Origin of the sequence: Streptomyces sp. HM190 (genome assembly GCF_009857135.1) — a bacterium.
Classification (GTDB): Bacteria; Actinomycetota; Actinomycetes; order Streptomycetales; family Streptomycetaceae; genus Streptomyces; species Streptomyces heilongjiangensis.
In genome coordinates this window covers 6,827,335-6,883,585 of the sequence record NZ_CP047318.1, presented here as the reverse complement: position 1 = coordinate 6,883,585, position 56,251 = coordinate 6,827,335, and the positions used below count along the sequence as shown (strand labels likewise).

Annotated in this window: 49 protein-coding genes and 3 pseudogenes (1 of these 52 cut by a window edge); 31 read left to right on the top strand and 21 right to left on the bottom strand. The window is 73.1% G+C overall.

The annotated features are described in order from the left end of the window. The first annotated feature begins 215 nt into the window (after positions 1-215). On the top strand, positions 216-806 hold the full coding sequence (locus GSY65_RS29465) for a DUF4383 domain-containing protein (protein WP_159774327.1): 591 nt from the start codon (positions 216-218) through the stop codon (positions 804-806). 111 nt (positions 807-917) lie between these two features. On the opposite strand, the gene GSY65_RS29460 is transcribed toward GSY65_RS29465, so the two are convergent. The 3 genes from GSY65_RS29460 to GSY65_RS29450 all read right to left on the bottom strand — a co-directional run bounded on the left by GSY65_RS29460 (position 918) and on the right by GSY65_RS29450 (position 3,359). Beyond that, on the bottom strand, positions 918-1,127 hold the full coding sequence (locus GSY65_RS29460; RefSeq protein WP_159774325.1) for a DUF6480 family protein: 210 nt from the start codon (positions 1,125-1,127) through the stop codon (positions 918-920). A 275-nt stretch (positions 1,128-1,402) separates the two neighbouring features. Next, a complete protein-coding gene (locus GSY65_RS29455) occupies positions 1,403-2,545 on the bottom strand; it encodes a MerR family transcriptional regulator (protein ID WP_159774323.1) in 1,143 nt (380 codons plus the stop codon). A gap of 160 nt (positions 2,546-2,705) precedes the next feature. Beyond that, on the bottom strand, positions 2,706-3,359 hold the full coding sequence (locus GSY65_RS29450; protein WP_159774321.1) for a sigma-70 family RNA polymerase sigma factor: 654 nt from the start codon (positions 3,357-3,359) through the stop codon (positions 2,706-2,708). Between the two features lie 277 nt (positions 3,360-3,636). On the opposite strand from GSY65_RS29450, the gene GSY65_RS29445 reads away from it, so the two are divergent. The 3 genes from GSY65_RS29445 (at position 3,637) to GSY65_RS29435 (ending at position 6,356) form a co-directional block, all read left to right on the top strand. Continuing rightward, a complete protein-coding gene (locus GSY65_RS29445) occupies positions 3,637-4,449 on the top strand; it encodes a DUF4397 domain-containing protein (protein ID WP_159774319.1) in 813 nt (270 codons plus the stop codon). Next, positions 4,442-5,143 (top strand): class F sortase, encoded by a 702-nt coding sequence (locus GSY65_RS29440; RefSeq protein WP_159774317.1) that lies wholly within the window; start codon positions 4,442-4,444, stop codon positions 5,141-5,143. The genes GSY65_RS29445 and GSY65_RS29440 overlap by 8 nt, the downstream gene beginning before the upstream one ends. A gap of 367 nt (positions 5,144-5,510) precedes the next feature. Beyond that, complete coding sequence (locus GSY65_RS29435; protein WP_159774315.1) at positions 5,511-6,356, top strand: anti-sigma factor; 846 nt, start codon at positions 5,511-5,513, stop codon at positions 6,354-6,356. A gap of 95 nt (positions 6,357-6,451) precedes the next feature. On the opposite strand, the gene GSY65_RS29430 is transcribed toward GSY65_RS29435, so the two are convergent. Next, on the bottom strand, positions 6,452-8,035 hold the full coding sequence (locus tag GSY65_RS29430; protein WP_159774313.1) for a carboxylesterase/lipase family protein: 1,584 nt from the start codon (positions 8,033-8,035) through the stop codon (positions 6,452-6,454). Positions 8,036-8,182: 147 nt separating this feature from the next. Between GSY65_RS29430 and GSY65_RS29425 the strand changes: the two are divergent. The 5 genes and pseudogenes from GSY65_RS29425 to GSY65_RS29405 form a co-directional block, all read left to right on the top strand. Further along, a pseudogene (locus tag GSY65_RS29425) lies at positions 8,183-8,410 on the top strand (hypothetical protein); the annotation flags it as partial. Between the two features lie 7 nt (positions 8,411-8,417). After that, positions 8,418-8,684, top strand: coding sequence for an Arc family DNA-binding protein (locus GSY65_RS34575; RefSeq protein WP_328707519.1), 267 nt, complete (start codon positions 8,418-8,420; stop codon positions 8,682-8,684). Beyond that, positions 8,681-10,726 carry an NAD(+) synthase gene (locus tag GSY65_RS29415; RefSeq protein ID WP_159774309.1) on the top strand — a complete coding sequence of 682 codons (2,046 nt, stop codon included), beginning with the start codon at positions 8,681-8,683 and terminating at the stop codon, positions 10,724-10,726. Before GSY65_RS34575 ends, GSY65_RS29415 begins: the two co-directional genes overlap by 4 nt. Before the next feature lie 221 nt (positions 10,727-10,947). Beyond that, positions 10,948-11,988, top strand: coding sequence for a LacI family DNA-binding transcriptional regulator (locus GSY65_RS29410; protein WP_159774307.1), 1,041 nt, complete (start codon positions 10,948-10,950; stop codon positions 11,986-11,988). 189 nt (positions 11,989-12,177) lie between these two features. Next, on the top strand, positions 12,178-14,361 hold the full coding sequence (locus tag GSY65_RS29405) for a sulfatase (protein WP_159774305.1): 2,184 nt from the start codon (positions 12,178-12,180) through the stop codon (positions 14,359-14,361). 191 nt (positions 14,362-14,552) lie between these two features. On the opposite strand, the gene GSY65_RS29400 is transcribed toward GSY65_RS29405, so the two are convergent. After that, complete coding sequence (locus GSY65_RS29400) at positions 14,553-15,227, bottom strand: hypothetical protein (RefSeq protein WP_159774303.1); 675 nt, start codon at positions 15,225-15,227, stop codon at positions 14,553-14,555. A 167-nt stretch (positions 15,228-15,394) separates the two neighbouring features. On the opposite strand from GSY65_RS29400, the gene GSY65_RS29395 reads away from it, so the two are divergent. After that, a complete protein-coding gene (locus GSY65_RS29395) occupies positions 15,395-15,793 on the top strand; it encodes a VOC family protein (protein WP_159774301.1) in 399 nt (132 codons plus the stop codon). Positions 15,794-15,872: 79 nt separating this feature from the next. Here GSY65_RS29395 and GSY65_RS29390 read toward each other — a convergent pair whose 3' ends face one another. The 3 genes and pseudogenes from GSY65_RS29390 to GSY65_RS29380 form a co-directional block, all read right to left on the bottom strand. After that, positions 15,873-16,568, bottom strand: a complete 696-nt coding sequence (locus GSY65_RS29390) for a DUF6597 domain-containing transcriptional factor (protein ID WP_159774299.1) — start codon at positions 16,566-16,568, stop codon at positions 15,873-15,875. 49 nt (positions 16,569-16,617) lie between these two features. After that, positions 16,618-16,869: pseudogene (locus tag GSY65_RS29385) on the bottom strand (helix-turn-helix domain-containing protein); the annotation flags it as partial. Positions 16,870-16,978: 109 nt separating this feature from the next. After that, the gene (locus GSY65_RS29380) at positions 16,979-18,103 is read right to left on the bottom strand and encodes a YihY/virulence factor BrkB family protein (protein WP_201452707.1); all 1,125 of its coding nucleotides are present in this window, start codon (positions 18,101-18,103) and stop codon (positions 16,979-16,981) included. Positions 18,104-18,280: 177 nt separating this feature from the next. Between GSY65_RS29380 and GSY65_RS29375 the strand changes: the two genes are divergently transcribed. The 15 genes from GSY65_RS29375 (at position 18,281) to GSY65_RS29305 (ending at position 33,943) form a co-directional block, all read left to right on the top strand. Further along, on the top strand, positions 18,281-19,927 hold the full coding sequence (locus GSY65_RS29375; RefSeq protein ID WP_159774297.1) for an acyl-CoA dehydrogenase family protein: 1,647 nt from the start codon (positions 18,281-18,283) through the stop codon (positions 19,925-19,927). 326 nt (positions 19,928-20,253) lie between these two features. Next, entirely contained in the window at positions 20,254-21,639 is a 1,386-nt protein-coding gene (locus GSY65_RS29370) for a helix-turn-helix domain-containing protein (RefSeq protein WP_159776507.1), read from the top strand. 206 nt (positions 21,640-21,845) lie between these two features. Then, positions 21,846-23,186, top strand: coding sequence for a hypothetical protein (locus GSY65_RS29365; protein WP_159774295.1), 1,341 nt, complete (start codon positions 21,846-21,848; stop codon positions 23,184-23,186). 462 nt (positions 23,187-23,648) lie between these two features. Continuing rightward, positions 23,649-24,233 (top strand): GNAT family N-acetyltransferase, encoded by a 585-nt coding sequence (locus tag GSY65_RS29360; protein WP_159774293.1) that lies wholly within the window; start codon positions 23,649-23,651, stop codon positions 24,231-24,233. Between the two features lie 92 nt (positions 24,234-24,325). Beyond that, positions 24,326-24,409, top strand: coding sequence for a putative leader peptide (locus tag GSY65_RS34570; protein WP_309474722.1), 84 nt, complete (start codon positions 24,326-24,328; stop codon positions 24,407-24,409). Positions 24,410-24,581: 172 nt separating this feature from the next. Further along, entirely contained in the window at positions 24,582-26,273 is a 1,692-nt protein-coding gene (locus GSY65_RS29355; RefSeq protein WP_159774291.1) for a nitrite/sulfite reductase, read from the top strand. Beyond that, entirely contained in the window at positions 26,270-26,449 is a 180-nt protein-coding gene (locus tag GSY65_RS29350) for a hypothetical protein (protein WP_159774289.1), read from the top strand. The genes GSY65_RS29355 and GSY65_RS29350 overlap by 4 nt, the downstream gene beginning before the upstream one ends. Beyond that, a complete protein-coding gene (locus GSY65_RS29345; RefSeq protein ID WP_159774287.1) occupies positions 26,446-27,210 on the top strand; it encodes a phosphoadenylyl-sulfate reductase in 765 nt (254 codons plus the stop codon). Before GSY65_RS29350 ends, GSY65_RS29345 begins: the two co-directional genes overlap by 4 nt. A 35-nt stretch (positions 27,211-27,245) precedes the next feature. Next, positions 27,246-27,782, top strand: a complete 537-nt coding sequence (gene cysC / locus GSY65_RS29340) for an adenylyl-sulfate kinase (RefSeq protein ID WP_159774285.1) — start codon at positions 27,246-27,248, stop codon at positions 27,780-27,782. Beyond that, a complete protein-coding gene (cysD, locus tag GSY65_RS29335) occupies positions 27,779-28,717 on the top strand; it encodes a sulfate adenylyltransferase subunit CysD (protein WP_159774283.1) in 939 nt (312 codons plus the stop codon). Before cysC ends, cysD begins: the two co-directional genes overlap by 4 nt. 2 nt (positions 28,718-28,719) lie before the next feature. Then, positions 28,720-30,048, top strand: a complete 1,329-nt coding sequence (locus tag GSY65_RS29330; protein WP_159774281.1) for a sulfate adenylyltransferase subunit 1 — start codon at positions 28,720-28,722, stop codon at positions 30,046-30,048. 219 nt (positions 30,049-30,267) lie between these two features. Then, positions 30,268-31,377 carry an aliphatic sulfonate ABC transporter substrate-binding protein gene (locus GSY65_RS29320; protein WP_159774278.1) on the top strand — a complete coding sequence of 370 codons (1,110 nt, stop codon included), beginning with the start codon at positions 30,268-30,270 and terminating at the stop codon, positions 31,375-31,377. Positions 31,378-31,414: 37 nt separating this feature from the next. Beyond that, positions 31,415-32,203, top strand: coding sequence for an ABC transporter ATP-binding protein (locus tag GSY65_RS29315; protein WP_159774276.1), 789 nt, complete (start codon positions 31,415-31,417; stop codon positions 32,201-32,203). Next, positions 32,190-33,152: an ABC transporter permease gene (locus GSY65_RS29310; RefSeq protein WP_159774274.1), complete on the top strand. Its 963-nt coding sequence runs from the start codon at positions 32,190-32,192 to the stop codon at positions 33,150-33,152. The genes GSY65_RS29315 and GSY65_RS29310 overlap by 14 nt, the downstream gene beginning before the upstream one ends. Before the next feature lie 47 nt (positions 33,153-33,199). After that, on the top strand, positions 33,200-33,943 hold the full coding sequence (locus GSY65_RS29305; protein WP_159774272.1) for a sirohydrochlorin chelatase: 744 nt from the start codon (positions 33,200-33,202) through the stop codon (positions 33,941-33,943). 152 nt (positions 33,944-34,095) lie between these two features. On the opposite strand, the gene GSY65_RS29300 is transcribed toward GSY65_RS29305, so the two are convergent. The 4 genes and pseudogenes from GSY65_RS29300 to GSY65_RS29285 form a co-directional block, all read right to left on the bottom strand. After that, positions 34,096-34,995, bottom strand: coding sequence for a GNAT family N-acetyltransferase (locus tag GSY65_RS29300; RefSeq protein WP_159774270.1), 900 nt, complete (start codon positions 34,993-34,995; stop codon positions 34,096-34,098). Between the two features lie 183 nt (positions 34,996-35,178). Beyond that, the gene (locus tag GSY65_RS29295) at positions 35,179-35,790 is read right to left on the bottom strand and encodes a TIGR03086 family metal-binding protein (RefSeq protein ID WP_159774268.1); all 612 of its coding nucleotides are present in this window, start codon (positions 35,788-35,790) and stop codon (positions 35,179-35,181) included. Positions 35,791-35,815: 25 nt separating this feature from the next. Next, positions 35,816-36,872, bottom strand: a pseudogene (locus GSY65_RS29290) (ketopantoate reductase family protein). 2 nt (positions 36,873-36,874) lie between these two features. Then, on the bottom strand, positions 36,875-37,426 hold the full coding sequence (locus tag GSY65_RS29285) for a DUF1697 domain-containing protein (RefSeq protein WP_159774266.1): 552 nt from the start codon (positions 37,424-37,426) through the stop codon (positions 36,875-36,877). Between the two features lie 259 nt (positions 37,427-37,685). On the opposite strand from GSY65_RS29285, the gene GSY65_RS29280 reads away from it, so the two are divergent. Further along, positions 37,686-39,941, top strand: a complete 2,256-nt coding sequence (locus GSY65_RS29280) for an MMPL family transporter (RefSeq protein ID WP_159774264.1) — start codon at positions 37,686-37,688, stop codon at positions 39,939-39,941. A 70-nt stretch (positions 39,942-40,011) separates the two neighbouring features. Here the strand turns inward: GSY65_RS29280 and GSY65_RS29275 are convergent, their stop codons facing one another. The 3 genes from GSY65_RS29275 to GSY65_RS29265 all read right to left on the bottom strand — a co-directional run bounded on the left by GSY65_RS29275 (position 40,012) and on the right by GSY65_RS29265 (position 42,566). Next, entirely contained in the window at positions 40,012-40,968 is a 957-nt protein-coding gene (locus GSY65_RS29275) for a CDP-alcohol phosphatidyltransferase family protein (RefSeq protein ID WP_159774262.1), read from the bottom strand. 245 nt (positions 40,969-41,213) lie between these two features. Beyond that, positions 41,214-42,407 carry a macrolide-inactivating glycosyltransferase gene (mgt, locus tag GSY65_RS29270; RefSeq protein WP_159774260.1) on the bottom strand — a complete coding sequence of 398 codons (1,194 nt, stop codon included), beginning with the start codon at positions 42,405-42,407 and terminating at the stop codon, positions 41,214-41,216. Between the two features lie 9 nt (positions 42,408-42,416). Continuing rightward, positions 42,417-42,566, bottom strand: coding sequence for a hypothetical protein (locus GSY65_RS29265; RefSeq protein ID WP_159774258.1), 150 nt, complete (start codon positions 42,564-42,566; stop codon positions 42,417-42,419). A 299-nt stretch (positions 42,567-42,865) separates the two neighbouring features. On the opposite strand from GSY65_RS29265, the gene GSY65_RS29260 reads away from it, so the two are divergent. Further along, a complete protein-coding gene (locus GSY65_RS29260; RefSeq protein WP_159774256.1) occupies positions 42,866-43,729 on the top strand; it encodes a phosphotransferase enzyme family protein in 864 nt (287 codons plus the stop codon). 14 nt (positions 43,730-43,743) lie between these two features. Here the strand turns inward: GSY65_RS29260 and GSY65_RS29255 are convergent, their stop codons facing one another. The 3 genes from GSY65_RS29255 to GSY65_RS29245 form a co-directional block, all read right to left on the bottom strand. Next, the gene (locus tag GSY65_RS29255; RefSeq protein WP_201452851.1) at positions 43,744-44,211 is read right to left on the bottom strand and encodes a GNAT family N-acetyltransferase; all 468 of its coding nucleotides are present in this window, start codon (positions 44,209-44,211) and stop codon (positions 43,744-43,746) included. Between the two features lie 88 nt (positions 44,212-44,299). Continuing rightward, positions 44,300-45,025, bottom strand: a complete 726-nt coding sequence (locus tag GSY65_RS29250; protein WP_159774252.1) for a 3'-5' exonuclease — start codon at positions 45,023-45,025, stop codon at positions 44,300-44,302. Between the two features lie 172 nt (positions 45,026-45,197). Beyond that, positions 45,198-46,436: an SAV2148 family HEPN domain-containing protein gene (locus tag GSY65_RS29245; RefSeq protein WP_159774250.1), complete on the bottom strand. Its 1,239-nt coding sequence runs from the start codon at positions 46,434-46,436 to the stop codon at positions 45,198-45,200. A gap of 299 nt (positions 46,437-46,735) precedes the next feature. On the opposite strand from GSY65_RS29245, the gene glgX reads away from it, so the two are divergent. From glgX to GSY65_RS29230, 3 genes are all read left to right on the top strand, one after another. Continuing rightward, the gene (gene glgX, locus GSY65_RS29240) at positions 46,736-48,892 is read left to right on the top strand and encodes a glycogen debranching protein GlgX (RefSeq protein WP_159774248.1); all 2,157 of its coding nucleotides are present in this window, start codon (positions 46,736-46,738) and stop codon (positions 48,890-48,892) included. Positions 48,893-48,962: 70 nt separating this feature from the next. Continuing rightward, positions 48,963-51,296: a malto-oligosyltrehalose synthase gene (treY, locus tag GSY65_RS29235; protein WP_159774246.1), complete on the top strand. Its 2,334-nt coding sequence runs from the start codon at positions 48,963-48,965 to the stop codon at positions 51,294-51,296. Positions 51,297-51,434: 138 nt separating this feature from the next. Continuing rightward, positions 51,435-52,685, top strand: coding sequence for a M14 family zinc carboxypeptidase (locus tag GSY65_RS29230; RefSeq protein WP_201452850.1), 1,251 nt, complete (start codon positions 51,435-51,437; stop codon positions 52,683-52,685). 18 nt (positions 52,686-52,703) lie between these two features. Here the strand turns inward: GSY65_RS29230 and GSY65_RS29225 are convergent, their stop codons facing one another. The 3 genes from GSY65_RS29225 to GSY65_RS29215 form a co-directional block, all read right to left on the bottom strand. Next, on the bottom strand, positions 52,704-53,111 hold the full coding sequence (locus tag GSY65_RS29225; protein ID WP_159774242.1) for an SSI family serine proteinase inhibitor: 408 nt from the start codon (positions 53,109-53,111) through the stop codon (positions 52,704-52,706). Next, positions 53,108-54,460 carry a M14 family zinc carboxypeptidase gene (locus GSY65_RS29220; RefSeq protein WP_201452706.1) on the bottom strand — a complete coding sequence of 451 codons (1,353 nt, stop codon included), beginning with the start codon at positions 54,458-54,460 and terminating at the stop codon, positions 53,108-53,110. The genes GSY65_RS29225 and GSY65_RS29220 overlap by 4 nt, the downstream gene beginning before the upstream one ends. A gap of 194 nt (positions 54,461-54,654) precedes the next feature. Beyond that, positions 54,655-55,206, bottom strand: a complete 552-nt coding sequence (locus GSY65_RS29215) for a DUF1707 and FHA domain-containing protein (protein WP_159774238.1) — start codon at positions 55,204-55,206, stop codon at positions 54,655-54,657. A gap of 216 nt (positions 55,207-55,422) precedes the next feature. On the opposite strand from GSY65_RS29215, the gene treZ reads away from it, so the two are divergent. Continuing rightward, on the top strand, positions 55,423-56,251 hold the 5' portion of the coding sequence (gene treZ, locus GSY65_RS29210; RefSeq protein ID WP_159774236.1) for a malto-oligosyltrehalose trehalohydrolase. Its footprint extends 917 nt past the window's final position; only the first 829 of its 1,746 coding nucleotides appear in the window; the start codon lies at positions 55,423-55,425; the stop codon falls past the right edge of the window.

Below are 56,251 nucleotides of genomic sequence, written 5' to 3'. Positions count from 1 at the left end.
CTCTCCTCCTGGGCCCCGGTGGTCCGGGGCCGCCTGGGACGCCGCACAGGGTTCCGGTGCGGACCGTTCCCCGGATGCGTCCGTGCGTGCGTCCACCCGTCCGGGAAAACGCTGCAACCGTACGCCCCATATCCACGGAAATGGTGGCGAAAGTCGATCCGGCGCCCGCCCCGCCGCGGGACGGGCACCTCCGGTCACTGAGGAGAGGACACGTCATGAGGCTTCGCGATGAACTCCCCGTCGACCACCGGCTGGGCCGGGTGTACCGGTACGGGGCCGGCCTGTGCGGTGTCATCCTGCTGGTCTTCGGCTGCCTGGGTTTCGCGGACCAGCTCAGCCCCTTCAACACGGACGGGACCCAGATCTCCGGGATGTCCACCAACGGGGTGCTCAGTCTGATCTCGGTCGTCGTGGGCCTCGCCCTGATCGGCGGTGCCGTGATCGGCGGCAACTTCGCGTCCACGCTCAACATGACGGTCGGCACGCTGTTCCTGCTCAGCGGCTTCTACCACCTCTTCGTGCTGGACCGCCCGGCCAACTTCCTGGACTTCGGCATGTCCAACGTCATGTTCAGCTTCGTCATGGGGCTGCTCATCGCCTGCTTCGGCATGTACGGCCGGGTGTCGAGCAAGCTGCCGCACGACAACCCGTACTGGCGGCGCCGCCACCCCCGCGAGGCGGCCCGCGAGGCCCTGGCCGCCCGCCGCCGCGCGAGCCAGGCGGCCCTCGGCCCCGCCCAGGACGGCGCCCTCACGCCCGCCCAGGACTCCGCACCCACGCCCGCGCTCATGCGCTCCCAGGACTGAGCACGGGACCGGCGGGCCGCCTCCCCGGAGTCCCGGGGAGGCGGCCCGCCGCTGTGGTCCTCTCACGGCCACGCGGAGAGCGTCGGCGGTCGGCTCACGGAGTCGTTCGGCTCACAGGGTGACCATGCGGACGACGAAGAACGCGGCGAAGAGCACGGCGCCGAGCGCGATCAGGAACAGCCAGAGGTACGGATGCTCCCAGATGCCGCCGTCCGGTCGTTCACGGTGGGCCTCGGCCGTCGAACCCTCGACGGCGGGCGTCTCCTCGGGCGGAACGAGCTGCTCGCTCCGGGCGTCCGTCTCATACGGCTTCTTGACCATGATGAGCACTCCTGGGGAGGGAGGAAGAATTCCTTTCTGGGACATATCGCACTTTTTCTTCCACGCCGGGAGCGCCTGCGGATGCGTTGCGCTCGGTGCGCGTACTCGGTGGGCCTGCGTGGTGCCCGCATTCGGTGGACATCGTGGCGCGCGTATTCGGTGGTGCTGCGTGGTGCGCGAGCCAAGCCCGCAGGCAGATCGAACGCGTGAATGCGTGAACGTGTGCGCCGAGGGCATGGGCCGGGCGCCGGAGCCCGCGCGGGCTCCGGCATGGATCACACGGACTCCTGCACCCGCCCCTCGCTCGCCACCGGCGCGTCGTCGCCGGGGCGGCCGGCGGAGGCCATGATCCTCACGGCGTCGGCCAGCCCGAAGGGCCGCAGGAGGTCGGGGTCCGAGCGCAGCCCCCATCCCGGGCCGCACAGCAGGACGTGGCTGCGGGTGCGGGCGCCGTGGATGCCCCAGCGGATCGCCGCGAGGTGCCGGGCGAGCGGCAGGTCCGCGGTGCTCCGGGACTGGGACCACAGGGCCACGGCGGCCGGGGCGACCCGCCGCACGGTGGCCTCCAGCGCCTCGACCGGGACCGAGCTGCCCAGCATCAGGACGCGCCGGCCGCGCTCCGCCAGTACGGCGGTGAGCGCCTCCAGCGGGAGGGTGTGCTGTTCGCCCGGCAGGCACGCCAGCAGGACCGGGCGGGTGTCGGCGGTCCTGTTCCGGGCCGCGGCGCGGGCATAGGCGTGGCGGAGGGTCACGGAGATGTGCCAGGACAGCAGGTGTTCCACTTCCACGTACCGGTCCTCCGAGGACTCCCATCGGCGCCCCACGTACCGCAGCGTCGGGATGAGGACCTCCTCCCACGCGGCCAGGAGGCCGTACGCCTCCACCGTCGCCGTGATCTGCTCCTGTACGGCCTCGGCGTCCATACGGACCGCCGCACGGGCCAGCCCTCGGCACCGTCGGCGCGAATCCTCGACGGACGGGGTGTCCGCCGGCGCCAGGGTCTCGGGGGCCGTCTCCGCGGAGCCTGGGCCCTCGTACGCGGCGTCCGCGGGGGGCCACGGCTCGCTGACCGGTGCCAGGGGACGGAAGGGCGAGCCCGCGACAGGTGTGCCGGCGGCGGGCCCGGCCGCGGCTCCTGCACCGGCCGCAAGGGCCTGGGCGGCCGCCGCCTGGGCCTTCGCCGTACGGGCCGCCTCCGCCGGGGGGACGCCCTCGGCGGTCAGCCGGCACATCTCCCGCACCATCGCGACGTCCTCGGCCGTCCACCGCCGGTGCCGGCCCTCGACCCTGGTGGCGGGCCCCAGCCCGTAGCGGCGGTCCCACGAGCGCAGGGTGGTGGGCGAGATGCCGAGCCTGCGCGCCAGCACCCCGGTCGTCACGCCGGCGCCGGCCGTGCCGGGCTCCTCGTGCGCGTCCATCGTGTGCCTCCAGCGCCGTATCCGATGTCCCGGACCTCGGGGGATGTCAGGTATTCCCCGTCCGACGGGTGTACGGATGCGCGCGCCGCTGCCCGACCCTCTGTTCCACCTGTGCGCCCCCGCCGCCCGGCCACCCGCCCACCGGCCGCGCCCACCCTGATCAGGCGGACGGTTCCATCACCCGTCGCAGTGAGTGCAGGGCCCTGCGGATGTGGCTCTTGACCGTGCCGAGGGGCAACCCCGTCTGCTCGGCGATCATGCTCTGTGTCATGTCTCCGTAGACGGCCATGCCGAGCAGGCGCCGCTGCACCGGCGTCAGGTACTGGAGTTTCTGCAGGACGAGGACCCGGTCGACGGCGGCCTGGCTCTCGTCGACACCCCAGTGCCGTACGGCCTCCTCCTGCTGTGCCGCGGACATGCCCTCGATGTCGGCGCGGCGGGCCCGTGCCGCGTGCGCGTCCGCGATCGCGTGGCGCGTGATGCCGACGAGCCATCCGCCCAGGGCTCCGCGCTCCGGCTGGTACCGTGCGCGTCCCCGCCAGGCGGCGAGGAAGACCTGCTGGGTGACGTCCTCGGCGTCGCGCGGATCGTTCAGGGAGCGCCGCGCGAGGGTGTACACGAGGGAGCCCCACCGCTGGTACGCGAGGGCGACGGCCTCCTCGTCCCCGGCGTGGAACCGCCGGGCGAGTTCGGTGTCGTCGCCGGTCTCCTCGTGCGGCGGGAGCGGGGCGTGGACCCGGTCGGGGCCGGGGTCGCGCGGACGCGTGCGCTCCACGTCGGCGCTCAGGTGGGTGTCGGGCCGAGCAGTGGCCATCTTGAGCTCCGAGGTCGAAGGACTACGACACGACGACCGTCCGTCGAAACGATGCGACGACGCAACGTGCAGCGTTAGCGCATCGAAATGGACCCGCTGGAGCGTGGGCCGAAGGACCGGGCGGCGCAATGACGGAGGACCGGCGGAGGAGCGACCAAAGGACCGCAAAGGAACCACAAAAGAACCCACAAAAGAATCTGCATCCTCCGTCGGGACGCGCACCGAAGTCCTGGTGCACTCACTCACAGGGAGTGGGCCGTCGAAGGGACAGCCAGTCATGATCTCGCGCACCCCTGTTGCCGCAGCGGCTTCTCTCGGTCTGTTCGCGCTCGCCCTGGGCGGCGCCGGAACCGCGGCCGCCGCCGACGACGACAAGGCCATGGTCTCCGTCTTCCACGCCGTACCGGGCCTGGACGTGGACGTGTACGCCAACGGCGACGAACTGATTCCCGACTTCAAACCGGGCACCCTCACGGACCCGCAGCCGCTTCCCGCCGGCTCGTACGACCTGAAGGTCTTCAAGGCCGGGGCGGACCCGAAGGGCAAGCCCGCGATCCAGAAGACGGTCGAGGTTCCCGCCGGGGCCAACGCGACCGTCGTCGCCCACCTGAACGCCGAGGGCGCTCCCCAGTTGGACGCCTACGTGAACGACACCTCCGACGTGGCCGCCGGGAAGGCCCGGTTGACGGTCCGTCATGTCGCGGCGGCTCCGGCCGTCGACGTCAGGGCGGGCGGCACACCGGTCTTCAAGGACCTCGTCAACCCGAAGGAGGACACGGCGACCGTCGACGCCGGCACGGTCTCGGCGGACGTCGTGCTCGCCGGCACCAACGACGTCGCCATCGGTCCCGCCGACCTCGACCTCAAGGAGGGCACCTCCACCATCGTCTACGCGTGGGGCAGCGCCGCGGACAAGAACCTCGCCCTGAAGGTGCAGACCCTGACCGGCATGCACTCGGCTCCCTCGGGTGTGAACGCCGGGGCGACCAACGACGCCGACGCATGGCCGGCGTACGTCGCCGGGTTCGGCCTCCTCGGCCTCGCCGGCGCGCTGACCGCCCGCCGTGTGGTGTCCCGAAACCGTGCCTGACACCGGTCCGGGCCCGTGGCTCCGGCGGCGACTGCGGACCGCGGCGATCGTGCTGCTGGCGGTGTCCGGGGCCACGGTGCTGGCGCTGGCACCGTCCCGCGAGAGCCTGCCGCCGGCCACGGACTTCGACGCCCGGACGGCCGCGTCGCCCCCCGCGACGCCGCCCGTCCGGGCGGAGGACCCAGGCTCGCCGCCGACGGCACCGGCCACGTCGACCGCGCCGACCAGGCCCGCGTCCGCCGCCTCCCCGCGGTGGCTCGACATCGAGCGCGTCGGTCTCCACGCCGCGGTCGAGGCACGCGGGGTGGCCCCGGACGGCAGTGCCGAGATCCCGGAGGATCCCCAGAAGGTCGGCTGGTACCGCTTCGGCCCCGCGCCGGGGGCGCCCTCGGGTTCCGCCGTCATGGTGGGACACGTGGACTCCCGCACGGGCGACCTCGGCGCCTTCGCCGCCCTCTTCGACGTGCGCGCGGGCGACGAGGTGACCGTACGGCGGACCGACGCGCCGCCGGTCACGTACCGGGTCGTCGCCCGCGTCCGCGTGGACAAGGACCAGCTGCCCGCCTCGACGTTCGCCAGGACGGGCCGACCGGTCCTCACGATGATCACCTGCGCGCCCCCGTTCGACCCCGAACGCGGCGGCTACCAGAGGAACTTGGTGGTGACGGCGCTCCCGGTCACTCCCACCGGATGAGTCCAGCCCGCGAAGTCCCCCCGCCCCCTACGCTGCTGTCCATGTCCGACGCGGAGGAGACCCTGACCGACCGGCTGCCGGCCGCCGCCCCGGCACACGACGGGAGGCCGGCCGAGCAGGAGGCGACAGTCGAGGACGGTGAAACCGCCGGCGCCGACGAGGCGGAAGAGGCAGAGAAGAGAGCCGGGGAGGACGGCGGGACAACGGCCGGCAGCGGGGAAGGAGCCGCTGCCGGGGAGCCCGCCGGCCGCGGGGGTACGCCCGGTGCCGAGGAGAGCCCCGACACCGGGCGGCACGGACCGTGGCCCCGGCTCCCCGGTCCGACCGCCCCGGCCGCTCCGACCGCCGTGACGAGGGGAGGTGCAGCATGGCGCAGCACCTGGACGCGGACGAGCTGACCGACCTCGCCCTCGCGGCCGACGCCCGCTTCACCCCGCGCCAGCGGGACCATCTGGCCCGGTGCCCGCGCTGCAGCGAGGAACTCGGCCGGCTACGGCGCGTGGTCCGTGCCGCCCGGGACGTGTCGACCGACGACTTCCTGACCGCCCCACCCGACACGGTGTGGCACGCGATCGCGGCGGAACTGGACAGGGACACGGACACGCCCCCGCAGCGACCTGCGGGGAACGACGACGGCACGACGGGGGTCGGCCGGGTCGGCGCAGCCGACGCACCTGCCCGACCCTTTGTTCTGCACGGCTCTGACGGACCCGGAGGTGCCGGCAACAGCGGCGGCAGCGGGGGGCACCGTCCCGGTCGCAGTCGTGCGTGGCTGCGCCGACCCGCCGTGCTGGCGGCCGCCGCGAGTCTCGTCGTGGGGGCGCTGCTGGGCAGTGCCGTCACCGCGTGGCAGCTCGACGAGGGTCCGCCGAAGGCCGAGGCGGGCCCGCCGAGCCGCCTGGCCCCGCTGGCCGTGCCCCGCGCGGCCGGAACGGTTCGCCTGGTCCGTGGGGCCGAGGCCGACCGCGAGGTGACGGTGACCGTGACCGGTCTGCCCCGCACGGACGGCTACTACGAGGTGTGGCTCATGGACCGGACCCACACCCGCCTCGTCGCGATGGGCGTGCTCGGCCCGGACGGCACCGCCACGCTGCCGCTCCCCACGCGGATCGACCTCGGCCGCTACCCCCTGATCGACGTGTCGGCGCAGGAGGACAACGGGAACCCGGCCCACTCCGGCCGAAGCGTCGTACGCGGCGCCCTCCCCGGCTGACCGCCCCGCCCTCGGCCGTGGCGGCGGGGCGGGGCCCAGATCATGATCTCGGTGGCGGGGAGGCACCGCGCCGTGGGCTCGCCCGTCCCGCCGGTTCAGGGGGTCCGGCGGAAGCGGCGGAGAGCCGGCAGGGCGGATCCTCCGGTGGTCGTGAAGGTTCCGGCGCCCTGGGTTCTGCGAGGACGCAGCGCGTCCTGCGCCCAGAGGGCCAGCTCGCGGTCGTAGGGGCCGAGGGCGACGCGGCGGTCGTCCGGGGCTTCGAAGATCCGTACGGGGTGGGTGGCGTCCCAGGGTGTCCAGCCGGGGTCGCCGTGCGTCGCGAAGCGGACCCACGCGTCGTGCAGGGTCGTGGCGAGGGCGCGCGGGGTGTGCTCGCCGGCGAGTTTCACGGAGGCGGCGGTGTCTCCGGTGTCGAAGACGAAGCCGAGCTCCAGGGCGTGGCAGGCGCCGAGGCCGGGGAGGTTCGACGGCCACGCGAACTCGTAGACGTGGGTGGGGGCGTGGGCGGGGCGGGCGTCCGCCACGCGGTGCAGGGGCACGCGGAGGAGGTGGTCCGTGACGAGCCGGCCGGCCAGGTCGGCGGGGCTCAGGTCGGGGTGGAGCTCTCGGTAGCGGCGGGGCACCTCGGGGCCGCAGTGGCAGCGGGCGCGGGCACCGGCCAGGGCGACCGTGCCGAGCCGGTCGAGGCGCTCCTGGAGGCCGCCGGGGACCAGCCAGAGGCGGTGCTCGTCGCGGGTCCAGCCCAGGAGGAGGCCGATGTCGTGGGCGGCGCCGTCCTCGACGAGGGCCTCCAGAGGGTCGCGCGGCACCAGCTCGCCGTCGACGACGATGCCGAAGGCGGGGCCGCCCAGGACCGGGCTGCTGAGCCGGCCGACCTCCGCCTGTGCCTCGGCGAGCAGGGACCGGTCCACGTCGGCGAAAGCCGCGGCCGTGGCCGGCACCTTCAGCCGCGCGGCCATCCGGCGCACCATGCGGCGCACCTTGTCCCGGGCCAGGGCCTCCGGCGGCCCGCTCTGCAGCACGGCCCGCTGGAACAGACCCCGTGCGCGGGGTGCCACGAGCAGGGCGCCGATGCTGATGGCGCCGGCCGACTGACCGAAGACGGTCACCCGGTCGGGGTCGCCGCCGAACTCCGAGATCGCGTCCCGGACCCACTCCAGCGCGGCGAGCTGGTCGCGCAGCCCGGGGTTGGGCGGGGCGTCCGGGAAGAGGCCGTACCCCTCGACGCCGAGACGGTAGTTGAGCGAGACGAGGACCACGCCGTCGCGGGCGAAGGCGCTGCCGTCGTACACCGGGATCATCGACGAGCCCCTGGTCAGTGCGCCGCCGTGGATCCAGACCAGGACGGGGAGCCGGGCCCCGGGGCCGGGCTCCGGCGTCCACACGTTGAGGTTGAGGCAGTCGTCGCCCGCGACGACGGGGTCGGACAGGTAGCGGGCGAAGGCCTCCGAGTAGGCCGGTTTCGGCGGGGTCGGCCCGAAGGCACCCGCGTCGCGCACGCCGTCCCAGGGCTCGGGCGGCTCGGGCGGGCGGAACCGTCGGGGGCCGAAGGGCGGGGCCGCGTACGGGATGCCGCGGAAGACCGCGATCCCGTCCTCGTACCCCTCCCCGTAGGAGTACCTGCCGCGGACGTCTCCGTACGGTGTGCGGACCACGGGGTCCGGCCGGTCTGCCGTCATACGCTCACCAGCTCCTCACACCCGTCGCTCGTGAACCGTCGTGCACATCAGAGCACCACATCCCCCCGCGGTATTCCGGTCCTGGGGGATCCTTGACGGCCATTTGGCGTACCGGAGGGTGCCGGAGAGTGCAGGACGGGGGCGCACCACGACGCGCCCGCCGAGACCGCGGCCCTCGGCGCCGTGGGCCGCCGGGTCGGGGCCATCGGCGCCTCCCGCGTCGGCCGCGTCGGCCGCCGGCTGCTGGAGCTGCTCCGGCCGTTCGACTTCGCCTTCGCCGTCTCGCTGTACGACCCGTACGCCGACCCGTACGCCGACCCGGCGGAGGCCGCGGCACTGGACGCCGAGCTGCCGGCGCCGGAGGCCCCCCGGCGCCGCCCCGATGCCACCGTGGCATCATTCCCGCATGGATCCTGAGAAGCGGATCTCTCTCCGCCTGCCCGCTGACCTCCATGAACGTCTCGTGGATCGAGCCCGGACCGATCGGCGGTCCCTCAACTCGGAGATCATCCATCTGCTGGAGTCCGCCCTCGGCCCGGCGGCGGAGACGCCCGCTCGCCCCGACGGCGTTCCGGCTCCCCATCCTGCTCCGCAGGAGCGCACTTCCTCCCCGGTCGCACACCGGGGTGTCCACGGAGGAAACCGGTGAACTTCTGGTCGCTCTACAGCCACGGCTTCGCGCGGGTCGCCGCCTGCACCGGTCACGCGGCGATCGCCGACCCGCCCGCCAACGCGGAGGCGGTGCTGCGGCAGGCCCGCCGCTGTGCGGAGGACGGTGTCGCCGTCGCCGTCTTCCCCGAACTGTGCCTGTCGGGCTACTCGATCGAGGACCTGCTGCTCCAGGACGCGCTGCTCGACGACGTCGAGACGGCGCTGCGCACCGTGGTCGCCGGGTCGGCGGACCTGCTGCCGGTGCTCGTCCTCGGTGCCCCGCTCAGGCACCGGCACCGGATCTACAACTGCGCGGTGGTCGTGCACCGCGGGCGGATCCTCGGCATCGCGCCCAAGTCGTACCTGCCGAACTACCGCGAGTTCTACGAGAAGCGCCAGATCGCCGCGGGCGACGACGAGCGGGGCGGGACGATCCGGGTCGCCGGGGCGGAGGTGCCGTTCGGTCCGGACCTGCTGTTCACCGCCGAGGACGTCCCAGGCCTGGTGGTGCACGCCGAGGTGTGCGAGGACATGTGGGTGCCGGTGCCGCCCAGCGCGGAGGCGGCCCTGGCCGGCGCGACCGTCCTGGTCAACCTGTCGGGCAGCCCGATCACCGTCGGCCGGGCCGAGGACCGGCGGCTGCTGTGCCGGTCGGCGTCGGCGCGCTGCCTCGCCGCGTACGTGTACGCGGCGGCCGGCCAGGGCGAGTCGACCACCGACCTGTCCTGGGACGGCCAGACCATGATCTACGAGAGCGGCGCCCTGCTCGCCGAGACCGACCGCTTCCCCGACGGCGACCAGTACGCGGTGGCCGACGTCGACCTGGACCAGCTGCGGCAGTCCCGGCACCGGATGGGCACGTTCGACGACAACCGCCGGACGCTGTCCGGGCGTACCGGCGCGTTCCGCGAGGTGGTGTTCCGGCTCGACCCGCCGACCGCGGACCTCGGGCTGCGGCGCCGGGTCGAGCGGTTCCCGTTCGTGCCGTCGGACCCCGCCCGGCTGGCCCAGGACTGCTACGAGGCCTACAACATCCAGGTCGCGGGCCTCCAGCAGCGCATGGCGTCGATCGGCGGTCCGAAGATCGTGATCGGGGTGTCGGGCGGCCTGGACTCCACGCACGCGCTGATCGTCGCCGCGCGGGCGATGGACCGCGCGGGCCGCCCGCGCAGCGACATCCTGGCCTTCACCCTGCCCGGCTTCGCGACCGGCGAGCACACCAAGGGCAACGCGCACAAGCTGATGCGGTCCCTCGGGGTCACCGCGGCGGAGCTGGACATCACCCCGACCGCCCGGCTGATGCTGAAGGAGATGGGCCACCCGTTCTCCTCGGGCGAGCCGGTGTACGACATCACCTTCGAGAACGTGCAGGCCGGGCTGCGCACCGACTACCTGTTCCGGCTGGCCAACCAGCGCGGCGGCATCGTCCTCGGCACAGGCGACCTGTCGGAGCTGGCGCTCGGCTGGTGCACGTACGGCGTCGGCGACCAGATGAGCCACTACAACGTCAACTCCGGTGTGCCGAAGACGCTGATCCAGCACCTGATCCGCTGGGTCATCAGCAGCGGCCAGTTCGACCCGGACACCAACGAGACGCTGGCGGCGATCCTGGACACGGAGATCAGCCCGGAGCTGGTGCCCGGCGAGGAGCTCCAGTCCACGGAGTCCAAGATCGGCCCGTACGCGCTGCACGACTTCACCCTGTTCCACGTGCTGCGCTACGGCTACCGGCCGTCGAAGATCGGGTTCCTGGCCTGGCACGCCTGGCGGGACGCGCAGGCGGGCGACTGGCCGCCCGGGTTCCCGGAGGGCGAGCGGGTGGCGTACGACCTGCCGGAGATCTGGCACTGGCTGGAGTACTTCTGTCGGCGCTTCTTCGCGTTCGCCCAGTTCAAGCGCTCGGCCATGCCGAACGGGCCGAAGGTCCTGGCCGGCGGTTCCCTGTCGCCGCGCGGCGACTGGCGGGCACCGTCGGACAGTTCGGCGGCGGCGTGGCTGCGCGACCTGGCCCGCTGGGACCTGCCGGAAACCCGGACGTGACGGGCGTCCCGGCGCGTGCCGTGCCGGGCACACCGGCCCGCGCCGGGACCCGCCCACGGCATCGCGCCGCGGCCTCGGCATGAGGTTTCCGGGGGGCCGGCGAGGGCGGCCCCCCGATTCCCCTCGTCCTTCCCGCCGTGTGGAGTTGGCCTTACGGTAGAGAGCGCTTGCTATTCGAAAACTCACCGGCCCTCGGGACGGGCCTGAGAGGTGGAGTCGCGATGGTGCGTGGCGGGAGCGCGACGGCCGGGCCGACGCTGGCGGTGGTGGCGCGCGAGGCCGGGGTGTCCGTACCGACGGCCTCGAAAGTGGTCAACGGCCGGGAGGACGTGGCCCCCGAGACCAGGCGCCGGGTCACCGAGGCGCTGGACCGGCTCGGCTATGTCCGCAGACCCAGGTTCGAGGTGTCGAAACCGCCGCGCATGGTCGACCTGGTGGTGCACTCGCTGGAGAGTTCCTGGTCGGGGGCGGTGCTGCACGGAGTGGAGCAGGCGGCGCACGACGCGGGCCTGGAGGTGGTGGTCTCGGCGGGCCTCAACCGGACCCGGGGCGCACGCCCGGAGCGCGGCTGGTTCGACAAGCTGACCGGCAGGGGCTCGGCGGGGGTGCTGTTCAACCTGGCCGAGCTGTCCCCCGCCCAGTACGCCTGGCTCGCCCAGCACCGCGTTCCGTTCGTCCTGATCGACCCGGTGCTCGAACCCCCGCCGGGCGTGGTGTCGGTGGGCGCCGCCAACTGGCAGGGCGGGATGACCGCCACCGAGCATCTGCTGGCCCTCGGGCACGAGCGGGTCGCCGTGATCGCCGGGTACCGGCGCAAGATGTGCAGCAGCGCACGGGTGGCGGGCTACCGTTCGGCGCTCGTGGCCGCGGGCGTCCGGTACCGGCCGGAGTACGTCCGCTACGGCAACTTCATGGAGACCACCGCGCGCCATCGCATGCTCCAGCTGCTGGACCTGCCCCAACCGCCGACCGCGGTGTTCGTCTGCTCGGACAGGATGGCGCTCGGGGTCTACGAGGCGCTTTCCGAGCGGGGGTTGCGGATCCCGGACGACATCAGTGTGGTGGGGTTCGACGATCTGCCGGAGGCACGCTGGGCGACGCCGGGCCTGACCACCGTGCGCCAGCCACTGTCCGAGATGGCCTCGACCGCGCTGCGGCTGCTCGTCGCGATGATGGACGGCGACCGACTGGAGGGCACCCGCACGGAGTTGTCGACGCGGCTGGTCGAGCGGGCCAGCACGGGGGCGCCGCGGTCGGCCTGACCGCGGGGTGGGATGGTGTCGGAGTTCACGTGAAGGGGCTGCGGACGGCCTGAGCGCGGGTGAACGGTGGGCGTCGTCGCGCCGTACGCATAGTGATGGGCGTACGGGTGCGAGGGCGGTCCCGCTCCTCGGCTCACTCCGCCCACCAGCACAGAGCTCCAGCATGTTCCACAGGGAAGGACCTTCGGGTTGTCGCACACACGCTCTCCGCAGCTTCCGGGCCCGGCACCAGCACCGGACGACGACACCGCCCCCGAGAACACCGCCGAGGCAGCGGAGCCGAAACCGCTCTCCGGGGAAGGGTCCACGCCTTCGGCGGACACGGATCCCGTGCCGGACGCGGGGGCCGGGGCCGGGGGGAAGGCCGAGGCCGAGTCCGGCCCGCGGGGGGAGGCGGAGCCTGAGGCCGCAGCCGAAGCCGCAGCCGAGCCTCAGTCCGCGGCGAGGGCGGACTCCGAGGACGAACGGGAGGGCGAGGCCGAGCCCGAACCCGAGCCAGAACCGCACGTGAAGTCCGACCCGGAGTCGAAGGCCGAGGAGAAACCCGGCACCGAGGAGGCGCCCGGGAGCGAGGCGACGCCCGGCACCGAGGAGGCGCCCGGGAGCGAGGCGACGCCCGGCACGGAGGCGACGCCCGGGACGGAGGCTACGCCCGGCACGGAGGCGACGCCCGGGACCCAAGAAGTCCCCGGTGCCGAAGTGGCTGCCGACGGCCAGGGCCGGCGGGAGCGGCATCCCCGGCGGGCCCTCGTGCTTGACCGGGTCGGGACCGTACTGGCCATCGCGTTCGTCGTGTTCGCCCTGCTCGTGCCGAACGACATGACGAAGTTCGAGGTGGGCCGACTGCTCCGGATCCCCGCGGAGGGCATCCTCGGGGCGGCGCTGCTGCTGGTGCTGCCGCCGAGGGCGCGGCGCGCGGCCGTGCTGGCGATCGGCGCAGTACTCGGCCTGCTGATGATCGTCAAGGTGCTGGACATGGGGTCGTACTGGACCCTCGACCGGCCCTTCGACCTGGTGCTGGACTGGCCCCTGCTGGACAACGCCCGGTCGTTCATGAAGGACTCGCTCGGCAACGCGGCGGCGCAGGCCGCGACGGTCGGCGTGATCGCGCTGGTGCTCGCCCTGCCGTTCCTGACGACCTTCGCCGTCCGGCGGATCAGCAGGCTGATGGAGCGCGACCGGCACACCGCGAGCCGTACGCTCCTCGTCCTCGGCACCGTCTGGATCACCTGCTCCACGCTGACCCTGGAGGTCGCGGACGTACCGCTGGCCTCGCACAGCGCCGCCACGCTCGTGGAGAACCGCATCGAGTCGGTGCGCGACGGACTGAAGGACGGCGAGGCGTTCGAGAAGCAGGCCGCCGTCGACGCGTTCGCCGACGTGCCGCCGGACCAGTTGCTGACGGGGCTGCGCGGCAAGGACGTGCTGATCACGTTCATCGAGAGCTACGGCCGCTCCGCGATCGACAACCCGCAGATGGGCGAGCCGCTGAGCGAGACGCTCGCGCAGAAGACGCAGGAGCTGAAGGACGCCGGGTACGCGTCGCGCAGCGGCTGGCTGCGCTCCCCCATCACGGGCGCCGGCAGCTGGCTCGGCCACTCCACGTTCCTGTCCGGGTTGTGGATCAAGAACCAGTCGCGCTACAACCACCTCGTCGCGGGCGACCGGCTCACTCTCACCGAGGCGTTCCGCCGCACCGGCGCCTGGCGCACCGTGGGGATCGTGCCGGGCACCCAGAAGGCGTGGCCGGAGGGCAAGTTCTTCGGTCTCGACCACATCTACGACTCGGACCAGCTGGGTTACCAGGGGCCGAAGTTCAGCTGGTCGACCATGCCGGACCAGTACACCCTGAAGGCGTTCCGGGAGCTGGAGTACGGCAAGGAGGGCCGCAAGCCGATGATGGCGGAGATCATCCTGACCTCCAGCCACAACCCGTGGGCACCCATCCCGCGGACGATCCCGGAGGAGGAGATCGGCGACGGGTCGGTCTACCACGGCCTGCAGAAGGCCGAGGGCAAGGACCCCAAGGAGGTCTGGAAGGACCCCCTCGACGTCCGTGACGAGTACCGCAAGACCATCCAGTACTCGGTGAGCAGCATCGTCGACTTCGTCGCCGAGTACGGCTCGAAGGACACGGTGCTGATCTTCCTCGGCGACCACCAGCCCAACAAGACGGTCACCGGCGACAACCCGAGCCACGACGTGCCGGTGTCGGTCGTCGCGCAGGACCCGAAGGTGCTGGAGAAGATCGAGGACTGGGGCTGGGCGGACGGCCTCAAGCCGGCCTCGGACACCCCGGTCTGGCGCATGGACAAGTTCCGCGACCAGTTCATGACGGCGTTCGGCCCGCAGCCGGGCGGCACGCCCCGGTAGCCCACCCGTTCGCCCCGTGGAGCCGGCCTTCCCGCAGGCGCCTCCCCGCAGGCGTGCCGGGAAGGCGGGGTGCCCGTGCGTCACCACGGGGTGGCCGAGGGAGGTGTCCCGACGGGATGACCGAGGGCGGTGCGCCACGGGCGGCCGCCGACGGCCGCCCGTGGCCGCCCGTGGCTGTGCTCCCCCGCCGCTCAGCCGGACGCGCCGACCTCGTCGCCGGGTGCTCCGTCGCCGGCCGGGGGCAGGTCGCCGCGGTCGACGGGCGACCCGTCGCGCGGGGGCGGCGTCCTGCCCTCGTGGGGCGCCGGGTGGTGCGCGGGCGGGAGAAGGCAGGCCAGTTCCGCGTCGGTGGGGCGGTGGGCGGCGCGGGCGGCGGCGCGCAGGACATCACGGTCGACGGCGCCCGCGGCCGCGCTGATCCGGACGACGTGGTCCCCGCGCTGGAGGGCGTACTCGTGCTGCCCCGACGACGTGCGGTACCAGGCGTCGCCGTCGCGCGCGCAGTCGACGGCCGCGCCGGTGCCCTGTCCGAGCGGCTGCTCGGGGCAGTTCTCGGCGGTCATCGCGCCGCGGTCGACGAGGAGCAGGAACTGGGCGCTGCTCCGCCGGGACCAGTAGGCGGCGGAGAAACCGTCGTCGCCGTACACACCGACCGACTGCCGGGCCAGTGCGAATCCGGGGGACTCGGTGACGTAGACCAGCCCCGGAGCGAGCCCGAGTGCCTCGGCGCGGGCGTGCAGCCGCGCCCGGTCCGGGGCCGGCGCGAGGGGTTCGCGGGACACCGCGACGACCTTCTCGCTCCCGCAGCCCGTGAGCAGCAGCGGCAGCAACGCCAGGGGCAGCAGAGTGCGCGCGGTACGGAGCATGTCCCCCATCCTGCCGCACAGTTGTTCCACAGGAAGGGCGAAGGGCCCGTTGCGTGCAAGCGCTTGCCCCCGGTGTCCGCGCTCCGCCGTCACAGCCCCCGGCTGGCCGCGCCCCCGTGTCCGTTTCCTTCAAGACCGGCGGTGTGCGGCGCGCCTACGGTGGCCGTATGACTCCACGACTCGACGCGATCGGGATGGTGGCCTCGGACATGGCCGCCTCCGTCACCTTCTACCGCCGTCTCGGCTTCGCCTTCCCCGAGGGCTCCGAGGAGCAGCCGCACGCCGAGGCGGCGCTGCCCGGTGGGCTCCGGCTGATGCTCGACACCGAGGAGACCGTGCGGTCCTTCCACCCCGAGTGGCGCCGGGGCAGGGGCGGCGGCGCCGGACTGGCCCTGCTGTGCGACAGCCCCGCCGAGGTCGACGCGGTGTACGAGGAACTGGTGGCCGCCGGTCACCGGGGCGAGCTCAAGCCGTGGGACGCGGTGTGGGGCCAGCGGTACGCCGTGGTCCTGGACCCGGACGGCAACGGCGTCGACCTCTTCGCGCCGCTGCCGCCGGCCGGGTAGCGGACGCGGCGGAGGGGGCGGGCGCACGGCGGACCGCCGACGGCCCGTGTCGGGTGGGGCGCGCGCCGGGGCGTGCCGGTCACCGTCCGCCGAGCAGTTCCCCGAGCGGTACTCCCGCCAACTCCCTCACGTCCCGCGCCAGATGGGCCTGGTCGGCGTATCCGGTGCGGGCCGCGGTCTGCGCGTACGGCACCCCGTCGCGGGCCAGGGTGAGCGCCCGCTGCAGCCGCAGTACGCGGGCCAGCGTCTTGGGCCCGTACCCGAACGCGGCGAGGGAGCGGCGGTGCAACTGTCTGGCGCCGATGCCGAGTTCGTCGGCGGTGGCCCACACCGGCCGGCCCGCCTCCAGCGCGGCGACCACGCGCCGCAGCAGCGGATCGGGCCGGTCTCCCCCGGCCGCCCGCTCCAGGACCACCTCTTCGAGGCCGTTCGCGGGATCGTCGGCGGCGTTCACCCGCGCGGTGAGCTCGCGGACCAGCCGGGTCGGCCAGAGGTCGTCCAACGCCACGCGCCGGTCGCGCAGTTCGTGCGCGGGCACGCCCAGGAAGGCGGGCGCGGCCCCCGGCTGGAACCTGACCCCGGCCCAGCCGCCGGTGGCGCCCTCGACGGTGTACGCGCGGGTGTCGGGACCGGCGACGAGCAGCCGTCCGTCGTTCCAGAGGAGATCCATGCAGCCGTCGGGGAGGACCCGCCCGGGGCCGGTATCGTCGGGACCGCCGGGACTCCTCGTCCACACCACGGCCCCGGCCGGCCGGGACGCCCGTTCCGCGTACACGGGAAAAGGTTACGCCGGTGGCCGGGGGCGGTCCCGTACGGTCCCGTACGCGTCCCCCGTGCTCCTGCGGGCTGACCCCGTGGACCCGCTCGAACGCGCTCGACGGGGAGAACGCGCGCCCGTAGCCGAACCGCCGGGCGATCGCCCCCAGGGTGTCCTCGGTGTCCCGGAGCCGGTCCGCGGCAAGGGCGAGCCGCCACGCGGTGCGAGAGGCCGTCGGCGGCTCCCCGACCAGGTCGTGGAAGCGCCGGGCGAACGCCGCCCGGGACACCCCGGCCTGCGCGGCGGGCACCGCGTTGGTGCGGCCGGGCTGTCGGGCGGCCGACCGAGCGGCCAGGCGGCCGGGCTGTCGGACCCTGCCCCCTGCGCCGCACTCGTCCGGCGGCCGGGGGCCTGCTCGTCGCCCTTGTCTACTCGTCGCCCTTCCTCGCCGGTGACCGCAGGCGCGAGGTGACGTCCTCCGGCGGCAGGAAGCGGGACCAGCGCTCCGGGAACTCCGAGGGCATGTCGGGGTCCTCGGGGTCGTGGGAGCGGGCGGCGGCCGCGCGGGCGACGTACTCGGCGGCCTGCTCCTCGCGCAGGCGCTCGTTGGCGGCGCGGGCGGCGGCGGTGGCCGCGGCCGGCCAGACACGGTCGATGGCGGCGTTGACGGCCGCGCCGACCAGGACCGCGAAGGCGCTCACACCGATCCACAGCAGGACGGCGACGGCCGCCGCGAGGGAGCCGTAGATCGTGGCCCCCTCGACCGTGGCGGCGAGGTAGATGCGCAGCAGGAAGCTGCCGAGGACCCACATGCCGAGGGCGACGAGGGAGCCGGGCACGTCCTCCACCCACGGGGAGCGCACGGGCACCGACACGTGGTAGAGCGTGGTGAGGAAGACGATCCCCAGGACGATCACGACCGGCCAGTACAGGACCTGGACGACGGTGGTCGACCACGGCACGATCCGGACCACCGCGTCGGGGCCCGCGACCATCAGCGGCAGCGCGACGGAGCCGATGAGCAGGGCCACGATGAACAGCAGGAACGCCATCAGGCGGGTCTTGACGATGCCGCGGACGCCGTCGAGGCCGTACATGACGGTGATGGTGTCGATGAAGACGTTCACCGCGCGGGAGCCGGACCACAGGGCGATCAGGAAGCCGATGGAGATGACGTCGGGCCGGCCGCCCTTCATCACGTCGTCCAGGATGGGCTGGGCGATCTCCCGGACGCCCCGGTCGGACAGGACGGTGCGGGAGGCCTCCAGCAGGTTGAGCTCCAGGCTGGCGATGGTGTCGGCGCCGGTCCAGTCGTCGACGTAGCCGAGGAGGCCGATCATGCTGAGCAGCAGCGGCGGTACCGAGAGCAGGGTGAAGAACGCCGCCTCCGCGGCGAGGCCGAGGATGCGGTACTCGATGCAGGAGTTGACGGTGTCCTTCAGGAGCAGCCAGGCGGTCCTGCGCTTGGAGACGTTCCGGTAGAGGGCACGCGCGCGATGGAGACGCCCGTGCGGGCTCTCGGGGGGTGGGGGTGACTGACTTGCTGGCTGCACGCCCTAAAGGTATCCGTCTGCGCGTGCCCGCCTCACCTCCCGGTGAACTGGCGGCGCCGGTGGTGTGGGCGCGGCGCCTCGGACGGGTGGTCCGAGCGGGGCGCACTCGGGGCGCACTCGGGGCGCCCACCCCCGGATGCGGGTGCCCCTCGCCGTACCGGGGGGTAGGTTCCTGGCATGGCAGCCACGCACGAAGTGACCAATCAGGTTCCGCCCCTGGTGGGCTATGACGTCTTCGCCGCCGACCGGGTCCTGACGGAGGCCGTCGAACGCCATGTGGCCCCGGACGTCCTCGACGAGGCCCGCGGTGAACTGTCGGGCCTCGGCCGTACGGCCGGGTCGGAGCAGGTCCAGGAGTGGGGCAGGCTCGCCAACGAGAACCCGCCGAAGCTGCGCACCCACGACCGCTACGGCAACCGGATCGACGAGGTCGAGTTCCACCCCTCCTGGCACCGGCTGCTCGGCAAGGGCGTCTCGGCGGGGCTGACGGCCGCCTGGTCGCGGCCCTCCGGGCACGTCCGGCGCGCCGCCGGCTTCGTCGTCTGGACGCAGGTCGAGGCCGGCAACGGCTGCCCGCTGTCGATGACCCACGCGGCGGTGCCCGCCCTGCGCACGGATCCGGCGCTGGCCGCCGAGTGGGAGCCGCGGCTGACGTCCACGATCTACGACGCGGAGCTGCGGCCCGCCGACCGGAAGGCCGGTGTGCTCTTCGGGATGGGCATGACGGAGAAGCAGGGCGGCAGCGACGTACGCGCCAACACGACCGAGGCCCGGCCGCTGGCCGAGGACGGGACGTATGCGCTGCGGGGCCACAAGTGGTTCTGCTCGGCGCCCATGTCCGACGGGTTCCTGGTGCTGGCCCAGGCGCCGGGCGGGCTGACCTGCTTCCTGGTGCCGCGGGTGCTGGCGGACGGCACCCGCAACGTGTTCCGCGTCCAGCGGCTGAAGGACAAGCTGGGCAACCGGTCGAACGCCTCCGGCGAGGTCGAGTTCGACGGGACGTGGGCGCGCCGGGTCGGCGACGAGGGCCGGGGCGTGCGCACGATCATCGAGATGGTGTCCGTGACCCGGCTGGACTGCGCGCTGGGCGCGGCCTCGCTGATGCGGCAGGCGGTGGCGCAGGCCGCTCACCACTGCGCGTACCGGGAGGCGTTCGGCGGGAAGCTGATCGACAAGCCGCTCATGCGGAACGTTCTCGCCGATCTGGCGCTGGAGTCGGAGGCGGCGACGACGCTGGCGCTGCGGCTGGCGGCGGCGTACGACGCGGCGGAGGGACCGGACGGCGACGAGGGCGAGCGCGCGCTGCTGCGGCTGGCGGTGCCGGCCGCCAAGTACTGGGTGACCAAGCGCTGTACGGCCGCGGTGACGGAGGCGTCGGAGTGCCTCGGCGGCAACGGCTACGTCGAGGAGTCGGGCATGCCCCGGCTGCTGCGGGAGTCGCCGCTCAACTCGATCTGGGAGGGCGCCGGGAACGTCCAGGCGCTGGACGTGCTGCGCGCCCTGCAGCGCGAACCCGGGGCGCTCGACGCGTACCTGAGGGAGGTGGGCCGGGCCCGCGGCGCCGACCACCGTCTCGACGGGGCGATCAAGAACCTGCTGACCGAACTCGCCGACCTCGACGGTGTCGAGGCCCGCGCCCGCCGGCTCGTGGAGCGCCTGGCCCTCGTCCTCCAGGGCGCCCTCCTGGTGCGGTACGCGCCGCCGGCGGTCGCGGACGCGTTCTGCGCGTCCCGTCTGGGCGGCGACTGGGGCGCGGCCTTCGGCACGCTGCCGCACACGCTGGACCTGGCCTCGGTGGTGGAGCGGGCCCGGCCGGTGGGCTGACCCCCGCCGGGCGGGGCCCCGGTCGAGTGGCGCGGGGGTGGTGCTGCGCCGACACGGCACCACCCCCGCGCTCGGGCCCCTGCGAGCGGAGCACACGCGCCGCACCGGGCGGCGTTGGACAAGTGTCGAGCAGGGCCCGGCCGTCCGCCAGAGTTGCAGGGGGTTGCAACTCGTCCGCGCTCTGTGGCCGGAGTCAGTCCCTCCGTGGGGGAAGAACGGCAGACTATGAACCCCGTAGTCAACGCCGGTCACGCAGGCCCAAAATCCCTCGGCCCTCGCGGGCCGGGAAGCGGTTCTGCCGGGAGGAACGAGTGCCGCACTCGCCGATGGAAGTCGCGCGGCTCACCGCCACGGACGCCGCCCGGGCGGCACGGGTGCTCGGCGAGGTCCGTGCCTCGGCCCTCGCCGGACGGCGTCCGAAAACCTCTCCCCGCCCGGTGATCCAGGAGTCCTGGAGCCGCATGCTGCGCAGCGGGATGGACCCCGACCACGACTTCCGGGCGGACCTGCTGAGCCGTGACGAGGTGGAGCGCCGTCGCCGGACGTCTCCCCTGCGGCACGTACTGCCGGTGCTGCGCGAAGGGTTGCTGTCCCTGGCGGACACCGCGCAGCACATCATTATGGTCGCGGACGCGGACGCCCGGGTGCTGTGGCGGGAGGGCAGTTCGGCGGTGCTCCGCAAGGCGGACGGACAGGGCCTCGGGGTCGGCGCGGACCTGCGGGAGGAGACGGTCGGCACGAACGGGGTGGGCACACCGCTGGTGGTCCGCCGCCCCGTCCAGGTGTTCGCCTCCGAGCACTTCGTGCGGGCCCTGCACTGCTGGACCTGCACCGGCGCGCCCATCACCGACCCGCGCGACGGCCGGCTCCTCGGCTCGGTCGACGTCAGCGGCCCCCTGGAGACCCTGCACCCCGCGACGCTGGCGCTGGTCGACGCGGTCGCCAAGCTGGCCCAGTCCCGGCTGCGCGACCTGCACCTCGCCTCGCTGGAGCAACTGCGGGCGGTGGCGGCCCCGGTGCTCGCCCGGGTCGGTGGCCCGGCGGTCGCCGTGGACCGGGACGGATGGACGGCCGCGGTGACCGGCATGCCGTACACCTCGCGCCTCGCGCTGCCCAAGTCCCTCGCGCCGGGCCGCTGCCGGCTGGCCGCGCTGGGGCCGTGCACGGTCGAACCGCTCTCCGCCGGCTGGCTGATACGGCCCACCGCGGACGCCGCGCCCGCCCCGACGGCCACCCGTATCAGCCTCGACGTCTCCCGACCGCGCCGCTGGACCGTCACCGTGAACGGCTCCGCCGGTTCCTGGACCCACGAGTTGAGCCCTCGCCACGCGGAACTGCTGTACCTCCTCGCCCTCCACCGGGGCGGCCGCAGCGCCTCCGCCCTCGCCGACGACATGTTCGGCGACCCCGCCCGCACGGTCACCGTCCGCGCCGAGATGTCGCGTGTACGCCGCTACCTGGGCGCCCACCTCGACCACCGGCCCTACCGTTTCACCGAACGGGCCGACGTCGAGGTGCGCCTCCCCGACAATCCCCTGGACCTCCTGCCGCACTCGGCGGCACCGGGAGTGGCACGCGCGAGAGCGACGGCACGGGACGAACAGACGTGGCGGGCGGGCCGGGTGGAAGGTCCGGGGGAGGGCCGGGTGGAAGGTCGGGGGGCAGGTCCGGGGGAAGGACGGTCGGGGCACGGGAATCGCACCGCCCCCTGATCCGGCCACCCCGTGGCCGGATCACCCCCTCCACAACCCCCTTCCGGTGAACGGATCATGGCCCCCCGGTGAGGGATCTCCCTGTATTTCCCGCGTCCTCGGCGTGACACGTGTCCCACTGCCGTAGCATCCCTTCCAGGCCACCCCACCTGTCCCTCCGTCAAGGTTCCGCTCGCAGGAGGCAGTTGGCTGACCGGGAGGTTGTGATGAAGCATCGCGGTAGGCACCGACGGCGCAGAAGGGGGCGTGCGCTGCGCGCTTCCCTCGCGGGGACCGCGCTGGCGCTCACGGCGGCGGCCACCCTGATCAGCACGTCCCAGGCGGCGGGCGGGAAGACGCCGGGCGGGTTGTCGTCGGTCGGTTCGGCCGCCGAGCTGCACGAACTCCGGCTGAAGGAGAGCCTCACCGACCGGACCGCGCTGGAGACCCTCACCGCCGGGATGGGCGGGCGGGTCGGCGTCGACGAGGTGCTGCGCAGCGCCAACCACACCATGCGGGACGAGAGCGACTGCTTCGTCACGGAGAAGGGCGTCCTGCCGGTCGCGCCGACGGCCGCGCGGGCGTACTGCTGGGAGGCCCCGGACGCGGTCGACGACCGGTGGCGGCCGCAGTCGGTCACCACGTCCCGCGACAACAAGGTCATCGTGTCCGGCTGGACCCACGCCGGCACCACGGCCGGCGAGGAGGGCCTCGCCCGGGTCGCCTTCGTGGACGCGAGCGACCCGTCGCACCTGAAGTACCGCTGGGTGCTGCTCGTCGTGCCGCAGGCCGACGGCAAGGGGCTGAAGGCGGTGCGTTCCCGGCTCGGCGGTATGGCCTGGTACGAGAACAAGCTGATCGTCACCGCCCGGAACCCGCAGAACAGCGGCTACCGCGACGACTCCCTCTTCGTCTTCGACCTCGACCGCTTCCTCCGCGCCGACGTCACCGACAGCGACGCGATCGGCAAGGTCGACCGGGGCTTCTCCGCCCACCACTACCGGTACGTGCTGCCTGCGGTCGCCTCCTACAGCCCGGCCTCCGGCGAGACCTGCGACGCGCGCGGCAACGACGGGGTGCCCTGTCTGACCTCCGTCTCGCTCGACCGGACGTCGACACCGCCGAGCGTCGTCGCCAACGAGTCGTTCACGACGGGCAGCGGCACGGCGGCCCGCGTGTGGCGGTACGACCTCGACACCGTGTCCGACCGGGCCGGACTGCTCGGCACGACCGGACGGCAGGGCGAGGTCGAGGCCGACGAGGCGTACGAGACGAAGGCCACCGGCGTCCGCGGCGTCCTCTCCCACGACGGCGACTGGTACGTGAGCCAGGCCGCCGCCAAGCAGGGTCGGCACGGCACGGTGTGGCGGCAGGACGAGGAACACGCCCGAGCCGCCACCTGCACGAACGGTACCTCGGAGCACCAGTCGTACGCCTGCTGGGGACTGCACGGCGGACCTCTCTCCTACGCGCCCGGGACCAGCGAGCTGTGGACGCTCACCGCTCCCGTCCCCGAGCGCGTGCTGTACGCGGTGAGGCTGTCGGACGTCGAGAGCGCCCTGGACTAGGGCGTGTTTCGAAAGTCCCGTCTGCCCGGCGGCGTCCGGCACGCACGCTCGCCGCGTTGTCGGGATCGCCCCGATACCACCAGTATCGGGACGACCCTCCGCCGTGCGATCGCACGCACCGGACGCCGCCGGGCCTGCCCTTCGGGCAGACGACGCTACTTTCGAAACACTCCCTAGTGCCGCGGCAGGTGACGTTCGCCCGTCGAGGAGCGGTGTCCGGTGCGTGCTCCCGGCGTGCCGGGCGCACGTCCTCGTACGGGATGTACTCGGGCCTGTGCCCGGTGCGGCGGGAGTGCGTACCGGGCGTCGCGACGGGGCGAACGTTGCCCGTCGCGGCACTAGGGAGGGGCCCGGACCCGGGAGGGCCCTGGACCGGAGAGCCCTGACGGGAGGGCGGCCCCCGTGTCCGGTGGACCGGGGCCGCCCTTGGTCGCGGGGCGACCGCCGTGATTCCCTGGCCGTATGAGCAGCCGCAGCACCGTCACCACCTGGTCCCTGGAGCAGACGTCCCCGAGCGACCTCCTGCCCGCCGCCGCCCCCGAGGGCGACGACGTGCGGATCGTCCGCGCCGAGGTGCCCTCCCCCGAGTTCAGCCGCTTCCTCTACGCGTCCGTCGGCGGTGACATCCGGTGGATCGACCGGCTGTCGTGGTCGTACGCCCGGTGGCAGGAACACCTTCGGCAGCCCGGCGTGGAGACCTGGGTCGCATACGACCGTGGCACGCCCGCGGGGTACGTCGAGCTGGAGCCGCAGGACGGCGGGACCGTGGAGATCGTGTACTTCGGGCTGATCCCGGCCTTCCGGGGCCGGCGCATCGGCGGTCACCTGCTGTCGTACGGCACCGCACGGGCCTGGGACCTCGCCGAGCGGTGGCCGGCGCTGCCGCCGACGAAGCGGGTGTGGCTGCACACGTGCAGCAGGGACGGCGAGCACGCGATGGCCAACTACCAGCGGCGCGGATTCACGTTGTTCGACACCAAGGTGACGGAGGAGGCGGACGTGGCCACGCCGGGTCCCTGGCCGGGGGCATTGCCGCGCACGTCATGACCCACATCACATCGTCTCGCGATACGAGACATCCCTGTCCGGCATGTGGATGAAGGTGGACTCGGTCTAAAGAGCCGTGCCACGCTTCCGTCATGTCTGGAACTGGAATTGCCTTGGTGAGTCGGCGGCACGTCGACCTCGGCCGCATGTCCAGCGCCATCTGTCCGGTGAGCTGACGCCCCCACCGCGAGGGGTCGAGACGACCCCGGGCACCAGCGCCGCACCCCCCTCCCCCGTTTCGGCCAGCGCAATGACGCGCAGGCGCCGCACACCCCTGCCGGTGTGCCCGCATGTGCGCGTACGCGCTGGTCAGAGCCGCTTACCCACTTGTCCGAAGGACGTACATCCATGGCCGCCACCCCGCAGAACTCCGCCACGCCCCGCCGCAAGGTGAGCCGTCACCGTGGCGAAGGACAGTGGGCAGCCGGACACTTCACCCCCCTCAACGGCAACGAGCAGTTCAAGAAGGACGACGACGGTCTCAATGTGCGGACACGCATTGAGACGATCTACTCCAAGCGCGGCTTCGACTCGATCGACCCGAACGACCTGCGCGGACGGATGCGCTGGTGGGGTCTGTACACCCAGCGCAAGCCCGGGATCGACGGCGGCAAGACCGCGATCCTGGAGCCGGAGGAGCTGGACGACAAGTACTTCATGCTGCGGGTCCGCATCGACGGCGGCCGTCTCACCACGCAGCAGTTGCGGGTGATCGGTGAGATCTCGCAGGAGTTCGCGCGGGGCACCGCCGACATCACCGACCGGCAGAACGTGCAGTACCACTGGATCCGGGTCGAGGACGTGCCCGAGATCTGGGAGCGCCTGGAGGCCGTGGGGCTGTCCACGACCGAGGCGTGCGGCGACACCCCGCGTGTGATCATCGGTTCGCCCGTCGCCGGTATCGCGGCGGACGAGATCATCGACGGCACGCCCGCCATGGAGGAGATCCAGCGCCGGATCATCGGCAACAAGGCGTTCTCCAACCTGCCCCGCAAGTTCAAGTCCGCGATCTCCGGCTCGCCGCTGCTGGACGTGGCGCACGAGATCAACGACATCGCCTTCGTCGGCGTCCGCCACCCCGAGCACGGCCCCGGCTTCGACCTGTGGGTCGGCGGCGGTCTGTCCACCAACCCCAAGATCGGGCAGCGGCTCGGCACCTGGGTGCCGCTGGACGAGGTCGCCGACGTGTACGAGGGCGTCATCTCGATCTTCCGCGACTACGGCTACCGGCGGCTGCGCACCCGCGCCCGGCTGAAGTTCCTCCTCGCGGACTGGGGCACCGAGAAGTTCCGGCAGGTCCTGGAGGACGAGTACCTCAAGCGCAAGCTGATCGACGGGCCCGCCCCCGACCAGCCCGTGGAGCGCTGGCGCGACCACGTCGGTGTGCACCCGCAGAACGACGGCCGCTACTACGTCGGGTTCGCCCCGCGCGTCGGCCGCGTCGACGGCACCACCCTGACGAAGATCGCCGACCTCGCCGAGGCCCACGGCTCCGGTCGCGTCAGCACCACCGCCGAGCAGAAGATGATCGTGCTCGACGTCACCGAGGACCAGGTCGACTCGCTCGTCGCGGGGCTGGAGGCGCTGGACCTCACGGTGAACCCGTCGCCGTTCCGGCGCGGCACGATGGCGTGCACCGGCATCGAGTACTGCAAGCTCGCGATCGTCGAGACGAAGGCCCGCGGCTCCTTGCTCATCGACGAACTGGAGCGCCGCCTCCCCGACTTCGACGAGCCGCTCACCATCAACATCAACGGCTGCCCGAACGCCTGCGCGCGTATCCAGGTGGCGGACATCGGTCTCAAGGGACAGCTCGTCCTCGACGAGCGGGGCGAGCAGGTCGAGGGCTTCCAGGTGCACCTGGGCGGCGCGCTCGGCCTGGAGGCCGGGTTCGGCCGCAAGGTGCGCGGCCTGAAGGTCACCTCCGAGGAACTGCCCGACTATGTCGAGCGGGTCCTGCGGCGCTTCGAAGCCGAGCGCGAGGACGGCGAGCGGTTCGCCACCTGGGTGGCCCGCGCCGACGAGGAGTCCCTGTCATGAGCGAGCGAGCCGCGCCGTTCCACTGCCCCTACTGCGGCGACGAGGACCTCCGCCCGAACGAGGCGGGTCACGGCGCGTGGGAATGCGGGGCCTGCAACCGAGCCTTCCAGCTGAAGTTCCTCGGGCTGCTGGCCCGGGGGCTTCGGCGAGCCGACAGCGGAGGGGATCACATATGACGACCGTTCAGGCGGACGGCGGCACATCCGCGCCGCCGAGCGACGACGACACCCCGGCCGGTCCCGACGACGCCCGGCGCGCCGAAGTCAAGGCGCTCGCCGAGCAGGCCGGCCGTGACCTGGAGGACGCCTCGGCCCTGGAGATCCTCCAGTGGGCCGCGGACACCTTCGGCACGCGGTTCTGCGTGACCTCCTCCATGGAGGACGCCGTGGTCGCGCACCTCGCCTCCCGGGCCCGGCCCGGCGTGGACGTGGTGTTCCTCGACACCGGCTACCACTTCCCGGAGACCATCGGCACCCGCGACGCGGTGGAGGCCGTGATGGACGTCAACGTCCTCACGATCACCCCGCGCCGGACGGTCGCCGAGCAGGACGCCGAGTACGGTCCGAAGCTGCACGACCGCGACCCGGACCTGTGCTGCTTCCTGCGCAAGGTCGAACCGCTCGAAGAGGGCCTCGCCCGCTTCGACGCGTGGGCGACGGGCCTGCGCCGCGACGAGTCCCCGACCCGGGCGAACACCCCGGTCGTCGCCTGGGACGAGAAGCGGGGCAAGGTCAAGATCGCCCCGATCGCCCGCTGGACGCAGGACGACGTGGACGCCTACGTCGCCGAGCACGGGGTGCTCACCAACCCGCTGCTCATGGACGGCTACGCCTCCGTGGGCTGCGCCCCCTGCACCCGCCGCGTCGCCCCGGGCGAGGACGCGCGGGCCGGCCGCTGGGCCGGCAGCGCCAAGACCGAGTGCGGGCTGCACCTGTGATCGCGACCGTGCCCGTGACGAACCAGGAGAACCAAGTGACGACCGGAGCCACCGTCTGGCTCACGGGTCTGCCGAGCGCCGGCAAGACCACCATCGCGTACGAGCTGGCGAACCGGCTGCGCGCGGAGGGCCACCTCGTCGAGGTGCTCGACGGCGACGAGATCCGCGAGTTCCTCACCGCCGGCCTCGGCTTCAGCCGCGCCGACCGGCACACCAACGTGCAGCGCATCGGCTTCCTCGCCGACCTGCTCGCCCGCAACGGCGTCAAGGTGCTGGTCCCGGTCATCGCGCCGTACGCCGACAGCCGCGAGGCGGTGCGCGAGCGCCACGCGGCGAGCGGTGCCGCGTACGTGGAGGTCCACGTGGCCACTCCGGTCGAGGTGTGCTCCGAACGCGACGTGAAGGGGCTGTACGCCAAGCAGGCGGCGGGCGAGATCTCCGGACTGACCGGGGTCGACGACCCGTACGAGGCGCCCGTCGACCCGGACCTGCGCATCGAGTCGCAGGACCAGACGGTCCAGGAGTCCGCGGCGCTGGTCCACAAGCTGCTCACCGAGAGGGGTCTGGCATGACGACGACCGTCAGGGCCGTGTCCGAGGGCACCGGCACGCCGTACACCCTCTCGCACCTGGACGCGCTGGAGTCCGAGGCCGTCCACATCTTCCGCGAGGTGGCGGGCGAGTTCGAGCGGCCGGTGATCCTGTTCTCCGGCGGCAAGGACTCCATCGTCATGCTGCACCTGGCGCTGAAGGCGTTCGCCCCGGCGGCGGTCCCCTTCTCGCTGCTGCATGTCGACACCGGGCACAACTTCCCCGAGGTCATCGAGTACCGGGACCGCACGGTGGCCGAGCACAACCTGCGGCTGCACGTGGCGTCGGTGCAGGACTACATCGACCGCGGCGTCCTCAAGGAGCGCTCCGACGGCACCCGCAACCCGCTGCAGACGGTGCCGCTGACCGAGACGATCCAGTCGGAGAAGTTCGACGCGGTCTTCGGCGGCGGGCGACGCGACGAGGAGAAGGCGCGCGCCAAGGAGCGGGTGTTCTCGCTGCGCGACGAGTTCTCCCAGTGGGACCCGCGCCGTCAGCGCCCCGAGCTGTGGCAGCTCTACAACGGCCGGCACGCGCCCGGCGAGCACGTCCGGGTCTTCCCGCTCTCCAACTGGACCGAGCTGGACGTCTGGCAGTACATCGCCCGGGAGCGCATCGAACTGCCGGAGATCTACTTCGCGCACGAGCGTGACGTGTTCCGGCGGGCCGGCATGTGGCTGACGGCCGGCGAGTGGGGCGGCCCGAAGGAGGGCGAGACCGTCGAACGGCGGCTCATCCGCTACCGGACCGTGGGGGACATGTCCTGCACCGGTGCCGTCGACTCCGACGCGGTCACGCTGGAGCAGGTCATCACCGAGATCGCCGCGTCCCGGCTCACCGAGCGGGGCGCCACCCGCGCCGACGACAAGCTGTCCGAGGCCGCGATGGAAGACCGCAAGCGCGAGGGGTACTTCTAAGCATGACGACGACCGCGGAACTCTCCGCCACCACACTCCTCAGGTTCGCCACCGCAGGCTCCGTCGACGACGGCAAGTCCACCCTCGTCGGCCGGCTGCTGCACGACTCCAAGTCGGTCCTCACCGACCAGTTGGAGGCCGTGGAGCGCGCCTCGGCGAGCCGCGGCCAGGAGGGCCCGGACCTCGCGCTGCTCACCGACGGCCTGCGGGCCGAGCGGGAGCAGGGCATCACCATCGACGTGGCGTACCGCTACTTCGCCACGGCCAAGCGCCGGTTCATCCTCGCCGACACCCCCGGCCACGTGCAGTACACCCGCAACATGGTGACGGGTGCCTCCACCGCCGAGCTGACGGTGATCCTGGTCGACGCCCGCAACGGGGTCGTCGAGCAGACCCGCCGGCACGCCGCGATCGCCGCGCTGCTGCGCGTCCCGCACGTGGTGCTCGCCGTCAACAAGATGGACCTCGTCGCGTACGAGGAGAAGGTCTTCGCGGGCATCGCCGAGGAGTTCACGGCGTACGCGACCGAGCTGGGCGTCCCCGAGGTCACCGCGATCCCGATCTCGGCGCTGGCCGGCGACAACGTGGTGGAGCCGTCCGCGCACATGGACTGGTACGGCGGTCCGACGGTCCTGGAGCACCTGGAGACCGTGCCGGTCAGCCACGACCTGGCGCACTGCCACGCCCGGCTGCCCGTGCAGTACGTGATCCGCCCGCAGACCGCCGAGCACCCGGACTACCGGGGGTACGCCGGGCAGATCGCCGCCGGCACGTTCCGGGTCGGCGACCCGGTGACGGTGCTGCCGTCGGGCCGTGCGACGAAGGTCGCGGGCATCGACGTGCTGGGCAGGCCGGTCGACGTCGCCTACACCCCGCAGTCGGTGACGCTCCTGCTGGAGGACGACATCGACATCTCGCGCGGCGACCTGATCGTGCCGAGCAAGGACGCGCCCGCGACGACGCAGGACATCGAGGCGACGGTCTGCCATGTCGCCGACCAGCCGCTGACGGTCGGCCACCGGGTGCTGCTCAAGCACGGCACCCGCACGGTGAAGGCGATCGTGAAGGACATCCCGTCCCGTCTCACGCTCGACGACCTGTCCCTGCACCCGCACCCGGGACAGCTCGTCGCCAACGACATCGGCCGGGTGAAGGTCCGTACGGCGGAGCCGCTGCCGGTCGACTCCTACGCGGACTCCCGCCGCACCGGTTCGTTCATCCTGATCGACCCCTCCGACGGCACGACCCTGACCGCCGGCATGGTCGGCGAGTCCTTCGCCTCCCCGGAGCCCGTCAAGGACGACTCCGAGGACGACGGGTGGGACTTCTGACATGGGCTCCCTGGACTACTACGCGACGTTCGCGAAGGAGGGCGGCCGGGTCGGCAGCGGGCAGGGCGGAGTCGCCCGATGTGTGCGCTGACGTACGCGCACCGCATGCGCGCCCCCTCCCGCCACCGGACGTCCCCGGTGCGACGAAGACCTTTTTCCTGACGACCCGGCCACGCCCCGCAAGGCCGTGACCCCGGGCCAACGAGAGGAACACCTCCCGTGCCTGCCTCCCGATCGACCGCCGTCCGGCGCGCTTTCGCGGCGCTCGCCACCGTCCCGCTCCTCACCCTCGCCGCATGCGGCTACGGCTCCCAGGCGCCCAAGGACGACGTCGCCCAGGTGGCCGCCGGAGCCAAGAAGATCGACGGACTCGACACCGTCAGCATCGGCTACTTCGGCAACCTCACGCACGGCACCGCGCTCGTCGGCATCCAGAAGGGCCTCTTCCAGAAGGAACTCGGCGGAACCCGCGCGAAGTACACGACCTTCAACGCCGGGCCCTCCGAGATCGAGGCCCTCAACGGCGGCTCCATCGACATCGGCTGGATCGGCCCCTCCCCCGCCATCAACGGCTTCACCAAGGCCGACGGCGCGAACCTGCGCATCATCGGCGGTTCCGCCTCCGGCGGCGTCAAGCTCGTCGTCGACCCGGACAAGATCAAGTCCCTGCAGGACGTCAAGGGCAAGAAGATCGCCACGCCGCAGCTCGGCAACACCCAGGACGTGGCGTTCCTCAACTGGATCGCCGAACAGGGCTGGAAGGTCGACGCGCAGAGCGGCAAGGGCGACGTGTCCGTGGTCCGCACCGACAACTCCATCGCACCGGACGCCTACAAGTCCGGGGCCGTCGACGGTGCCTGGGTGCCCGAGCCGACCGCGTCCAAGCTGGTCGCCGAGGGCGCGAAGGTGCTGCTGGACGAGGCCGACCTGTGGCCGGACAAGAAGTTCGTCATCACGAACATCGTCGTGCGGCAGGAGTTCCTGAAGGAGCACCCGGACGTGGTCGAGGCCGTGCTGCGCGGCTCGGTGAAGACCAACGCGTACATCCACGCCCACCCGGACGAGGCCAGGGCGGCGGCGAACGCGCAGCTCAAGGCGGACTCCGGCAAGGCGCTGCCGGCGAACGTGCTCGACCCGGCGTGGCAGTCCATCCAGTTCGTCGACGACCCGCTGGCCGCCACCCTCAGCACGGAGGCAGAGCACGCGGTCAAGGCGGGTCTGCTGGAGAAGCCGAGGCTGGACGGCATCTACGACCTGACGCTGCTGAACAAGGTCCTCAAGGCCGCGGGCGAACCCGAGGTCGACGACGCCGGGCTCGGCGCCGAGTAACCCCGTAAGTCCGAAGAGTTCCCAGGAGGTGACGACCATGGCCACCGCACTCGCCAAGGCCGACGACAGCGTCCGGGCGGTCGGGCACGCCGCCCGCATCGAGCACGTCTCGAAGTCCTTCCCCGGGCCGGGAGGGCAGCAGCTCGTCCTCGACGACATCACGCTCGATGTCGCGCCGGGTGAGTTCGTCACCCTCCTGGGTGCCTCGGGCTGCGGCAAGTCGACGCTGCTCAACCTGGTCGCCGGGCTGGACGCCCCGACCGCGGGCAGCATCGCGACGGACGGCCGCCCCGCGCTGATGTTCCAGGAGCACGCGCTGTTCCCGTGGCTGACCGCAGGCAAGAACATCGAACTCGCCCTCAAGCTCCGGGGGGTCCCCAAGGGCGAGCGCCGCGAGCGGGCCGAGGAACTCCTCGGGCTGGTCCGGCTGAAGGGCGCGCACGGCAAGCGTGTGCACGAGTTGTCCGGCGGCATGCGTCAGCGGGTGGCCCTGGCCCGCGCGCTGGCACAGGAGAGCAAGCTGCTGCTGATGGACGAGCCGTTCGCCGCGCTCGACGCCATCACCCGGGACGTGCTGCACGACGAGCTGACCCGCATCTGGAGCGAGACCGGCCTGTCGGTGCTGTTCGTGACCCACAACGTGCGTGAGGCGGTGCGGCTCGCCGAGCGGGTCGTGCTGCTGTCCTCCCGTCCTGGCCGGGTGGCCCGGGAGTGGACGGTGGGCATCCCGCAGCCGCGCCGTATCGAGGACACCGCCGTGGCGGAGCTGTCCGTCGAGATCACCGAGGAACTGCGTAGGGAGATCCGCCGCCATGGCCAGCACTGAGACCGCGAGCGACGCCTCCGGCAAGGACGTCCAGGGCGGCAAGGACGTCAAGACCGTCGGGACCGTCGGGACCGTCGGGGACGTCAAGTACTCGGACGACCTCGCGGGACTGGAGGCGGGCCTCGACGCACTGGACTCGGTGCAGACCGGGCGGCCGCCGCTCGGTCAGGTGCTCGTCCAGAAGGTGCTGCCCCCGGTCGTCGCGATCGCCCTGACCCTCGCGGTCTGGCAGGCGCTGGTCTGGGCCGAGGTCGCTCCGCCGTACAAGCTGCCCTCACCGGGCGCGGTGTGGGGCGAGGTGGAGGACGCCTGGCTGCAGGGGACGCTGCTCGACTACATCTGGACGAGCGTCTCCCGCGGTCTGCTCGGCTTCCTCGCGGCGCTCGCCATCGGCACGCCGCTGGGTCTGCTGGTGGCCCGGGTCCGCATCGTGCGCGCGGCGATCGGACCGATTCTCTCCGGTCTGCAGTCGCTGCCGTCGGTGGCGTGGGTGCCGCCCGCGGTGGTGTGGCTGGGGCTGGAGCCCTCGGTGATGTACACGGTGATCCTGCTGGGCGCGGTGCCGTCGATCGCCAACGGTCTGGTGTCCGGCATCGACCAGGTGCCCCCGCTGTTCCTGCGGGCCGGCCGCACCCTCGGCGCGACCGGGCTGAAGGGCACCTGGCACATCGTGATGCCGGCCGCGCTGCCCGGTTACGTGGCCGGCCTCAAGCAGGGCTGGGCGTTCTCGTGGCGCTCGCTGATGGCCGCCGAGATCATCGCCAAGGCACCGGACATCGGCACGGGCCTCGGCCAGTTGCTGGAGGCGGGCCGGACCAACAGCAGCATGTCGCAGGTCTTCCTCGCCATCTTCCTCATCCTGATCGTCGGTATCGCCATCGACCTGCTGATCTTCAGCCCGCTGGAGCGGTGGGTGCTGCGCAGCCGCGGTCTCCTCGTGAGCCGCTGACCCGCGTCCACGAGCCGTCGTAAGAGAGCTGAGGGAGCCAGACCCCGATGAGCCGCAGCCCCGTCCTCCTCGTCGTCGCCCACGGCAGCCGTGACCCGCGGCACGCCGCGACCGTGCACGCCCTCGTCCGCCGGGTGCGGGCGGCGCGTCCCGGGCTGCGCGTGGAGACGGGTTTCCTGGACTTCAACGTCCCCTCGGTGCCGGGGGTGCTGGAGTCCCTCGCGGCGGAGGGCGTCGAGGACGTGGTGGCGCTGCCGCTGCTCCTGACCCGCGCGTTCCACGCCAAGGCGGACATCCCGGCAGTGCTGCGGGACGCGCCGCCCCGGCTGCGGGTCCGCCAGGCGGAGGTGCTCGGCCCGTCGCCGCTGCTGCTGGCGGGCCTCGAACGCCGGCTGTACGAGGCGGGCCTGAGCCCCGCCGACAAGTCCTCGACCGGGGTCGTGCTGGCCTCGGCGGGGTCCACGGACCCGGAGGCGATCGCGGTGATCGCAGCAATCGCGCGGGAGTGGCGGCACACCGGTTGGTGCGCCGTGCGACCCGCGTTCGCCTCCGCGTCGCTGCCCCGCACGGAGGACGCCGTACGGGAGCTGCGGGCGCTCGGCTGCCGGCAGGTGGCCGTGGCGCCGTACGTCATCGCGCCCGGCCGGCTGCCGGACCGGATTTCCGCCGGTGCCCGCGAGGCGGGCGCCGACGTCCTGGCCGAGGTGCTCGGCCCCTCCCCCGAACTGGCCGAGCTGCTGCTGCGCCGGTACACCGCCGCGCTGGACGCCGGGCAGCGCACGGCGGCCTGACCGCGCCACGACCGCGACCTCCACCGCGCCGGCGACGGCGACCCCGGCCCGCCCCCCCCCGACCGCCGCACGACGACCCCGCCGGGCGATCCGCTGCGGTGGCAGGCCGGGGACGCGGCCGAAACACGGCGCGCCCCGGCCCCCACCGGTGATCAGGCCGCCGGGTCCGCCGGGTGGAAGTTGACGCGTTCACCGACGACGGGGAAGCCGGCCTTCGCGAAGTTCGCGGCCATGGGGAAGTTGCCCCGGTCCGTCGCCCCGCTCACGTACTGCGCGCCCTGCTCCACGAGGACGTGGGTGCACTCGGCGAGGAGGTCGTAGGCATAGCCGTGACCCCGGTGTTCCGGGAGCACGCCGATGAAGCCGACGGTCGGGCCGGAGGGGTTGTGCGCCGGGACGTGGATGCCGGCGAGGTCGCCGTCCGGGGTGTGCGCGACCTGCCACCACTTTCTCGGGGAGGGGCACCAGTGGAAGAAGTCGAGCTCCTGCTGGGCGGCCAGGTCCACGCCGCCCTCCTCGATCGCCCGGAGCGCGTGGGCGTCCAGGGTGACGGAGTGGATGCGGCGCAACGCGTCGCGGAACACCTCGTCGTCGGGCTCGGGGCGGAACCGCAGGCGTCCGGGCCGCTCGGGCAGCCCCTGTTCGGGGGTCCAGCGGTACAGGAAGCGTTCCACGAGGAGTGCGTACCCGGCGGCGCGGGCGGCGCCGAAGCGGGCCTCGGCGGCGGCGCGCAGGGCGGGGTCCTCCCGCCAGCCGCCGGGAAGGTTGATCTCCAGTTCGACCTGCCAGGGGGCGGAGCGCAGGAGTGCGGCGCCGGCCTCCTCCTCGCCCTCGGCGACGTCGAACCAGTTGATGTTGACGGGCTCCGGGTCGTCGGGCCCGCCCCACCAGGCGCCGCGCGCGACGACCTCGCCGTCGCGCAGGGCGACACGCTTCCAGTCGGGGCGGAACCGGGTGCGCCGGTGGCTCTCACGGGCGCCCAGCGGGTCGGGGTGTGCGTCGAAGAGAGAGGCGTCGCTCGCGGTGAGCGCGCGGATGACCGTACCGGTCATGAGGGGTTCCTCCGGGATACGAGCTGCTGGGGGCGCTCCCGGTCAGACCCCGTCGAACACGCCGGGACAGCGGGGAAGGGAGCGCAGGAAAGGTGTGAACCGCACGGCACTCGCCTCCTTCCGTCGGTCTCAGGGCGTGGAAGCCGACGGTACGTCGTCCCCGGTCGGCCCGTCCATGGGTTTTCAGCCGGCTCCCTGGCCGGGGCCGGCCGGTGAACCGCCCCTCGGGTCACGGCCGCTCGACGCCAGCGCCCGGTCGAACAGCGGGGCGTCGGGCGGCACCGGCACCGGCGCCGCGAAGCCGTCGTACTTCCGGTACAGCTCGCCGTGGGTCTCGACGACGCCGAGGACGAAGCGGGCGGCGTCCTGCGAGACGCGGAACTCCTGGCCGGTGGCCGTGGCGACGTCCCAGCCGTGGACGGCCATCTCCTTGATGATCATGCCGGCGAGGTCGGCGGCCGGCAGCGGGCCCATGCCGAGGTCGATGTCGCCCTCCCAGTGCGCCGGGTCGGCCCAGGCCGCGACCGCCCGGTCCAGCTGGGCGGCGTACGCGTCGGCCCAGTGCGGGTCGGCCGCGAAGTCGCGCCGCGTCAGCTCCTCGGGGAGCGGGGTGCGCAGGGCGCGGTGTTCCAGGCCGTGCGAGGTGTACAGGACCCAGTGGTTCACCAGGGCGCGGACGTCCCAGTCGGGGCAGTGGGTGGGGAGGGCGAGCTGCGCCGCCGTGACGCCCCGTGCGACACGGGCCGCCTCGGCGGCGCATTCGACCATGTGCGGGTACGAGTCGTGGCTGTTCATGCGTCCCACGCTAGGGACGGCGCGCTCACGGCTCTTGAACAAACGCGACACCGCCGCCGGCGCCACCGCGGCCGGTCCGCTCCGCCTCGTCCGCCCGCCGCAGCAGGTGGGCGACCGGCATCGAACCGGCGGGCCGGCGCTCGCGGGCGAAGGTGTTCGCGAGGCGTTGCAGCAGCTCGTTCAGGGGGGGTCGGTACGCCGTGCAGCCGCCCGAGCAGGACGATCTCGCCGTTGAGGTGGTCGGCCTCGATGCTGCCGGTGCCACGGATGAGGGACTGCCAGGAGGAGCCGCCGCCGCGCGGGACGCCGTCCAGCGGCACCAGGGTGATCTTGTCGCCCCTGGCGCTGCGCTGCTCCTCGGCGCTCGCGTACGCGATCCCCGCGGCGTCGAGCACCCGTTCGCCCTCCGCGCGCACCCGGGCGAACAGCGCCGCGGCCTCCTCGCTGTCGACGGGGCCGCTCAGCGCTTCGAGGGCGTTGCCCAGGTTGCCGAGCAGCTTGGCGTACTGCCAGCGCTGGACGTCCGGTACGACGGGGGCCTCGAACCGGGACCTCTCCAGGTCGGCGGCGACGCGGTGGGCCGTCGCGTCGGTGCCGTGGGGGTGGCGGCCGAGGTGGAGCATGCCGGTGAGGGGGGTGCCGGCGGCCGAGACGACGCCGGGTTCCACGAAGGTGGCGGGCAGCCAGACGCAGACGCCGTACACGTGCCGGAAGCGGCGCAGGGCGAGCCGTGCGCTCTCCACGCCGTTCTGGGCGCAGACCAGGGGGAGGCGCTCGGCGGCCGTGCCGCCGCCGGCCACCGGGACGGGGCCCCAGGTCGCGAGGGCCGCCTCGGTGTCCTGGGTCTTCACGGCGAGGAGGAGGACGTCGTCGGCGCGCAGCTCGCCGAGCGCGGCGGGGCCGTCCACGGTGGGGAGGGGATGGGTGCGGTCGCCGTCCGGGGTCCTCAGGCGCAGGCCGTGGTCGCGCAGGGCGCGGTACTGGGCGCCGCGGGCGACGAGGACGACCTCGTGGCCGGCCTGGGCCAGGCGTCCGCCCACGGCTCCGCCGACCGCGCCGGCTCCGATGACGAGGTAGCGCATGGTCAGCTCCCGGCCGCGGTCATCTCGGCCATCTTCACGACGGTGTTCCAGTTGCGGGTGGTGGCGATGAGGCCCTTCACCAGGCGCGGCTTCGCCAGTGCCTGCGCCAGCCCGGAGCGGCCGAGGCCGTCGGGGGCGTACAGGTAGAGCGCCCGGTCGCCGAGCCGGAACTCCTCCGGGAGGAAGTCCGACCGGTCCAGCCCGGCGAAGCGGTCCTCGGCCACCTGGTGCGAGAAGTAGGTGACGTGCAGTTGCCTGCCCTCCAGTTCGGCGGCCGGGAACGGGCAGCCGGCCCGTACCGCCTGAAGGTAGGCGTGGTCGCGCACCAGGACGTCCACGGTGAAGCCGAAGTGTTCCCGGAGGGCGCCGGTGATCTCGGCGGCGAGGGAGTCCTCGTCGCCGCGGTCGCTGGTGAAGACCGCGTTGCCGCTCTGCAGGTAGGTGGCCACCGCGTCGTGCCCGAGGCCCGACAGCAGGGTGCGGAGGTCGGCCATCGGGACCTTCCTGCTGCCCCCCACGTTGATTCCGCGCAGCAGCGCGGCGTACGTCGTCATGGGCCCACGATAGGCAGGTCGGCGCCGGTGGTCCGCCCTGGCGGGGCGGGCGCGCCCCTGAGTCGGGGCCCCGAGAACACGGGATAGGTGTAAGGGGCCGCTGTCCTCCCTGGTGGGGAGGGGACGGAGTCCGAGGGGTGGAGGCTTCCGGTCGCGGGTTCACCGGGCAGTACGACGAGACGGATTTATGCGGCGCCTACCTTCGAGACGGAAGGTGGCGGCAGGGGGTCGCCACCGCATACGAGGGGGCTTGCCCGTCATGGGGAACGGAGACATACGGGTGCGGGGAATCGCCGCCCGGGCCGGGGGGTGGAGCGCCCGGCACCGGTGGGCGGCCGTCGGGATCTGGGTGCTGTTCGTCGTCCTGGCGATGGGGATCGGCTCGGCGGCGGGCCGGGTGGACGTGCGGGACAGCGACCAGCTCAAGGGCGAGACCAGTACCGCCGCCCACATCGTCGAGGAGGCGGGGATCGAGGAACCGGCGAGCGAGTCGGTCCTGATCCAGGCGAAGGACAAGGGGCTCAGGGCCACGGACGCGGAGTTCCGGGCCGCCGTGGACGCGGTGATCGAGGCCGTCGACGGCACCGGCGCGGCCGGCGGCATCACCTCGCCGTACGACACCCGGACGATCTCGAAGGACGGGCGCAGCGCGCTCGTGCAGTTCGACGTGAAGGGCGAGTCGGAGACCGCCGGTGAGCGCATCGAGCCTGTGCTGAAGGCCGTCGAGGGGGTGCAGGAGAAGCACGGGTCGGTGCGGATCGAGGAGATCGGCGGCGCCAGCATGATGAAGACGTTCGACGACGCGTTCGGGGACGACTTCCAGAAGGCCGAGTACTCCGCCGTGCCCGTCGCGCTCGGCATCCTGCTGATCGCGTTCGGAGCGGTCGTGGCGGCCCTGCTGCCGGTCGCGCTGGCGATCACCGCGATCATGGCGACGATGGGTCTGATGGCCATCGTCAGCCATGCGATGCCGATGAGCGACACCGCCAACTCGGTGATGCTGCTGGTGGGTCTGGCCGTCGGTGTCGACTACTGCCTGTTCTATCTGCGGCGCGAGCGCGAGGAGCGCGAGGCCGGCCGGGACGCGCAGACGGCCCTCAGGGTCGCCGCCGCGACCAGCGGTCGCGCGATCATCGTCTCCGGTGTCACGGTGTGCGTGGCGATGGCGGGCATGCTGTTCACCGGTCTCGCCGAGTTCGAGGCGATGGGCCTGGCCTCGCTGATGGTCGTGGCCGTCGCCATGGTCGGCTCGGTGACCGTCCTGCCCGCACTGCTGTCGCTGCTGGGCGAGCGTGTCGAGAAGGGCAAGATCCCCTTCCTGCACCCGCAGAGCAGGCTCCGCCGCAACCGGGGCGGCGTCAACCGCGAGAGCCGCTTCTGGACGGCCGTCCTCAAGGGCGTGCTCGCCCGGCCGGTGGTCTCGGTCGTCGTCGCGGGCGGCGCGCTGCTCGCCGTCGCGGCTCCCGCGCTCGGCATGAAGACCGAGCAGCTCACCCTGGACAAGGAGTTCGGCGACTCGCTGCCGATCGTGCAGACGTACAACCGGCTCAACGAGGCGTTCCCGGGCGGCTCCGAGCCGGCCGAGGTGGTCGTCCGGGCCGAGGACATCAACTCCCCCGAGGTGAAGGCGGCGCTGGCCGACTTCCGTGAGCGGGCGGTCAGCTCCGGTGCCTCCCGCGGCCCGGTCGAGATCAAGGTGCACGACGCGCAGAACCTCGCCTTCGTCCACGTGCCGCTGGTGGGCGGCTCCGACCTCGACAGGGCGGGCGAGAGCCTGGACAAGCTGCGCGACGAGGTGCGTCCGGCGACGCTCGGCACGGTGGACGGTGTCGAGGCGCCGATCACCGGGCAGGTCGCCGGTTCGGAGGACTTCAACGACCAGCTGGCCGGTGCGGTCGTCCCCGTCTTCGCCTTCGTGGTGGTGTTCGCCTTCGGTCTGATGCTGCTGTCGTTCCGCTCGCTGACCGTCGCGGTGACGTCGATCGCGCTGAACCTGCTGTCGGTGGGCGCGGCGTACGGCATCCTCGTCGCGGTCTTCCAGCACGGCTGGGGTGCCTCGCTGGTCGGCGCGGAGGGCGTGGGCGCCATCATCACCTGGCTGCCGCTGTTCCTCTTCGTGATCCTGTTCGGCCTGTCGATGGACTACCACGTGTTCGTGGTCTCGCGGATCCGTGAGGCCCGGTTGAGGGGCCGTACGACGAAGGACGCGATCCAGCACGGTGTGGTGACCACGGCGGGGGTCGTCACCAGCGCCGCCGTGATCATGGTCGCCGTCTTCGCGATCTTCGGGACGCTGTCCATGCAGTCGATGAAGCAGATGGGCGTGGGTCTCGCGGCCGCCGTGCTCATCGACGCGACCATCATCCGGGGTGTGCTCCTCCCGGCGGTGATGGCCCTGCTCGGCGAGCGCAACTGGTACCTGCCGACGTGGCTGCACCGCCTGCCGGACCTGACCCACGACGAGTCGCCGGAGCCGGCCCCGGCGCCCCGGAGGGACGACGCGGTACGGGTCTGACGGGCTCTCCCGCGCGCGGGGGCCGGGGTGCGCGACGCACCCCGGCCCCCGCGCCGCGCCGTGGGGAAGGTCAGGCCGCCCTGGTGACCGAGCCGGCGACCGTCTCACGGTCGAAGGAGTCGATCGTGCGGGTGAAGTCCCGGGTCGACAGCAGCAGTTTGTAGATGATGGCCAGCTCGAAGACGAGGAGCAGCACACCCGAGACGATGGTCGCCGACAGCACCGAGTCGACCAGCGGGCCGATCATGAAGACACCCATCTGGAACTCGATGCCGCTGATCAGGTGGGGACGGACGCGGTGGCGCAGCAGGAAGGAACGGACCCGCAGATAGGCCGGGAAGCGGCGGCGGAACTCCTGGTGGAGGTCGACGACCTGGGCCTTGGGGGCGGTCTGGACGGCCTCGGCGGTCACCGTGCGCAGGTCCTGCTCGATGTCGGCCTCGGGGTTCTCGCGGAGCAGGTCCTCCATGAAGGCGAGTTCGCGCTCGTTCTCGGCGCGGCGGGCCTCGCGGAGCCGCGACTTGATCTGCTTGCGCATGGTGTGGCGGACCTTGAAGGTCTCCAGGGAGTTGATGTAGCGCAGGGCGTCGCAGCCGATGATGGCGGCGGCGAGCCAGATGTAGAGGGTGTCGCCGGTGCGCTGGTACTGCCCGGCCATCAGGGCGACCGCGCACGCCGCCACCCGGATGCGGTCGAAGACGAAGTCGAGCCAGGCGCCGAACACCGAGCCCTGGCCGGTGAGCCGGGCGACCTTGCCGTCCATGCAGTCGAGGATGAAGCTCAGGTGGTAGACGACGGCGCCGGCGATCAGCCAGCGCCAGTCGCCCAGCGCGAAGAACGCCGCGGACACCAGACCGAGCAGGAAGGCGCCCCAGGTCAGCTGGTTGGGCGTGATCCTCGTGTACTTGGCCGTGAGCCGCACGAGCGGTGTGGCGACCGGGTCGACGAGGAGCACGGTCCACCACGCGTCGCGCTTCTTCTGAGTGACGCGGCGCACCTCTGCGAGGTCGGGTATGTCTCGGCGCATGGGGCAACTTCCTGGCGTTCGAAGTGAGTTCCACCTCAGCTTGGGAGCTGTTCACCCGAGGTACAAGAAGTGCCCTGTGCAACCTTTCGGCAGGGGTAACGGTCGTACTCGGCAACAGGATCAGTGCGCTCTCCCCGCAGGCCGGGCGTTACCCGAGCGTTATGAAGCAACCGGACCGTTACCCAAATTGCGCCGAGACTTCACGGTAGAGACGCAACCGTCCTGCTTTTTCCTGCATCGTCTCACTATGGCCGGGCCGGGAGGGCGGCCTCGATGAGGTCGGCGGCCCGCCGGGTGCCGCCCTCACGCGCCATCTCCTCCCGCACCCCCCGGAGCCGGCGTGCCACGTCGGGGTCGTCGACGAGGGCGAGCACGGCTTCGCGCAGGGCCTCGGCCGTCGCCTCCTCGCGGGGCAGGTGGCGGGCGACACCGAGCGACTGGAGCATGTCGGCGTTGCCGAACTGGTCGACGGCCTGCGGTACGGCGACCATGGGCGTGGCGGTGGCGAGCCCCTCCTGGCTCCCGCCCGCGCCCGCGTGGGTGATGAAGGCGTCGGCCTGCTCCAGGACGGCGAGTTGCGGCACCCAGTCCCGGACCTCGACGCCCGGCGGGATCTCGCCCAGTTCGGCCGGGTCGACATGGCGTCCGATCTGGAGCACCGTGTGCCAGCCCGGCAGGCCGCCGAAGGCCCGGACGCACTCACGGTAGAAGTCCGGCTGCTTGGTGAAGGCCGAGCCGAGCGAGACGAGGAGGACCTTCTCGGCGTCGGCGGGCCGCCGCCAGCCGCCCTGCGCGGAGCCGTCGCCCCGGCAGGCGCCGACGAAGGTGTACCGGCTCTCGTCGACCCGGTCCGCGTGCGGCTGGAGCACCTTCGGGATGAGGACGAGGGAGCGGGCGGGGCGGCCGGCGAAGTCGTCCGGGTGCGCGGTGATCCCGTTCTCCTCCAGCCAGGCCCGGAAGCGGGCGTAGTACGCCTTGCCGCGCTCGGTCCTCTTCGGCTCGGCCCACATCGGCGCGGCGACCTCCTCCTCGTAGCCGTCCCAGGCGACCAGGTTCGGGGAGAGCGAGATGGCCTGGACGCCCCAGCGGTGGGCGAGGACGGGCGCCGGGTAGGCGGTGATGTCGTGCAGCACGAGGTCGGGTTCGTCGCCCCGGTACGCCTCGACGAGCTGCGGCAGGGCCTGGATCGCGTCGCCGAGGAACAGCTCCACGTGGTCCAGCAGTTCGCTCCCCCAGGCCGAGGGGTCGTCGTCGGGGCCGGGCAGCGTGGAGTGCCACAGCCGGGGCTCGGCGCCGGTGGCGGCCACCTTCTCGGCGAACGCCGGCGGGATCGCGTACGTGACGCGGTGCCCGCGCGCGACCAGCTCCCGGACGACGTCGAGGCTCGGGTTCACGTGGCCGTGGGCGGCGATGGAGAACATCGCGATGTGGGAGGTCATACCGCGACGCTAAACAAGACGATACGTCTCGTGTAACTTGATTACCGCTCGGCGCCGGTAGCGGGCCGCCACCGGGTTCCCGTCCTCCTCCGGGCGGGCCCGCAGTTCACCGAGGTCGCTGGCGACGACGGTGATGCCGAGTTCCGCCGTCCTCGACACCAGCCGGGCAGCACCCCGTCGTGCACGATCCACGGCACGACCGCTTCGGGCCGCCTCGACACAGACCTCGACCTTCCCTTCCGCGCCCGGACGGAACAGCTGTCCGTCCGCCGACAGCGACCGGTGGCGCGCACAGCCAGCAGCGGCAGTGCGATGGCGCTGAGGGCAGGACAGCCGTCAAGGCACCGCGCACACGGCCCGACCAGTGCGAATGCGAGACTGACCCGGCAAGGGCGTGAACCCGGCCTCCCGCGAGGGAGCGTCGGCCGCGGGGACAGGGCCGGACACGGAGGCGACGGATGGACGAGGCACGGGCGCGGGAGGTGCTGGCGGCGTCGGGCGTGCCGGCCGGCGCGGCCGGGGACGCGCGGCTGCTCGCGCTGGGCGAGAACGCGGTGTTCGCCGCCGGTGACCTCGTGGTCAAGGTGGGCCGCGACGCCGAACTCCTCGACCGGGCCCGGCGTGAGCTGCGGGTCGCGGCCTGGCTCGCCGGGGCGGGCGTCCCCGCGGTGCGGGCCGCCACGTCGGAGGCGCTGCTCGTGGAGGGGCACCCGGTGACGGTGTGGCACCGGCTGCCCGACCCCGTACGCCCGGCCGGCGCCCGCGATGTGGCCGAACTGCTGCGGTTGGTCCACGCGCTGCCCTCCCCCGGCCTCGGCCTTCCGCCCCGGGAACTCTTGGGCGGCGTCGAGCGCTGGCTGCGTCTCGCGGGCGACGCCGTCGACCCGGCCGACGCGGCGTATCTGCGGGAGCGCCGCGACGGGTTCGCGGCGGCGGCCGCGGCCCTCGTCCCCCATCTGCCGCCGGGTCCCATCCACGGCGACGCCCTGCCCCGCAACGTCCATGTGGGGCCCGACGGCCCGCTCCTGGTCGACCTGGAGACCTTCTCCGACGATCTGCGCGAGCACGACCTCGTCGTCATGGCGCTGTCCCACGACCGCTACGGGCTGCCGGCCGAGGAGTACGACGCCTTCACCGCCGCCTACGGCTGGGACGTCCGCGCGTGGGAGGGCTGCTCCGTGCTGCGCGGTGCCCGGGAGACGGCCAGCTGCGCCTGGGTGGCGCAGCACGCGCCGGGCAACCCCAAGGCGCTGGCGGAGTTCGAACGCCGGGTCGCCTCGCTGCGGGACGGGGACGAGACGGTGCGCTGGTACCCGTTCTGACCGCGGGACTCAGGTCAGGTCAGGGTGAGGGTCACCTCGTCGATCTCGGCCGCCCTCGCCAGGGCGAAGCCCCGGTCGTGGCCGGTGACGGCGAAGCCGCACTTCTCCAGGACCCGGATCGAGCCGGTGTTGTCGGCGGCCGCGTGGGCGTACAGCGGGCGGTCCGGGACGAGGTCCAGGAAGGCGGTCAGGGCGGCGGTGGCGATGCCCCGGCCCCAGTGGGCGCGGTCGATCCAGTAGGTGACCTCGCGTTCGTCGGGCGGACCGTAGACCGCTGTCTGGCCGACCACCTCGCCGTCGGCGAGGATCGTGCGGTGCACGACGCCGTCGTCGGCGCGGATCCGCGCCCAGTGGGCGTCGAACTCCGCCCGGTCGTAGTGGTACGTGCCGGTGAAGGCGGCGGCGTGCTGCGCGTCCGGGTCGGACTGGTGCGCCCAGAAGCGGGGCACGTCGCTGTCGCGTGTCTCGCGCAGAGAGATCATCCGGCTGCTCGCTTTCCGGGGCGGTCCGTGGTCGGTCCGTGCGTCGATCCGTGGTGCGTCCATGACGGGTCCACCGGAAGGAGGGTTCCTAGCGGACCGTTTCGTCCGCCGGCTCGCGCAGGGGCCAGGTCGCGTCGACCACCGCGTCCGCGTTGCCCTTGCGGCGGAGGAAGTCTTGGAAGTCGGCCGCCCACGCGGCATACCACTCGATCTGACGGCGGTGCAGCTCGGCAGGGCCGAGGGCGGCCACCTTGGGGTGGCGGTCGGCTATCGCGCGGGCGAGCCGGGCCGCGGCCAGGGCGTCCGCGGAGGCGTCGTGCGCGGCGTCGAGGGGGACGCCGTACTCGGCACAGACCGCTTCGAGGTTGCGTTTGCCCCGGCGGTAGCGGTCCACCCAGCGGTCGATGGTGTACGGGTCGATGACGGGGGCGGGGTCCGGGCCGCCCAGGCGGTCCCGCAGGGACGGCAGGCCGTGGCGGCGCAACTCCGCGGACAGGAGGGTGAGGTCGAAGGCCGCGTTGTACGCCACGACGGGGACGCCGGTCTTCCAGTAGGAGACGAGGACGTCGGCGATGGCGTCGGCGACCTGGTCGGCGGGTCTGCCCTCGGCCGCCGCGCGGGCGTTGGTGATGCCGTGCACCGCCACCGCCTCCTCCGGGATCTCCATGCCCGGGTCGGCGAGCCACTCCCGGTGGCCGGCCGGTTCCCCGTCCCTGACCTCGATCACCGCACCGGTGACGATGCGCGCCTCGCGCGGGTCCGTCCCGGTGGTCTCCAGGTCGAAGCCGATCAGCAACTGCCGGTGCCAACCCATGCCGGCCCCCCTTCTTGGTGGTGCTCTCCCCCAGTGGTCACCACCATCGCACGCGCCACTGACAGTCCGAGGACCGCGTTCCGCTCGGCGGTGCCCGGCAGGCGCTCCGGGCCCGGCGCGGGACCCGGTCCGGGGGTGTGGCGCAGGACCCGCTCCGGGGGTGTGGCGCGGTTCATGACACCGGGCGGGAGTCGGCCCAGGCCACTTCGAACTCCTCGCGATACGTATCGAAAAGCCCTGCTTCGCCGCTCTCGTCCGCTTTCAGTACCCGGTTGCCGCCACGCAGCACCAGCACCGGCGCCTCCATGCCGCGGGTGCGGCGCAGATAGGTCTGGACGACGGCGATGCCGTCCGAGCCGTCGCCGTCCACCAGGTAGGCGGTGAAGCGGGGCGTCTCGTCGAAGACCTGGATCTCGAAGGCCCCGGGGTCGCGCAGCCGGGAACGGACCCGGCGCATGTGCAGGATGTTCATCTCGACGGCCCGGCTGAGTTCGCCCCGCTTTATCCCGAGTTCCCGCTCGCGGCGCTTGACGGCGCTGGAGGCCGGGTTGAGGAACAGCAGCCGGACACGGCAGCCGGACTCGGCGAGCCGCACCAGCCGCCGCCCGGAGAAGTTCTGCACCAGCAGGTTGAGTCCTATACCGATGGCGTCGAGGCGGCGGGCGCCCCCGAAGAGGTCCTCGGCGGGGAACTGCCGCAGCAGCCGCACCCGGTCGGGGTGCACGGCGACGACGTCCGCGTACCGGTCGCCGATCAGCTCCTCCACGGCGTCGACGGGCAGCCGGCGCGCCGAGGGCACGTCGCTGCCGGCGCCGAGTATCTCCAGCAGCTTCGCCGAGGCCCGCTCCGCCTGGGCGAGGACGGCCTCGGACAGGGCCCGGTTGCGGGAGACGACGTTGCGGGTGACCTCCAGCTCGTCGAGGGCCAGTTCCACGTCGCGCCGCTCGTCGACGTACGGCTCGAAGCAGGGCCAGTGCTGGACCATCAGCTCGCGCAGCTGGGGCAGGGTGAGGAAGCTGAGGACGTTGTCGTCGGCCGGGTCGAGGAGATAGCCCTTGCGGCGGCTGACCTCGCGCACCGCGACGGCCCGCTGCACCCACTCCTGCCCGGCGGGGCCCGCGGCGGCCACCACCCAGTCGTCGCCGTGGACCGGCTCGTAGATGGGGCGCAGCACGGCGGCCACGACGGCGCGCAGCCGCTGCTCGACGAGGTTCAGCCAGATGTAGGCGCGGCCGGCCCGCTGGGCGCGGGTGCGCACCTCGAGCCAGGCGTCGGCGTTCCAGTCCAGTTCCGGGCCGATGGATCCCGTCTCCATCGGCCGTGCCAGGGACACCGCGCCGGGCGGGACATCCGTGGAGTTCCCCTCGTGACCCGCGTCACCAGGAGGCAGCTCCAGCCCTCCCGAGCCCACCCGCGCACCGCCTTCCGCTCACCCGAGCCCACCCCTACTCAACGATCAAGGAAGGGTACTCCGGGAGCGGGCGGCGGTGCAGCCGGATGGACAGGTCGTTTCTCAACCACCCCCTGTCGTACGGCGGTTCCGTTTCCGGGGCGGGTGGGCGGTGGACCGGTCCGGGTGCCCGCCCCGAAGAGGGGTGACGCACGGCGCCGCGGCAAGAAAGACATATGCCGTCGTTGGTTCCCCACTTTGGGGGAGACTCCCTTCGACAGTCGCCCCGGCGGCGCGCGACAACGGGAAGAGTCGTATCCATGCAGGTCTGGCCTGGACAGGCGTATCCGCTCGGTGCCACGTACGACGGCGCCGGCACCAACTTCGCGGTCTTCTCGGAGGCCGCGGACCGAGTCGAGCTGTGTCTGCTGCACGACGACGGCTCCGAGACGGCGGTGGAACTGCGCGAGACGGACGCGTTCGTGCGGCACGCGTACCTGCCGGGCGTGATGCCCGGGCAGCGGTACGGGTTCCGTGTGCACGGCCCGTACGCGCCGGAGCGGGGGCTGCGCTGCAACTCCGCGAAGCTGCTCCTGGACCCGTACGCGCGTGCGATCAGCGGCTCCGTCAGCTGGGGGGAGGAGGTGTACGGCTATCACTTCGGGGCCCCCGAGCGGCGCAACGACCTGGACTCCGCCCCGCACATGATGACGTCGGTCGTGGTCAACCCCTACTTCGACTGGGGCGACGACCGGCGGCCGCGCACCGAGTACCACCACACGGTGATCTACGAGGCGCACGTCAAGGGCCTCACCATGCGGCACCCGGGGCTCCCCGAGGAGCTGCGCGGTACGTACGCCGCGCTCGCCCACCCGGCGGTCATCGAGCACCTGACCGAGCTGGGGGTGACGGCGCTGGAGATGATGCCCGTGCACCAGTTCGTGAACGACCACCGGCTGGTCGACATGGGCCTCAGCAACTACTGGGGATACAACACGATCGGCTTCTTCGCCCCGCACAACGCGTACGCCTCCTGGGGCGACCGGGGGCAGCAGGTGCTGGAGTTCAAGTCGGCGGTGCGGGCGTTGCACGAGGCGGGGATCGAGGTGATCCTCGACGTGGTCTACAACCACACCGCCGAGGGCAACCACCTGGGCCCGACGCTGTCGTTCCGGGGCCTCGACAACCCGTCGTACTACCGGCTGACGGACGACCCCCGCTACTACATGGACACCACGGGGACGGGCAACTCGCTGCTGATGCGGTCCCCGCACGTCCTGCAGCTGATCATGGACTCGCTGCGGTACTGGGTCACCGAGATGCACGTGGACGGGTTCCGCTTCGACCTGGCCGCCACGCTGGCCCGGCAGTTCCACGAGGTGGACCGGCTGTCGTCGTTCTTCGACCTGGTCCAGCAGGACCCGGTGGTCTCCCAGGTGAAGCTGATCGCGGAGCCCTGGGACGTCGGCGAGGGCGGCTACCAGGTGGGGAACTTCCCGCCGCTGTGGACCGAGTGGAACGGCAAGTACCGGGACACCGTGCGGGACCTGTGGCGCGGTGAGCCGCGCACCCTCGCCGAGTTCGCGTCGCGGCTGACCGGCTCGTCCGACCTCTACCAGGACGACGGGCGGCGCCCCCTGGCGTCCATCAACTTCGTGACCTGCCACGACGGCTTCACGATGCGGGACCTCGTCTCGTACGACGACAAGCACAACGACGCCAACGGCGAGGACAACCGCGACGGCGAGAGCCACAACCGCTCGTGGAACTGCGGCGTCGAGGGCGAGACCGACGATCCCGCGGTGCTCGCGCTGCGGGTCCGGCAGATGCGGAACTTCATCGCCACGCTGATGCTGTCGCAGGGCGTGCCGATGCTCAGCCACGGCGACGAGTTCGGCCGCACGCAGCGGGGCAACAACAACGCGTACTGCCAGGACAACGAGCTGTCCTGGGTGCCCTGGCCGTCCGCCGCCGGTGAGGGCGACGACGGGGAGGGCGAGGGGGACGGGAACGCCGACGCCTTCAGTGGTCTGGCGGCCTTCACCCGCGCGATGGTCTGGCTGCGCAAGGACCACCCCGTCTTCCGGCGGCGGCGGTTCTTCCACGGGCGGCCCGTGGAGGGCACGCACGACGAGCTGTCGGACATCGCCTGGTTCACCCCGGAGGGCCGGGAGATGACCCAGCGGGACTGGGACTCGGCCCGCGCGGGGGCGCTGACCGTGTTCCTCAACGGCAACGCGATCTCCGAGCCAGGCGCGCGCGGGGAGCGGATCACCGACGACTCGTTCCTGCTGATGGTCAACGCCTCGGCCGAGCCGCTGGAGTTCGTGGTGCCCGTCAACCACGGGCGGCAGTGGCAGGTGGTCGTGGACACGGGACGGGACGACGCGGTGCCCGAGGACGGGCCGAAGGTGGACGCCGGGGAGCGGGTGACCCTGGTGGACCGGAGCCTCGCGGTGCTGCGGCGGCCGGCGTAGCGGCCGGAAAACCACGCCTCCTCGCGTGTCAGGGCGCTCCAATCCGTCACGGGCGGGTACGTAGGTCCCTATGACGTCTGCCGTGCCTCGCGCCACCTACCGGCTCCAGCTCCAGCCCGCGTTCCCGTTCGCCGCCGCGGCGGACGCGGTGCCGTACGTCGCCTCGCTCGGCGTGTCGCATCTGCACCTGTCCCCGGTGCTGGAGGCGGTACCGGGGTCGGCGCACGGGTACGACGTGGTCGATCACGGGCGGGTGCGCGGGGAACTGGGGGGTGAGGCGGGGCTGCGGGAGCTGGCCCGGGTGGCCCGGGAGCACGGTCTGGGACTCGTCGTGGACATCGTGCCGAACCACATGGCGATGGCGCCCCGGCACAACCGGCCGCTGTGGGAGGTGCTGCGGGAGGGTCCGGGCTCGCCGTACGCGCGGTGGTTCGACATCGACTGGGAGGCGCGGGGCGGGCAGGTGCTGCTGCCGGTGCTCGGGGGGCCGCTGGGCGACGAGATCGACCAGTTCGTCGTGGACGGGCAGGAGCTGCGGTACCACGACCACGTCCTGCCGCTGCGGGAGGGAACCGAGAAGCTGCCGCTGCCGCGGCTGCTGGACGCGCAGTGGTACCGGCCGGTGTGGTGGCGGCTGGCCCGCACAGAGCTGAACTACCGGCGGTTCTTCAGCATCTCGGAGCTGATCGGGGTGCGCGTGGAGGAGCCGGAGGTGTTCGACGCGACCCACGCGAAGATCCTGGAGCTGGTGCACGACGGCGTCGTCGACGGGCTGCGGGTCGACCATCCCGACGGGCTCGCCGACCCCGAGGCCTATCTGCGGCGGCTGCACGGGGCCACCGGCGGGCGGTGGACCGTCGTCGAGAAGATCCTCGCGGACGGCGAGGCCCTGCCGGCGGCCTGGCCGGTCGCGGGGACCACCGGGTACGACGCGCTGCGGCACGTCGACGGGCTGTTCACCGACCCGGCGGGGGCGGGCGAGCTGCTGCAGCGGTACCGGCGGTTCACGGCCGCCGAGCCCGACCGGGGCGGCGACTGGGCGGCGACCGAACGGCGGGCCGCGTACCAGGTGCTCACGCACGAACTGGCCGCGGAGGTGGACCGGCTCACCCGGGTGGCGCACGGGCTGTGCGAGCGCTCCCCGGAGCCGGTGCTGCGCGACCGCGCGCCGTGGGCGCTGCGCACTGCGCTGTGCGAGCTGCTCGTGCGGATGGAGGTCTACCGGCCGTACGCCGGCGAGGACGCCTCCCTGGTCGTCACCGAGGAGGCCGCCGCCGAGGCGCGGACGGCGTTCAGGGTGCCCGAGGAGGCACGGGCGGTCGACGTCGTACGGGACCTGGTGCTGGGGCGGTTCGTGGACGCGCCGGAGCACCTGGAGTTCCGGACGCGGTTCGCGCAGACCTCCTCCGCGCTGCGGGCGAAGTCGGTGGAGGACACGGCGTTCTACCGCTATGTGCCGCTGCTGTCCGCGAACGAGGTCGGCGGGAACCCGGGCAGCCCCGCCGTGCCCCCGGAGGACTTCCACGCCTACTGCGCGCGCGTGCAGCGGGACTGGCCGGTGACCGGGACGGTGCTGTCGACGCACGACACCAAGCGCAGCGCCGATGTCCGGGCGGCGGTCGCGGTGCTCGGCGAGTGTCCCGAGCGGTGGGCCGACGTGCTGGCGGAGGTGACGCGGGACGGTGCCGGGGCGCCGGACGCGCAGGTGGCGTGGGCCGCGTGGCAGACGGCGTTCGGGCTCGGGCCCGCCGACGCGGAGCGCCTGGAGGGAGCGCTGCTCAAGCATGTGCGGGAGGCGGGGCTGCACACCTCCTGGACCGAGCAGGACCCCGCGTACGAGCGGGCCGTCGCCGCGTTCGTGGCGCGGGGCCCGGCGGCGGACACGGAGGTCGCCGGGCGGCTGCGCGCCGAGCTGGCGCCCCACATCCGCGCGAACGTCCTCGGCGCGGCCCTGGTGCAGCTGACGATGCCGGGCGTGCCGGACGTCTACCAGGGCACGGAGGGCGAGTACCGGGCGCTGGTGGACCCGGACAACCGGGCGCCGTTCACCCCGCGGGAGGGTGACTCGGACAAGCACCGGGTCACCGTGGCCGCGCTGCGGCTGCGGCGGCGCCGGCCGGAGGCGTTCGGTGAGGCGGCGACGTACGCGCCGCTGGCGGCGGCGGGGCCGGCGGCCGGGCACTGCGTGGCGTTCGCGCGGTCCGGCGCGGTGGTCACGGCGGTCACCCGGCTGTCGCTGCGACTCGCCGGGGCCGGCGGCTGGGCGGGCACCAGGCTGGCCCTGCCGACGGGCCGGTGGGCCGACGTCCTCGGCGGGGAGCGCGTGTTCACGGGTGAGGTACCGGTGGCTGAACTGTTCGAAGGGCTGCCGGTGGCGCTGCTGGAGCGGGTCGGCGCAGAGTAGCGGCGAACTCCGCGCCGGTCGCCGTGAATGCCTCCGGGCGCCCCTGGGATCCGCCCCGTGCGCCGACGCACACTGCAGGCATCCCCGCGCTCCGCCCGGTCGGGCGCGGTGAGGTCGACGCAGGTGGACTGGACGGGGGTGGGTCTGCTGTTGGAGCCCGGATATCCCACGCTGGCGGAGCTGGAGTCGCGCGCGAGGGAGCTGACGGTTCGCCGGCCGCACCTGTGCGCCCTCAGGAGAATCGGTGTCTCGCGGGCCGGCCGGCCGCTGCGGCTGCTGTCCGTCGGGCAGGCGAGGCGTGCCGTCCTCGTCGTCGCGGGCGCCCACGCGAACGAGCCGACGGGCGGCTCGACGGTGCTGGCGCTCGCCGAGCGCGTGGCGCGGGACCGGGAGCTGCGGACCGGGGTCTCCTGGCACTTCGTGCTGTGCGCGGACCCGGACGGGGCGAGTCTGCACAGGGCTCCGGCCCCGCGCACCCTCCTCGACTACCACCTGGGGTTCTTCCGGCCGGCCGCGCCGGAGCAGCCGGAGTGGTCGCCCGCGGTGCTGCCGCCGGACCGGCTGCCGCCCGAGACGCGGGCGCTGCTGACGGTGCTGGACGAGCTGCGGCCCTACCTCCAGGTGACCCTGCACGGCACGGACCTCGGCGGCAGCTGGGTGCAGCTGACGAAGAACGTGCCGGGGCTGGCCGAACCGTTCGCCAAGTCGGCGGCGGAGCTGGGCATACCGGTGGAGACGAGCGCGTCCGACGCGGCGGGCTGGCCCGCCTCCGGCCCCGGGGTGTTCGTGATGCCGGGCCCCGGGCACGCGGCGTTCCCGAGCCTGCCCGACGACGCGCGGCACAGCACCTGGTACCACGCCCACCGGTACGGCGGGCTCACCGCGATCGTCGAGGTGCCGATGTGGGCGAGCGACCTGGTCGACGACACCGCCCCGCATCCGGCGCCGACGGCGGCGCTGCGGCGGCTGTCCCGGCGGCTGCTCGACGAGGCGGGCGAGGTGGAGCGGATCCTCGACGAGGCGCTGCCCCGGCTGCCGGGCCCCGAGGGGCCGCTGCTGCGAGCCGCCCGGTGGGCGCTGGAGCTGGTGCCGGGGCTCGCCCGCGACTGGGTGGCGGGGCCGCCGCCCGATGTGTCGCGGGCGTACGTCGGCAGTGTGGACGCCTTCGGGCGGCGGCTGCCGCTGCGGGCGGCGGCGATGCTGCGGCGGGTGCTGGTGGACGCCGGGGATCCGGGCGCGCCGCTGCTGGAGCGGCTCGTCGGCGAGTGGAGCGACTCGTTCGCCGACCGGTTCCGCGCGCGGTGGGTGCCGGTGCGGGACCAGGTGGAGCACCAGATGCGGACGGTGCTGGCGGCGGCCTCCCACGCCCGCGGTGACGGCGGGTCCTGAGCGGCCGCCGAGCCGCGGTCAGCCCGACAGGGCGAACACCGAGCCCGTGCGGGCGGCCATCACACAGCTGTTGGCGAAGGTGTGCTCGTAGGCGACGGGCCGGCCGTCCCACTCGCCGCGCGCGGTGGCCCGGACGGGGGCGTAGACCTGTACGCACATGCCGTTGCGCTGGGGGATGCGGCCGACGTCGCCGCCCGCCCCGGCCAGTTCCGCGCAGGCCTCGGCGGCGCGGGCGTGGCCCTGCGGCGGGTCGCACAGCAGCAGGGTGCCGCGGGTGTCGCTGGAGCGGGCGTCGCCGCGGGTGACGGTGACGTAGAGCCAGTTGCCCGGGAGGGCGGCGCCGGCGGGCGCGGCGGCGCCGAGGGTGAGGAGGGCGAGGGCCGCCGGCAGGCAGCCCCGGAGGGCGCGGAGGGTGGAGTTCGTCATTCCCGGTGCATCGGCACGGCGGGCTCGGAACTCCATTCCGGCTCACCCGAACGGGACGGGGCGCGCGGTCCGCCGCGGGCGGGTGTGGCGCGGGCCCGCCGGACGGCCAGCTCGAACGCGGCGAGGACGACACGGGTCTGGTACTCCGTCTGGCGGGCCACGGGGATCCAGCGGGCCCCGTAGTGGTCGCGGTAGTCGGCGCACCACTCGTCGAGGAGCCGGTTCAGCTCGGGCAGCGCGCCCGCCGGGTCGTGTCCGGCGCGGGTCACCAGCTGGTGCAGCAGTCCGGCGGTGCGCAGGGCGACCCGGCGGCCGGAGATGGCGAGGGTGGTGAGACGGGCGGTGTCGAGCGGGGGCAGGGGGCGGCCGGTGGCGTCGTGGACGTCGGGGTCCCAGGCGTCGGCGAGGCCGGGGCCGACCAGTACGTAGTCGTCGACCGGGGCGAGGAGCCGGGCGGCGTCGGGGCCGCGGCTCACCGAGGGGCGGACGCGGGCGAGGATGCCCTCCAGCAGGCGGGTGTCGCGGCGCAGCGCCCGGCTGACGGTGCGCAGGACCGCGGGGGCGTCGGCCGGGGGCGAGGCGTCCTCCACGGCGGCGACGCCCCACATGGGTGCCTCGACGACGGCGGTGAGGGTGCCGTAGCGGTGCGGGTGGTACCAGGTGGACTCGACGGCGGCCTCGGTGATGGCGGCGGCCAGGTCGCCGCGGCGCGGGGGTGGGATCCGGTAGACGGCGGGGCCGAGGCGCGGCCAGTACAGGGTGTCGTACGGGCTCAGTTCGCGGGGTACGGCGAGGCGTTCGGCGATCCGGGCGACCCGGTCGGCGAGGCCGGGCAGGTCGCGGGTGAGTTCGACGAAGCCGCCGCCGACGTCGACGCCGTGCAGGGAGCACTGGAAGAAGGGGCGCAGCTCGTCCTGGAGGGCGAGCAGGGCGCGGGTCTCCGGCAGGGCGGCGGCGGCCGCTCCGTCGGGCAGCCACTCGGGCTGTTCGAGGAAGCCGGGGCGGAAGAAGTGCCGGAAGTAGTGGCCGAGGGTGTAGGGGCCGGACAGCCAGTCCTCGTTGCGGCGGGAGCCGTCGGGGTCGAGGCAGAGCAGCAGGTTCCAGGTGGTGTCGGCGTGCTCGGTGAACCGGGGTTCGGCCAGGGCGCGTTCGGCGATCCGCAGGGCCGTGGCGCCGCCGACGGGTTCGTTGGGGTGCGGTCCGGCGACGACGAGCGCCTGGCGGGTGCCCCGGCCGACGGACAGCAGCCACATCGGGGTGCCCGCCCGTGAGGTGCCCACGCGGCGCAGCCGGGCGCGGTGCGGGTGTCGGGTGACGAGGGTCGCGGCGCGGGCGGAGAGCTCGTCCACCGTCGGGTAGCGGAGGAGCGGTGGCAGGGCGCACCTCCCCGGAGCGTGATGCCGTCGGTTCACCTGCTGTGCAGGGTGTACGCACAGTCAGTCATGGCCGAGAACGTACGTCAACACCCCGGAGCCCGAGGCACGTTCGGAAACTCGCTGCGTAAATCCCAGGCCAGAGCTTTGCGGTGGCGGCGCGGACGGGGTCAGTCGGAGGAGAGACGGAACGTCATGCGGCCGAAACCGACCTGGTCGCCGTCGCGGACGACGGCCGCGCCGATGACGCGCCGTCCGTTGACGGTGGTGCCGTTGGTGGAGCCGAGGTCGCGCAGGATCCATCTGCCGCCCTGCCGGGTCAGTTCGGCATGCACCCGGGAGACCGTCTCGTGGCTGAGCCGGAGCCCGTTGGCGGGGTCGCGGCCGATGCGCAGGCCGTGACCGCTCGCCGGGTGCGGCAGCTGGAGCTTGGGCAGCCGCTCGGCCTGCCAGGCCCGGCGGAGTTTCACCCCGAAGCCGGAGACCGCCCCGACGGTGCCGAGGACCAGCCGGGACCAGCGGCTCTCGACGGGCAGGTCGGCGGTGAGCGCGGCCAGTTCGTCGGAGCGACGGGCGGTGAGCGCCAGCTCCATGCGCCGGATGAACGTGTCGTGGGAGAGGCGACCGAGGGCGACGCCGTCACGGAGCACCCTCAGCGCGCGGTCGCGCTCGGCGTCCGACAGCCGCGCGGGGTACGTGTGGAACTCGAAGGACGACGTCACGCGTGTGATTGTCGGCCAGTGGAGCCGGGGTGTCCAGAAAACCCGTGAACGGTGACGATCCTCGGACATGACGGGCGACCGTGCGACTCGCGCGGCGATCGACACCGAACCGGGCGCGCCTCGATCTCGTTTGCCGCACGATGGACGGGAAGGCTCCATGACGACTCCTGACCGTCCCCCGACCAACACGACCGGCAGCCGAGGGAGAACCGTTCCGTGCAGTTCGAGGTGTGGGCACCGCAAGCCGACCGGATGACGCTCCACCGCGAGGGCGCCACGCACGCGATGGAGCGCGACCCCGAGCGCCCCGGCTGGTGGACGGCCGAGGCGGAGGCGACGGACGGCACGCGCTACGGGTTCGCCGTCGACGACGGCCCGGTCCGGCCCGACCCGCGCTCGCGCCGTCAGCCGGACGGCCCGGACGGGCCGAGCGCCGTCGTCGACCACGGGCGGTACGGGTGGCGGGTGCCGTGGACGGGGCGCGGGCTGCCGGGTGCCGTGCTGTACGAGCTGCACGTGGGCACGTACACGCCCGAGGGCACCCTGGACGCGGCCGCCGAGCGGCTCGGGCATCTCGCGGAACTGGGCGTCACCCACGTCGAGTTGATGCCGCTGTGTCCGTTCCCGGGGACGCACGGCTGGGGGTACGAGGGGGTGTCGCTGTGGGCCGTGCACGAGCCGTACGGCGGCCCCGAGGCGCTCAAACGGTTCGTGGACGCGGCGCACGGCCTGGGCCTCGGGGTCGTGCTCGACGTGGTCCACAACCATCTGGGCCCGTCCGGCAATTACCTGCCCGTCTTCGGCCCGTACTTCACCGAGCGGCACCACACGCCCTGGGGCGCCGCGGTCAATCTGGACGCGCCCGGCTCGGACGAGGTGCGGGCGTATCTCCTCGGGAGCGCGCTGGCGTGGCTGCGGGACTACCGGCTCGACGGGCTGCGCCTGGACGCGGTGCACGCGCTGCGGGACACCCGCGCGTGCCACTTCCTGGAGGAGCTGTCGACGGCCGTGGACGCGCTCGGCGCCGAGGTGGGGCGGCCGTTGT

Excerpts from the sequence above, each read along its gene's own strand:
- GSY65_RS29430 (WP_159774313.1), bottom strand. The coding sequence starts at position 8,035 with ATGACGGCAGACCGGCCGGACCCCGTGGTCCGCACACCGTACGGAGAC.
- mgt (WP_159774260.1), bottom strand. The coding sequence starts at position 42,407 with ATGACCTCCCACATCGCGATGTTCTCCATCGCCGCCCACGGCCACGTG.
- GSY65_RS29360 (WP_159774293.1), top strand. The coding sequence starts at position 23,649 with ATGAGCAGCCGCAGCACCGTCACCACCTGGTCCCTGGAGCAGACGTCC.
- GSY65_RS29375 (WP_159774297.1), top strand. The coding sequence starts at position 18,281 with ATGGCAGCCACGCACGAAGTGACCAATCAGGTTCCGCCCCTGGTGGGC.
- glgX (WP_159774248.1), top strand. The coding sequence starts at position 46,736 with ATGCAGGTCTGGCCTGGACAGGCGTATCCGCTCGGTGCCACGTACGAC.
- GSY65_RS29435 (WP_159774315.1), top strand. The coding sequence starts at position 5,511 with ATGGCGCAGCACCTGGACGCGGACGAGCTGACCGACCTCGCCCTCGCG.
- GSY65_RS29450 (WP_159774321.1), bottom strand. The coding sequence starts at position 3,359 with ATGGCCACTGCTCGGCCCGACACCCACCTGAGCGCCGACGTGGAGCGC.
- GSY65_RS29250 (WP_159774252.1), bottom strand. The coding sequence starts at position 45,025 with ATGGGTTGGCACCGGCAGTTGCTGATCGGCTTCGACCTGGAGACCACC.
- GSY65_RS29410 (WP_159774307.1), top strand. The coding sequence starts at position 10,948 with ATGGTGCGTGGCGGGAGCGCGACGGCCGGGCCGACGCTGGCGGTGGTG.
- GSY65_RS29400 (WP_159774303.1), bottom strand. The coding sequence starts at position 15,227 with ATGCTCCGTACCGCGCGCACTCTGCTGCCCCTGGCGTTGCTGCCGCTG.
- GSY65_RS29300 (WP_159774270.1), bottom strand. The coding sequence starts at position 34,995 with ATGACCGGTACGGTCATCCGCGCGCTCACCGCGAGCGACGCCTCTCTC.
- GSY65_RS29225 (WP_159774242.1), bottom strand. The coding sequence starts at position 53,111 with ATGACGAACTCCACCCTCCGCGCCCTCCGGGGCTGCCTGCCGGCGGCC.
- GSY65_RS29395 (WP_159774301.1), top strand. The coding sequence starts at position 15,395 with ATGACTCCACGACTCGACGCGATCGGGATGGTGGCCTCGGACATGGCC.
- GSY65_RS29365 (WP_159774295.1), top strand. The coding sequence starts at position 21,846 with ATGAAGCATCGCGGTAGGCACCGACGGCGCAGAAGGGGGCGTGCGCTG.
- GSY65_RS29310 (WP_159774274.1), top strand. The coding sequence starts at position 32,190 with ATGGCCAGCACTGAGACCGCGAGCGACGCCTCCGGCAAGGACGTCCAG.
- GSY65_RS29280 (WP_159774264.1), top strand. The coding sequence starts at position 37,686 with ATGGGGAACGGAGACATACGGGTGCGGGGAATCGCCGCCCGGGCCGGG.
- GSY65_RS29445 (WP_159774319.1), top strand. The coding sequence starts at position 3,637 with ATGATCTCGCGCACCCCTGTTGCCGCAGCGGCTTCTCTCGGTCTGTTC.
- GSY65_RS29465 (WP_159774327.1), top strand. The coding sequence starts at position 216 with ATGAGGCTTCGCGATGAACTCCCCGTCGACCACCGGCTGGGCCGGGTG.
- GSY65_RS34570 (WP_309474722.1), top strand. The coding sequence starts at position 24,326 with ATGTCTGGAACTGGAATTGCCTTGGTGAGTCGGCGGCACGTCGACCTC.
- GSY65_RS29260 (WP_159774256.1), top strand. The coding sequence starts at position 42,866 with ATGGACGAGGCACGGGCGCGGGAGGTGCTGGCGGCGTCGGGCGTGCCG.
- treY (WP_159774246.1), top strand. The coding sequence starts at position 48,963 with ATGACGTCTGCCGTGCCTCGCGCCACCTACCGGCTCCAGCTCCAGCCC.
- GSY65_RS29295 (WP_159774268.1), bottom strand. The coding sequence starts at position 35,790 with ATGAACAGCCACGACTCGTACCCGCACATGGTCGAATGCGCCGCCGAG.
- GSY65_RS29305 (WP_159774272.1), top strand. The coding sequence starts at position 33,200 with ATGAGCCGCAGCCCCGTCCTCCTCGTCGTCGCCCACGGCAGCCGTGAC.
- GSY65_RS29455 (WP_159774323.1), bottom strand. The coding sequence starts at position 2,545 with ATGGACGCGCACGAGGAGCCCGGCACGGCCGGCGCCGGCGTGACGACC.
- GSY65_RS29275 (WP_159774262.1), bottom strand. The coding sequence starts at position 40,968 with ATGCGCCGAGACATACCCGACCTCGCAGAGGTGCGCCGCGTCACTCAG.
- GSY65_RS29370 (WP_159776507.1), top strand. The coding sequence starts at position 20,254 with ATGGAAGTCGCGCGGCTCACCGCCACGGACGCCGCCCGGGCGGCACGG.
- GSY65_RS29285 (WP_159774266.1), bottom strand. The coding sequence starts at position 37,426 with ATGACGACGTACGCCGCGCTGCTGCGCGGAATCAACGTGGGGGGCAGC.
- GSY65_RS29350 (WP_159774289.1), top strand. The coding sequence starts at position 26,270 with ATGAGCGAGCGAGCCGCGCCGTTCCACTGCCCCTACTGCGGCGACGAG.
- GSY65_RS29355 (WP_159774291.1), top strand. The coding sequence starts at position 24,582 with ATGGCCGCCACCCCGCAGAACTCCGCCACGCCCCGCCGCAAGGTGAGC.
- GSY65_RS29345 (WP_159774287.1), top strand. The coding sequence starts at position 26,446 with ATGACGACCGTTCAGGCGGACGGCGGCACATCCGCGCCGCCGAGCGAC.
- cysD (WP_159774283.1), top strand. The coding sequence starts at position 27,779 with ATGACGACGACCGTCAGGGCCGTGTCCGAGGGCACCGGCACGCCGTAC.
- GSY65_RS34575 (WP_328707519.1), top strand. The coding sequence starts at position 8,418 with ATGCCACCGTGGCATCATTCCCGCATGGATCCTGAGAAGCGGATCTCT.
- GSY65_RS29330 (WP_159774281.1), top strand. The coding sequence starts at position 28,720 with ATGACGACGACCGCGGAACTCTCCGCCACCACACTCCTCAGGTTCGCC.
- GSY65_RS29315 (WP_159774276.1), top strand. The coding sequence starts at position 31,415 with ATGGCCACCGCACTCGCCAAGGCCGACGACAGCGTCCGGGCGGTCGGG.
- GSY65_RS29255 (WP_201452851.1), bottom strand. The coding sequence starts at position 44,211 with ATGATCTCTCTGCGCGAGACACGCGACAGCGACGTGCCCCGCTTCTGG.
- GSY65_RS29460 (WP_159774325.1), bottom strand. The coding sequence starts at position 1,127 with ATGGTCAAGAAGCCGTATGAGACGGACGCCCGGAGCGAGCAGCTCGTT.